Source organism: Methanosarcina sp. DH1, from assembly GCF_020804205.1.
GTDB classification, from domain to species: Archaea; Halobacteriota; Methanosarcinia; order Methanosarcinales; family Methanosarcinaceae; genus Methanosarcina; species Methanosarcina vacuolata.
Window position 1 is genome coordinate 57,672 of the sequence record NZ_WJBJ01000018.1, and the last position, 43,812, is coordinate 101,483.

36 protein-coding genes and 2 pseudogenes (1 of these 38 cut by a window edge) are annotated in these 43,812 nt (G+C 39.0%); 16 read left to right on the forward strand and 22 right to left on the reverse strand.

The annotated features are described in order from the left end of the window. Both FXW07_RS08545 and coaBC read right to left on the reverse strand, forming a co-directional pair. Nucleotides 1–170, reverse strand: the 5' end (the start) of a protein-coding gene (locus FXW07_RS08545; protein WP_229395073.1) for a pantoate kinase. It extends 733 nt beyond the left edge of the window; the window shows 170 of its 903 coding nt (coding positions 1–170); its start codon is at nt 168–170; the stop codon falls past the left edge of the window. Nucleotides 171–290: 120 nt separating this feature from the next. Beyond that, nucleotides 291–1,550 carry a bifunctional phosphopantothenoylcysteine decarboxylase/phosphopantothenate--cysteine ligase CoaBC gene (gene coaBC / locus FXW07_RS08550; protein WP_048120178.1) on the reverse strand — a complete coding sequence of 420 codons (1,260 nt, stop codon included), beginning with the start codon at nt 1,548–1,550 and terminating at the stop codon, nt 291–293. A gap of 461 nt (nt 1,551–2,011) precedes the next feature. On the opposite strand from coaBC, the gene FXW07_RS08555 reads away from it, so the two are divergent. Beyond that, nucleotides 2,012–2,908 carry a Vms1/Ankzf1 family peptidyl-tRNA hydrolase gene (locus FXW07_RS08555; protein WP_229395074.1) on the forward strand — a complete coding sequence of 299 codons (897 nt, stop codon included), beginning with the start codon at nt 2,012–2,014 and terminating at the stop codon, nt 2,906–2,908. 606 nt (nt 2,909–3,514) lie between these two features. Here the strand turns inward: FXW07_RS08555 and FXW07_RS08560 are convergent. Further along, on the reverse strand, nt 3,515–4,366 hold the full coding sequence (locus tag FXW07_RS08560; RefSeq protein WP_229395075.1) for a 2-oxoacid:ferredoxin oxidoreductase subunit beta: 852 nt from the start codon (nt 4,364–4,366) through the stop codon (nt 3,515–3,517). Next, a complete protein-coding gene (locus tag FXW07_RS08565; RefSeq protein ID WP_229395076.1) occupies nt 4,353–6,077 on the reverse strand; it encodes a 2-oxoacid:acceptor oxidoreductase subunit alpha in 1,725 nt (574 codons plus the stop codon). Before FXW07_RS08565 ends, FXW07_RS08560 begins: the two co-directional genes overlap by 14 nt. 578 nt (nt 6,078–6,655) lie before the next feature. Between FXW07_RS08565 and FXW07_RS08570 the strand changes: the two are divergent. Beyond that, nucleotides 6,656–6,807 (forward strand): annotated as a pseudogene (locus tag FXW07_RS08570) (IS5/IS1182 family transposase); the annotation flags it as partial. 123 nt (nt 6,808–6,930) lie between these two features. On the opposite strand, the gene FXW07_RS08575 reads toward FXW07_RS08570, so the two are convergent. Together FXW07_RS08575 and FXW07_RS08580 are read right to left on the reverse strand one after the other, a co-directional pair. Then, nucleotides 6,931–7,746, reverse strand: coding sequence for a nitroreductase family protein (locus FXW07_RS08575; protein ID WP_229395077.1), 816 nt, complete (start codon nt 7,744–7,746; stop codon nt 6,931–6,933). A gap of 144 nt (nt 7,747–7,890) precedes the next feature. Beyond that, nucleotides 7,891–8,781, reverse strand: a complete 891-nt coding sequence (locus FXW07_RS08580) for an MBL fold metallo-hydrolase (protein WP_229395078.1) — start codon at nt 8,779–8,781, stop codon at nt 7,891–7,893. Nucleotides 8,782–8,915: 134 nt separating this feature from the next. On the opposite strand from FXW07_RS08580, the gene FXW07_RS08585 reads away from it, so the two are divergent. After that, on the forward strand, nt 8,916–9,290 hold the full coding sequence (locus tag FXW07_RS08585; RefSeq protein WP_229395079.1) for a helix-turn-helix domain-containing protein: 375 nt from the start codon (nt 8,916–8,918) through the stop codon (nt 9,288–9,290). Nucleotides 9,291–9,896: 606 nt separating this feature from the next. Beyond that, nucleotides 9,897–10,544, forward strand: coding sequence for a YggS family pyridoxal phosphate-dependent enzyme (locus FXW07_RS08590; RefSeq protein ID WP_229395080.1), 648 nt, complete (start codon nt 9,897–9,899; stop codon nt 10,542–10,544). 180 nt (nt 10,545–10,724) lie between these two features. Here the strand turns inward: FXW07_RS08590 and FXW07_RS08595 are convergent, their stop codons facing one another. The 5 genes from FXW07_RS08595 to FXW07_RS08615 all read right to left on the reverse strand — a co-directional run bounded on the left by FXW07_RS08595 (nt 10,725) and on the right by FXW07_RS08615 (nt 15,349). Beyond that, nucleotides 10,725–11,429 carry a TIGR02391 family protein gene (locus FXW07_RS08595; RefSeq protein WP_229395081.1) on the reverse strand — a complete coding sequence of 235 codons (705 nt, stop codon included), beginning with the start codon at nt 11,427–11,429 and terminating at the stop codon, nt 10,725–10,727. Between the two features lie 94 nt (nt 11,430–11,523). Further along, nucleotides 11,524–12,261 (reverse strand): hypothetical protein, encoded by a 738-nt coding sequence (locus FXW07_RS08600; protein ID WP_229395082.1) that lies wholly within the window; start codon nt 12,259–12,261, stop codon nt 11,524–11,526. Between the two features lie 534 nt (nt 12,262–12,795). Continuing rightward, the gene (locus FXW07_RS08605; protein ID WP_229395083.1) at nt 12,796–13,503 is read right to left on the reverse strand and encodes an STING domain-containing protein; all 708 of its coding nucleotides are present in this window, start codon (nt 13,501–13,503) and stop codon (nt 12,796–12,798) included. 241 nt (nt 13,504–13,744) lie between these two features. Then, complete coding sequence (locus tag FXW07_RS08610) at nt 13,745–14,266, reverse strand: TrmH family RNA methyltransferase (RefSeq protein WP_229395084.1); 522 nt, start codon at nt 14,264–14,266, stop codon at nt 13,745–13,747. 87 nt (nt 14,267–14,353) lie between these two features. Continuing rightward, nucleotides 14,354–15,349, reverse strand: coding sequence for a GGDEF domain-containing protein (locus FXW07_RS08615; RefSeq protein WP_229395085.1), 996 nt, complete (start codon nt 15,347–15,349; stop codon nt 14,354–14,356). A gap of 1,491 nt (nt 15,350–16,840) precedes the next feature. On the opposite strand from FXW07_RS08615, the gene FXW07_RS08620 reads away from it, so the two are divergent. Together FXW07_RS08620 and FXW07_RS08625 are read left to right on the forward strand one after the other, a co-directional pair. Further along, nucleotides 16,841–18,322, forward strand: a complete 1,482-nt coding sequence (locus FXW07_RS08620) for a tetratricopeptide repeat protein (protein WP_229395086.1) — start codon at nt 16,841–16,843, stop codon at nt 18,320–18,322. 970 nt (nt 18,323–19,292) lie between these two features. Beyond that, nucleotides 19,293–19,664 carry a PRC-barrel domain-containing protein gene (locus tag FXW07_RS08625; RefSeq protein ID WP_229395087.1) on the forward strand — a complete coding sequence of 124 codons (372 nt, stop codon included), beginning with the start codon at nt 19,293–19,295 and terminating at the stop codon, nt 19,662–19,664. A gap of 293 nt (nt 19,665–19,957) precedes the next feature. On the opposite strand, the gene FXW07_RS08630 is transcribed toward FXW07_RS08625, so the two are convergent. Continuing rightward, the gene (locus FXW07_RS08630) at nt 19,958–20,512 is read right to left on the reverse strand and encodes a hypothetical protein (protein WP_048155130.1); all 555 of its coding nucleotides are present in this window, start codon (nt 20,510–20,512) and stop codon (nt 19,958–19,960) included. Between the two features lie 251 nt (nt 20,513–20,763). Between FXW07_RS08630 and FXW07_RS19285 the strand changes: the two genes are divergently transcribed. Then, entirely contained in the window at nt 20,764–20,886 is a 123-nt protein-coding gene (locus FXW07_RS19285; RefSeq protein ID WP_255678994.1) for a hypothetical protein, read from the forward strand. A gap of 444 nt (nt 20,887–21,330) precedes the next feature. Here FXW07_RS19285 and FXW07_RS08640 read toward each other — a convergent pair whose 3' ends face one another. Continuing rightward, on the reverse strand, nt 21,331–21,654 hold the full coding sequence (locus FXW07_RS08640; protein WP_229395089.1) for a hypothetical protein: 324 nt from the start codon (nt 21,652–21,654) through the stop codon (nt 21,331–21,333). Between the two features lie 564 nt (nt 21,655–22,218). On the opposite strand from FXW07_RS08640, the gene FXW07_RS08645 reads away from it, so the two are divergent. Beyond that, nucleotides 22,219–22,833 (forward strand): transglutaminase family protein, encoded by a 615-nt coding sequence (locus tag FXW07_RS08645; protein ID WP_229395090.1) that lies wholly within the window; start codon nt 22,219–22,221, stop codon nt 22,831–22,833. 228 nt (nt 22,834–23,061) lie between these two features. Here FXW07_RS08645 and FXW07_RS08650 read toward each other — a convergent pair whose 3' ends face one another. Further along, a complete protein-coding gene (locus FXW07_RS08650; protein ID WP_229395091.1) occupies nt 23,062–23,742 on the reverse strand; it encodes a phosphoglycolate phosphatase in 681 nt (226 codons plus the stop codon). 134 nt (nt 23,743–23,876) lie between these two features. Then, nucleotides 23,877–24,854, reverse strand: a complete 978-nt coding sequence (gene radA / locus FXW07_RS08655; RefSeq protein WP_048120207.1) for a DNA repair and recombination protein RadA — start codon at nt 24,852–24,854, stop codon at nt 23,877–23,879. A 318-nt stretch (nt 24,855–25,172) separates the two neighbouring features. Between radA and FXW07_RS08660 the strand changes: the two genes are divergently transcribed. The 3 genes from FXW07_RS08660 (at nt 25,173) to FXW07_RS08670 (ending at nt 27,029) form a co-directional block, all read left to right on the forward strand. Beyond that, the gene (locus FXW07_RS08660; RefSeq protein WP_229395092.1) at nt 25,173–25,643 is read left to right on the forward strand and encodes a phosphopantetheine adenylyltransferase; all 471 of its coding nucleotides are present in this window, start codon (nt 25,173–25,175) and stop codon (nt 25,641–25,643) included. A 205-nt stretch (nt 25,644–25,848) separates the two neighbouring features. Beyond that, on the forward strand, nt 25,849–26,181 hold the full coding sequence (locus FXW07_RS08665) for a hypothetical protein (RefSeq protein ID WP_229395093.1): 333 nt from the start codon (nt 25,849–25,851) through the stop codon (nt 26,179–26,181). A gap of 14 nt (nt 26,182–26,195) precedes the next feature. After that, on the forward strand, nt 26,196–27,029 hold the full coding sequence (locus tag FXW07_RS08670; protein WP_229395094.1) for a deoxyribonuclease IV: 834 nt from the start codon (nt 26,196–26,198) through the stop codon (nt 27,027–27,029). Between the two features lie 537 nt (nt 27,030–27,566). Here FXW07_RS08670 and FXW07_RS08675 read toward each other — a convergent pair. Next, the gene (locus FXW07_RS08675; protein ID WP_229395095.1) at nt 27,567–27,857 is read right to left on the reverse strand and encodes a DUF378 domain-containing protein; all 291 of its coding nucleotides are present in this window, start codon (nt 27,855–27,857) and stop codon (nt 27,567–27,569) included. Between the two features lie 1,714 nt (nt 27,858–29,571). On the opposite strand from FXW07_RS08675, the gene FXW07_RS08680 reads away from it, so the two are divergent. The 3 genes from FXW07_RS08680 (at nt 29,572) to FXW07_RS08690 (ending at nt 32,518) form a co-directional block, all read left to right on the forward strand. Further along, nucleotides 29,572–29,787, forward strand: a complete 216-nt coding sequence (locus tag FXW07_RS08680; protein ID WP_048120213.1) for a hypothetical protein — start codon at nt 29,572–29,574, stop codon at nt 29,785–29,787. Nucleotides 29,788–30,405: 618 nt separating this feature from the next. Then, a complete protein-coding gene (locus tag FXW07_RS08685) occupies nt 30,406–31,926 on the forward strand; it encodes an AMP phosphorylase (protein WP_229395096.1) in 1,521 nt (506 codons plus the stop codon). A 58-nt stretch (nt 31,927–31,984) separates the two neighbouring features. Beyond that, on the forward strand, nt 31,985–32,518 hold the full coding sequence (locus FXW07_RS08690; RefSeq protein ID WP_229395097.1) for a tRNA (cytidine(56)-2'-O)-methyltransferase: 534 nt from the start codon (nt 31,985–31,987) through the stop codon (nt 32,516–32,518). Nucleotides 32,519–32,640: 122 nt separating this feature from the next. On the opposite strand, the gene FXW07_RS08695 is transcribed toward FXW07_RS08690, so the two are convergent. From FXW07_RS08695 to FXW07_RS08715, 5 genes are all read right to left on the reverse strand, one after another. Then, nucleotides 32,641–34,095, reverse strand: a complete 1,455-nt coding sequence (locus FXW07_RS08695) for an NAD(P)/FAD-dependent oxidoreductase (protein WP_229395098.1) — start codon at nt 34,093–34,095, stop codon at nt 32,641–32,643. Nucleotides 34,096–35,643: 1,548 nt separating this feature from the next. Further along, nucleotides 35,644–35,997 carry a hypothetical protein gene (locus tag FXW07_RS08700; RefSeq protein ID WP_229395099.1) on the reverse strand — a complete coding sequence of 118 codons (354 nt, stop codon included), beginning with the start codon at nt 35,995–35,997 and terminating at the stop codon, nt 35,644–35,646. A gap of 951 nt (nt 35,998–36,948) precedes the next feature. Beyond that, nucleotides 36,949–37,365 carry a nickel-responsive transcriptional regulator NikR gene (gene nikR / locus FXW07_RS08705; RefSeq protein ID WP_229395147.1) on the reverse strand — a complete coding sequence of 139 codons (417 nt, stop codon included), beginning with the start codon at nt 37,363–37,365 and terminating at the stop codon, nt 36,949–36,951. Between the two features lie 712 nt (nt 37,366–38,077). After that, nucleotides 38,078–39,673: an amidohydrolase gene (locus tag FXW07_RS08710; RefSeq protein WP_229395100.1), complete on the reverse strand. Its 1,596-nt coding sequence runs from the start codon at nt 39,671–39,673 to the stop codon at nt 38,078–38,080. A gap of 64 nt (nt 39,674–39,737) precedes the next feature. Next, nucleotides 39,738–40,673 carry a class I SAM-dependent methyltransferase gene (locus FXW07_RS08715; RefSeq protein ID WP_229395101.1) on the reverse strand — a complete coding sequence of 312 codons (936 nt, stop codon included), beginning with the start codon at nt 40,671–40,673 and terminating at the stop codon, nt 39,738–39,740. Nucleotides 40,674–40,894: 221 nt separating this feature from the next. Here FXW07_RS08715 and FXW07_RS08720 point away from each other — a divergent pair, with 221 nt between their 5' ends. Beyond that, on the forward strand, nt 40,895–41,542 hold the full coding sequence (locus tag FXW07_RS08720; protein WP_229395148.1) for a TetR/AcrR family transcriptional regulator: 648 nt from the start codon (nt 40,895–40,897) through the stop codon (nt 41,540–41,542). Nucleotides 41,543–41,553: 11 nt separating this feature from the next. Here the strand turns inward: FXW07_RS08720 and FXW07_RS08725 are convergent, their stop codons facing one another. Beyond that, nucleotides 41,554–42,828, reverse strand: coding sequence for a hypothetical protein (locus FXW07_RS08725; RefSeq protein ID WP_229395102.1), 1,275 nt, complete (start codon nt 42,826–42,828; stop codon nt 41,554–41,556). Nucleotides 42,829–43,277: 449 nt separating this feature from the next. Between FXW07_RS08725 and FXW07_RS08730 the strand changes: the two are divergent. After that, nucleotides 43,278–43,812, forward strand: a pseudogene (locus FXW07_RS08730) (ISNCY family transposase); the annotation flags it as partial.

Genomic DNA, 43,812 nt, shown 5'->3' on the forward strand with positions numbered 1-43,812 from the left:
CTCCCGATCTTTACTTCGGTGGTTACGCCTCCATTCAGGACGATTCCGCAGCCTGTAGAACCCTTACGATGAGGGTTTTCATGCTCGTGGATCTGGAAAAAACCTGTGATGTGTCCCGGAGCATAGGCTTTTGCCTGAATGTCTGCTCCTTCACTCTCATATGTATACATAGAAAACGCCTTTTTGCCACTTTAATCATTTTTTCAAAGTTCGTTCGTGTTTTGCAGGATACTTTGCAAAATGCTTTCGGATTTTTGTGAAATACTCTGGGATACTTTGCAGCAGATTTTTTACTTTAACAGATCGGCTACCTCTTCAAGGATAAAGGCTGCAAGTTTGCGTTTGTTCCCACTTACGTGCCCTGGTTCGTTTTTTTCCCGTCCAAGCAGGTACAGTTCATTCTCTTCAGTACCCATTCCGCCTTTTGCGACGTCGTTTGCTGCAATCAGGTCCAGTTTTGAAGTTTTAAGGGCTGAAGCTGCCCTTCTAAGGAGTTCGTCTTTTTCAATTCCGGTCTCAGCTTTGAAACCTATAATCACGAGGTCAGGATACCTTTGACGGCATTCTTTAATCAATTTGCGGGTGGGATTCAGTTTCAAGGTAAGTTCTCCTCCCGATTTTATCTTTTCGGGAGAAGGATTAACTGTATAATCTGCAATTGCTGCTGAACTGATAAGGACATCGTACCCTTTCTCAAGTTCCGAGAGGACAGCATCAGTCATGTCTGCGGCGCTTTCTGCAAAAATTTCCCTGATCCCTGCAAACCCAAGTTTGTCCCTATGGACCAGGGTTACATCGGCTCCATTGCGATAAGCTTCAAGAGCAAGTTCCCTGCCAGTTTTACCCGAAGCCCGGTTTGTGAGAATTCTGATGGGGTCCAGGCTTTCGGCAGTAGAACCGCTTGTGATAATTATCTTTCGGTTTTCGAGGGTTTTATTTCCGAGAGCTCTTTCTACCTCGAGCACGATTTCCTCATTTGCCGCAATTTTTGCGATTCCTTCTTCAAGTCTGGGGCCCACAATAGAGATTCCCCAGCTTTTCAATTTTACCAGATTCTCAGCTACAGCAGGGTGCCTGAACATTGATTCGTGCATTGCAGGAACAACCATCACAGGCACACCCGAGCCAAGGGCAGTTGTTGCAAACGAGGTGACAGGGGTATCATCTATCCCGTATGCGATTTTTCCTATGGTGTTTGCGGTTGCAGGAGCTATAAGGAGAAGGTCGGCCCTGCCTTTAAGTCCGCAGAACTCCACATGTTCAACCCTGCCTCCAAGTTCGGTAATTGCTGGATTTCCGGTAGCATAGTGCAGGGCATCAGGGTGCAGGATATGTGTAGCAGCCTCTGTCATAACAGCATGTACCTCAGCCCCGTTTCTGATTAGCTCTCTTGCAAGTTCAACTACCCTGACTGCTCCAATGCTTCCCGTAACGCCAAGAACTATGGTTTTTCCGGCAAGGAAAGAGCTCTTTTGCCCCTGGATCCAGAGTGTGGGATGGAACTTTTCGGCTCTGGACCTGGTGGCCTTTTGCTTATCTTCTTTATCCATTTCATCTACTCTATCCGGTCCCTTTGACCGGGGCTTTCCTGTTTAGGGTCCTTCTGCCTGTTCGGGTTTAAAAGTCTTTTAATGATGTTTCATTCAGGCAGCGGAGTGATCTATAAGGTTAATATCTGGGCAACAATTTTTTAAATCAGCCTGCTTTTCAGAAAATGATCCTGAAAACAAAGTGACATTCAATACGATATTATTAAAACTTTCGAAATAATAAGGATTAAAATTAATTAATAAATAAACTTTATAGAGAGTTATTATTTTATTTATCCGATATCCGATTCAAAAATAACAGAATGTGAGGGAGACAAATCAGCGACAAAAACACAAAAAAAGAAGCCTCTGAAGTTCCAAAAAAAGGTTTAAGCACATTTTTAGGGAAGATTTCAGGAAAGGAGCAGCTCGAACTTGAGATAGAGAGTCTCAACTCACAGATTGTTAAACTGGAATTTGATTTGCAGAGTGCAAAAAACCAGCTTGAAAAGAAAGAGATTCTTGCAAGGCAGGCAGTTTCGGACAGGCAGGAAGCTGAGGCTCTTTTAAACCAGGAACGTATTCGCACCCGGACTATTTCTCACGAACTCGAAACAATCAGAGCTGAGTCCCAGAGTAAACTGAAATTTCGCGGAATTGAAACCCTGAGCCTGCAAGCTATTCAGGCTTACATCTCCAAGCTCAAGTCCTTCCATGCTCCTGCAGACGGCCTGCTGACAGCTTACCTGCCCTCAGGTACCCGACTCTCAGGTGTGATAAGTGAAAAAGTTCTTGAACGCGTGGAAGAGGAAAACCTTACCCTTCTTGACAGGCTTGAGACTGAGACCGGCCTTGTACTTTTTTATGATATTCACCGAATGATCTGCGAAGCTATAGCTCCTCCTTTTCCAGTTACTTCTTCCTCCTGGCAGCTTGGGGACAGTTTTGAGGTTTCTTTGCTTGAAGAGATCTTAAATAAGGACTACCGGATGCTTGTCCTTGTCCTGCACGCTGGCGAATCCTTCATAGGTTTTGCTCCCGATGCCCGGGTTTTCGATACTGAGGAGCTTATCCGCAGCAGCGTAAAAGAGAAGCACAGTAAAGGAGGCTTTAGCCAGCGCCGTTTCGAACGCCTCAGGGAAGAGGATATCGCACACCACATGGATAAGGTTATCGAGGCTCTTGATAGGGTTCTTGAAGAAAACAAGCTTATCGACTGCGTTATTCTAAGCGGAGATTTTCAGCTAATTGGGGAAATTCGAAAACGCCTTCCTTTCAATCTTGAGATAATTGAAAAGCCGTCTGACATCAGGGTCGAGAAATCAGGCGGTGAAGAGATTCTCAGGACGGTCTTGAGCTCCAGAAGATATCTGCTTTGAGAGGATATTTGCTGTGAGATTTCAAGAAAGATATGTTGTAAAGTTCCTATAAAACGCTAGAAAAAAGGAGACGAAACTTCATCTTTAGAAATTCTCTGTAATCAGGTTGTATCAAAACCATTTTGATTTCAGTCGAATACCCCGCCATACGTCTTCAGTTAAGTGAAAAATCATGATAAATTGCGTCAATTTCCATACATTTGTCAAATATTTTAATAAAAAAGGGTGGGTAAAAACTACTTTCATTTCTTTGTGCCTGTTATTCGAAGAATTTCATGCGTGGTTTGGTCAGATGTACACAGTTTTTCTAAGAAAACTGTATACATAGTCTCAGCCCTGATCATGCTCATTTCTGAGTCCTGATCATGCTTATGTCTGAGTCCTGATCATGCTCATTTCTGAGTTCTGATCATGCTCGTGTATTAGTTCTGACCGCACATATGTCTCAATCCTGATCATTCTCGAATACAAGCTCCCAGGAAAAGAAGCGATTCTCTGAGTATTTGACTTTCCTTTATCGCTATTCTTTTCCTGGACTATTCCTGACTGGAACCAGCTTGAAAATATCTCTTTTTCTAAACATGTCCCAAACAGGAAGCCGATGGATTAATAAAATTTTTCAATTTCGTGCTTTACGTCCTCAATAGAGAATTTTTGCCTGACGAGAGGCTCTTCCTGAATCGTCGGTATTCCTTCTTCAAGCGTCTCTCTTTCATTTATATAGAAAATGCCGTTAGGAATCCTATCTCCCCATTCCAGAGACCTTTCGAACGCTTTTAAGCGGTTATATGGGTCATATTCTTCTTCGAGTTTATACACCCTGTCCCGATACCACTTGAAAGTGTTTATCTTGTTAAAGGTAACACAGGGCTGAAGGATATCAAGAAGGGCAAAACCTTTGTGTGATATAGCAGCCTTCATGAGTTCTTTCAGATAAGCCTTATCTCCTGCAAAACCTCTGGCTACGAAACTGCAGTCCTGAGAAATTGCCAGAGCAAGTGGGTTCAATGGCTCTTCAAGGACACCATAAGGCTGGATTTTGGTGCGAGTTCCCTGAGCCGTGGTAGGAGAAGCCTGTCCTTTTGTCAGCCCGTAAATCTGGTTGTCGTGCACTAGCAGGGTAATATTCGGGTTACGGCGAATTGTGTGAAGGAAATGGTTTCCGCCTTCTCCATAACAGTCCCCATCCCCTGCAACTGCTATTACGTGCAAAGAGTGATTGGCAAGTTTTGCAGCCGTAGCTACGGGAAGGGTTCTTCCATGCAGCCCATTAAATGTGTGGCACTTAGTATAATGGGGTAGTTTTCCAGACTGTCCTATCCCCGAAACCATAAGCACTTCCCAGGGCTCAATGCCAAGCTCTACAAGTGCCTCTTCGACAGTCGAAAGGATATTGAAATTTCCGCACCCTGGACACCAGGCAGGAACCTGGCCCTTATAATCTTCAGATGTAGGCATGCAATTCCTCCTTCAGATTTTCGATTGTAAAAGGCCTCCCATCATACCTGAGAATCTGGTGGGAAAATTCAAACCCTGTTTCTGCTCTCATTAGTTTTGCAAACTGTCCGGTAGCACTGTTTTCTATACAGATGGTAAGATCAGCATTCTCAAGAAGTTCAATATAATCAAACTTATCCCGCTCCGGAAGAGGGTAGACCTGGCTAAAGTGCATCATCGCAACCTTGTGATCCTTAGAAATAGTATCTACCACCTCTTTTATCACACCATAAGTAGAACCACGCCCCACAAACACGATTTTTGGAGAAGAGTCGCCATAAAGAAGTGGCGGGTCAATCTCTTTCTTTATAAGAGGCAGTTTCTTCAACAACCTTTTCTGGACCATTTTGATCCGGGTCTCGGAATCTTCTATGATATGTCCTTCCTCGTCATGTTCATCGCTATCCGCTACAACGAGGTGTTTTCCGGCTTCTCCGGGGACTGCAAGAAGAGAAATTCCTGTACTGGAATATTTAAAACGTTTATAAACCTCAACACCTTCAAGGTCTTTTTCTCTCAGCCGATAATCATTGTAAATTATATTATCAAGGTCGAATTTTTCATAAGTCCATTCGGTATCCACAAGATACTGGTCTGACTGGATGAACACAGGGATCTGGTACTTTTCCGCAAGCTCGAAGGCCCTGTTAGTGAGGTAAAAAGCCTGTTTTGGGTCTCCAGGCTCAAAAATCACCCTTGGAAACTCTCCATGCGCTGCATAAAGGACAAAAAGCAAGTCTGCCTGTTCCGTGCGTGTAGGTAAGCCGGTTGCAGGCCCAGGACGCTGCATTTCTGCAATAACAATAGGAGTTTCGGTCATACCTGCAAGAGAAAGGCCTTCTACCATCAGGGCAAATCCTCCACCCGACGTTCCGGTCATTGCCCTTACGCCTGCAAAAGAGGCTCCTATAGCCATATTAATAGCTGAAATCTCGTCTTCAACCTGTTCAACGACCAGGTTGTACTCTTCTGCTCTGGAAGCCATATAGTTTAGAATCCCTGTTGAAGGCGTCATAGGGTAACCGGAATAAAACTTACAGCCCGACATAAGGGCGCCCATTCCAATTGCATTAACCCCGTCAATAAGCATGAGTTTTCTGTTTTCAGGTTCACGGATTTCGGGAGCTTCGCAACGGAGACAATTTTTACGAGCATAATTATACCCAGCTTCTGCGCAGGCTATATTTCCCTGGATTACTTCCTCCCCTTTTTTCTCGAAAGCTTTTCTTAGAACATTCCTGAGGGTTTCAAGCCCAATATCAAGAATCCCAAGCGCTGCTCCGGTAGCTACAGTATTTGCCATCACGCTTTTTTTTCCTACATCAAGGGCTATTTTTTTGAACGGGATATCTATGAACTCGGGTTCTTCAAATTTCTTTTTGGTAATTTCGGAATCATAAAGAATAAATCCTTCATCCCGTACGCTTTTTCTATGAATTTCTATAGTGTCCAGGTCAAGAGCCAGGAGGATATCAACCATATCTCTTGAGGCAGAGATCTCCTTTTCAGAAAAGCGAATTTGATAATAATTGTGCCCACCACGTACCCTGGACATATAGTCCTGGTGAGTAAATACATGAAATCCTGTTTTGGAAAAGACCTGTGCAAGAGCTCCACCTATGGTCTGCAGCCCCTGTCCGGCCTCTCCTCCTACTCGAAGTGTGTACTCCAAATATTTTACCCCCAAATATTTTTTATTTTTTAATTTTGGTTCGATTGTTCGAATAAGTTCAAGTCACTAATACGAACTCTAATACAAAACTTGTTTGAGCAGTTTCGTAATGATTGCAGCAAAACAGAGATTCTTTATCAACTTCCTTTTTTATGTTGTTATTAACCCTGTTTAACCGCCTTCTCTTTTCAGCTCCCTGAATAATAGTTATTATTCAGTATTAAATATTCTTGTAACTTGACTATTTTCGAAAAGAATACGCCTTTAAGGTAGTATCAAAATTGACAGAAGGCTATAGATATAATCAAGGTGGACGGTTGATTCCCTGACCGGTTAGGAAGGCATAATGGCTATGTTCTTACAAAATCTGTCTGGATACTATGATCTTATAGACCTATTGTAAATTTTCAACATGCATTACTGACTTTTCGGATAGCTCTTTGATTGAAAATTGGGAGGACTTAGAACTATTAGGACTTAGAACTATTAGGACTTAGAACTATTAGGACTTAGAACTATTAGGACTTAGAACTATTAGGACTTAGAACTATTAGATCTCTCATAGAGGACGAGTTTTAATTAGACAAAAAACGTGTAATACGGAGAATTTAAACCAATATACAATGATCTCCGTAAAAAGATACTGCTCTCTGGCTGTATTTTTGATAGGGATCGTTATAGCTTCTTTATTAATGATAAAAAGGGATTAAAACGCTTGGCTGAGAGTTAAGAAAAAAAGCACCATATTCTGTGCTTTTATGTTCTTTTCTTTGCCACTAAATTTTAATTCCATATTTATGATTTTTTGCACCAGAACCTACAAAACAGCAAAGAGCCAATAACTTTGATATGGTTATCTCCATATAATATCCGCTTTTTTTCTACCGGGTATTTTTCTATGTTTATATTTTGGGTATCCAAAAAGCATTGGAAATTGCAAAACAAATCCTGCAGGAATACCAAGAGCCTCTTTTAATGGCTGATATTCTACTGCTGCTCTATGCAGTAGTCCTACCCAACAAGTTCCAAGACCAAAAGAAGGAGCAATAAGATCAAAGGTTGTCAGGGCTATAATGCTGTCAGTGTATCCAGAGGCATTTTCTGAATAAGCATAGACAAGTCCCGGAGAATTTCTACAAATGGGATCAAAGCCTGCATCAGCGAGAGCAACAAGAATAGGAAAATAACGCTTAAGAGGATGATCTGCGCCTTTTTCTGCCATCATTCTCATCCAATCAATAGTAAGATCTGCAAACTTTTTAATCTCCGATGCATCAGTTACAACAAGCCACTTAACAGGTTGTCCATTCATGCCAGATGGAGCAAAGCGGACGGCTTCAAAAATATCTCTGATTTTCTCTTTTTCAACGGGCTTATTTTTGAAAATCCTTATCGAGCGTCTGCTTTGAATATATTTCTTAAGTTGTTCAGGGTTAATCTGCTCAATGCTGGCATTATCATCTTCAGGAGGAAATGACTGATAATTTGCCATAATTGCATTCGCAGGACAAACAGCTTCACAGTGCCCACAACGAGTGCAAAATGCCTCATATTCGGTGGGTAAGGACGGAGCACCTTTTTCTCCAGGCATGATTATATTTACAGGACAAATCATAGAACAAATTCCACAAGCTGTACACTTTTCCACATCAAACGAAATAAGGCTCATTTGCTTACCTCTTTTTACAAAAATACTCTTTATTTAACTCTTTTTTCTGTTAGGTTGCAATTTCGGCACGTTTAAATATCAACTGCAATAGATCGCGACAAAGGAAACTTATCAAGTCCTGACAAAGCAACAGAAACTCCTGCGTCAGCAGAACTGCCACACAAAGCGCCCTCCCCTGCGGGTTACGCGCCCCGCTGAGGTCTCTGCAAAATGTGAACTGAAAAACAGGGCATTCCGGTCTGCAAGATAATCCAGCGCCCACCGTCGTGAAGCACAGGCTTGCAGTGCATCTTCACAGTACACCGAGTTCCACTCAGGGCGGTATACCTGGATGGGATGGTGCATGACATCCCCACCAAAAAGAACTTCTTTTCCGCCGGAAGTAAGGCAGACTGCCATCTGGCCAATGCTGTGCCCAGGTACCGGATATAAGGAGATTCCCTCAAGAAACTCCGTCCCATCCGGTTCAATGATTTCGGCCTGCCCTGCCTGGATCACCGGCAAGATGCTGTCTTCGTATACTATGAATTTGACGCGGTTATTCACCGGGTAGTTTTCCGGGTCGGAATAATGCATCTGTTCGGCCTTTGAGAAGACATACGTTGCATTAGGGAAGGTCGGTTCCCATGCACCATCAACAAGCTGTGTGTTCCATCCAACGTGATCCACATGAAGGTGTGTTAAGATAACATAATCCACCATTTCCGGAGTCACACCTGCGGCTTTGAGCCGTTCCAGGTAGGGGGATTTCAACCTGTTTAACCGGGGCATCCAGATACGTTCCTTGTCGTTTCCCGCTCCTGTGTCAATAAGAATCGTATGTTGCTTTGTCCGCAGCACCCACGTATGGATACTCTGGAAGACATGCGTACGGGTCCTGTCCATGTTTCCGGGAACCAGCCATTTTTCATGCTCCTGAATGAATGAAGGGTCCCACTGGGGATACAGATATTCAGGAGTGTTTGAATCGAGAATAAGTTCGGATACGCGGGTAACTGTGGCCTCACCCATGCGATATACGCGATTTGTGTCCATGATGCTTCTACCTTTTTGCCCGTCTTTTCCTGTCCGGGCCGCTTCAATGCAGGTAAAAGACCGTAAGTGCTGTAGTATTAAAAAATGAGCAGTTTGCAAAATCGTATATACTATTATAAATGATACTATTGCTTATGCAAAAATCTCCTCCTGTAGGAAAATGTCCGATCCAGATTTCGCTCTCAGTCATTGGCGGAAAGTGGAAGCCAATAATCCTCTGGTTTCTCAAAGACGGACCGGTCCGGTTCTCCGGGATCCAGAAGAAAATCCCCGGGATCACCCAGATGATGCTGACAAAACAGCTCCGCGAGCTTGTTGCCGATGGGATGATCGAAAGGACTGTCTATCCCGAGGTCCCGCCACGAGTCGAATATAGTATCACTGATGACGGCCGCTCGGTCTTTCCTGTTCTTATAGCGTTAAACGAGTGGGGAAACGAGTACCAGAAGAGAAAATACGGAAGCTGGAACCAGAAGTGTGCGGAAACTTTTCGCGATAATATTAAATAGTAAGATTAGGTCATGTCAAGTTGTCGGGAGTTAGATCAAGTCTATATCGAAGATATCTCCCTCATCTCGGAAGACTTGAAACCGTTTTTGGTATTCTAATAAAAGGCCGAAAAAGGCCGCTCGATGACAATAAAAATCCGAAGCATTTCACCGCGTAAGTAACCCTGGCCTGAAAGAGACCACCTGACTATTGAGATAAAATCGACATACTTATAATATTTTTGCAATAATGGAAGTTTAATAAGTGTAATTCTTATTTTATCTTTTTATTTATATAAAGAAAATGTTCTTTTCGAGCAGAATTTTCCACAAATGCCTGTATGTTTGTTTTCTCGATTGTTCTATAGTATATGAGAATAAACTTGTTTCCTCCTATGAACTCCATGGTAAATGCAAAAAGCTTAAGAAACAAAGAAGCAAGACTGAATGTACTATATTAAGAAACGATTTATCCATAGCTGATTTTTAGGTCTACTTAGTTTAGTTTCATATGTAGTACCGACTCAAATTCCATTAGACGATTACTTCATACCAGAAATACTTATTATAAAAGAGACAAAATACTGAAAATCTCTGCATAGAATGATACCCGTAGAATGATAACATATGATAGAAGACAATGTAAAAGAACTTTTAAAAATGATACCATCTGATGTAACACTTGTCGCCGCAGTAAAATACGCGTCAAAAATACAAATAGACGAAGCCATAAAAGTAGGTGTTACAGACATCGGCTTCAATCATTATCAACAGATGAAAGATCTGGCCCCATCTCTTCCACCTGAGATCAAAACCCACTTCATCGGCACACTTCAGTTAAACAAGGCAAAAAAAGTAGTAAACCTGAATCCCTATGTGATAGAAAGTGTTGATTCGTACGAACTTGCAGAAAAGATAAACAACGCCGCAAAAGAAAAAAAAAGGGTCCAGAAAATCCTCATACAGGTGAAGACAGACGAAAAAAAACACACCGGATTAGATCCCGGTGACCTCTTAAAACTTATAGACCAAATCTCAACCCTCGAATACTTAAGTTTTGAAGGCCTGATGACAATCCCTCCAAAAAACGAAGACCCCGAAGATTCAAGAAAATACTTCAAAGAATTAAAAGACCTGAAAGACAAAGCAGAGAAGCACTTAAAAAAACATCTTCAGTATATCTCAATGGGAATGACAGACGATTATCAAATAGCAATAGAAGAAGGTGCAAGCATCGTCCGCGTAGGTAGAAAAATTTTCGATGTATTACGATAACGTAGAATCATTCTCATTTTCTACAAAATTTTGGTACGTGAAGTTATTAAACAGGTTATGGATACAGTGCTCCATCCTATTTTAAAAGATGCAGCTTCGAAAGAGCGTTATAATACAAGCTAATGATAGTAAGTGCTCTAAGAGATTGACCGTAGTTTCTCTCAGCGAATTCTCAGTATTTCAAACATTCTGATTTTTATTAAGAACCATATACCCCATTGGAGTCAATTCGAACCACCCCAAAGTATCCAAATCTGCAGGTTCACCAGGTAAATTATGATCCACCGTTTTATATTTATACTCGATAAGACCCAAGTCAAAAACTGATTGAAATTGATGGTCAGTGTAGCCTCTTTCATACAAGTCCTCAAATAAACCATCAAAACAATCATCTGGACAAGCTTGTGATGAAAGAAAAGAAAGTAAATCAGTTATTTGTGATTCTTCAGCAAAAATGCCATGTTTTATCAATCCTTTAACTCCACCAATATCCGTAAAGCTAATAGGTGAAGCTCCTATGAGATCTAATAGTTCACTAGCTAACACCATAATCCGTATACAAATTATTTTATTAATTTTACTACCATCGTGAGCTGCGTAATTTCTATAATACCTAAATGCACCTGTAAATAATTCTAGTGCATCTTCTTGGAGGTCCTCCGCTAAAGGAATTATTAACTTTATATTCTTTCCAGATCTGAAAAGTGTCTTGACTAAATTTGTACCAAACAATTTTTTGCCAGTCCCAGATTTCTCTTTAAGTGCAAGTTCTACTTGTTTCATCGATTCTAATGCAGCATCGGGAAAATGACCATCTTTGTAAAGAGACATACATTTATTAATAATTCTTTGATGAAGTATAGTATCTAATTCAAACTCTACCATCATTACTCACCTACCATTGAATATATTAACAAGAGCCATAGGTTGTAAAACAAAATTTGTGTGCTTTGAAAAATACGAAATTCCAAAAATAAGTTCAATAATAATCTCCATAAAAAGATAGCTGTACAGCAACTGCCATGCTAATTCCATCAAGTCTATAAGATAACCAATCTACAACATATGACAGATTTGTAACATTAAGAAACTGTTGTTCTTTATCATCTACCAGAAATGGCTTTTGTTTCTTAAAGTTATCAGGGTAACGAAATGCTTGTGATGTTGTATCTCGTGCAACTTCTTTAATAAAATGATCTATTGCTTCATAGTCCTTTTTAGTGTCTTCACTTAAATCTGCGTATTCTTCCCAGCCTTCAATTTCTTTTAAGATTATTTTACATTTCTCCCATAAAGAAACTATGTTATGGCTTGTGGATAAATCTTGTTTCTGATGTGTTGGACTTATAAAGAACTCTCCACAACGTATGATTCGTTTCAAACGCAATTCAAGATAATGGTAAAATAAATAAAAGATAGGGTAACCAAATGTATCTTCCGTGAATTCGTTTCTTTTTGCAATTTCAATTAGTTTTTTAACTGCTGCTAAATATCCATCTGCATATGCTTCCCAAGGATCTGCTATTCTTCCATCATTATACACATATCCACAGATTTCTTGATCTCTAGCTGGTTCGTATAAGTCTAAAGAACAATCCGGTCTTTTTGGAGGATTAAAATCAAAATCAATATCAAAATTAGGTTCTAAACTTTCAATATAGTCTATAATAGCTTCAAGATTTGAAGCGCAGAGTTTGAGGATTTCTTCACGATTCATAACAGTAAAAAGGAATAATTTTGGGATAAAAAAGTTACCTTTTTACTCTTAAATTGTTTCGATGACGAAAAAAGATGTTTTTTAAGCGTAGAGATTCCGCAGGACCTTGCTGATTCTTAAGGAGTTGCCAAATTTCTTTTTTAAATTCATCTAAAAACTTCCCTCCACGCCCGCATGCTCAAGAAGTGAGCAGATATCGGGCGGTATTTAAGACTTTTGGGTAATATATCGCTTTCAGTTCACTAATAAACTTTTAAACTCTCATCTTTCTAGAATATTTTATCGAAATTTAAGCTATAAATTCATTAATTGCATAGGCATTATTGGAAATCAGTACACTATCTAAATAATAAAACGTATGTATTTTTTTGAAAAATGGATAAATACCTGCTGCTTAGGGTGCAATTAAAATTTAAAACCCCAACGTTCCAAGAATAAACTTTCGTATATTAAAATATCTGTAATATTAGATTTTTATAAAGTGATATTTGTAGTTTTACATAAATTTCATTACACTAACAAAATGTACCACAACTAATAATCATTATTCAAGCTAGATTTTTTTATAAATATTTCCGATGAAATTTTATCACTCGCATTTCTCCAGTCCTCATCAAAATACGCATTAAAATGCTTGTGAAAGAGTTTTGATGTCTTCTCATCATATTTAATCTTATGATTACCATGCTTGGGTATTGCCATCAACGTTTGTGGGCATTCATAGACAGTAATTGTATCATCAGGATTCTTACTAAAACGTATTTTATAAATGTTATCGAGACTCCCAATTTTAGTTGTTTTATTAATAATATTAATAGTATCTAGAAAATCATCATATGATAAAGGAAGGATCACTATGAATTTGAGTTGACTGGTTTTTATTGTTTCTATTACCTCCTTTTGTCCATTATTGAATTTAATTTTCAATGGTATATTGTTATATTTTCTATCCCATATATGTTGGACGATTTTATCGAAAAAATTATAAAAATATCCAGTTTCAAGAACTTCAGCCATCGACTTTTCATATTCTTTGTAATAACTATAAATTTGACTTAAAAAAAGAAATATTAAGACAATGGTACCAACAGCTACTAATTTTGTCTTTGATAGATTTATTAAAAATTCAATTATACTGCAAATACCAACTGTAGATGGTAAAATTACTATCAAAAAATGGTATGGGCTGGCAAACTTAATTATTGATTCAATGGTTAGCCAACGGCTTATATCATTATCCATTATATCACAACTTAACTATTATCAAATAATTCTATAGGACTTACGAAGTTGAACTTAATAATCAATTGAGTTAAACCTTAAACTATCTAAAAACCTGTTTGAGTTGCAATATCTATTGTTCTTGATTTTGTATCTCCAGTAATTAAGTCCTATTTAATTTTTCCCAAAACTATACTTATAGGCCTAATCATAGTTAGAAAATTCCTTAGCTACCGTTAAATTGATAGAACCTTGGAGAAAGCTACACTATGGGAAATTGAGTGCGATAGACATAGCTGATGATAGCTGTACTCATTGACACATTAAGGTTTGGGACTCCATTTTGCGAAACAGCGGCTTCACGCAAAGGATCAATGGGCGAAAAAGAGCGTGGTTTTGGAAAGAAGCCCGGTGGCAAAGGAATATAGAGGCATGCATCCGCATTTTCAATTAAATTTTTGGGAAGACCATCGTACTCGTTGCCAAAAAGAATAATATCATCTTCCTTAAAAATAAAGTCTTGTAAAGGCACTGCAGTCTTATTAAGGCACGTCGCGATAATGCGACTGCGATGTTTTTGCTTGAAAATATCAAAACTTTCTGCATATTCGAGAGGAGCTCGATTGATCGCTCCACATGAAAAATCCGAAATCCATCTAACCTTATTTTCATCCTTCATTATATTGCGCTTATCATAGATGGCTACAGGGATTTGGAACTGCTCTCCAACCCTCAGAATCATTCCAATATTAATTGGCGACTGGATATCATATAGAAACAACATATTAGCCTCTTAGCTTTTTCGGCAGAGTAATATCGGAATTTATATCATAATCTTTTCCTTGTCTATGCTCTATTAAGTCCTCGATACCTATTTTATTTCACCGGTAATCATCATCAACATCTTCTCGTCATCAATTGGATTCATTACCTTAAATTTTTTCCGTGCCTCTTCATACTCTTTTAGTTTTTTCGATGCTATTTTATCTTTTTCGGGGTTTATGGTTTTTTCAATATTTTGAGGGAACCAGTATATAGTAAAGCCTGGACCTCCTTCTTTTGCAGTTTCATACCAAGGATGAATATTGTAAAGGAGATCCTCGTATGAATCATCATTTTTCATTTCAATTATTATGCAACTAAAGTAAAGTTCTTCGCTACTCCCTAGAATATTGGGAGTTTTCGTTGTAATTTCGTTAAACATATCTACTACTCTATTTGAAAAACCGAGAGCTTCCCATTGTTCCCCAAAAATAATAATGACAAATTCATCTCCTCCTGGGAAGACTCTGTATATTTTGTTATCTTTTGGAATTTTATACATTTTTTCATTTCTACGCATTCTGTCGTAAATTGTTCGCCCAATAATTTTTATTAAGTCATTACCTTTTTTGAAACCATATACTTTATTAATTTTTCTGAAATTCTGTAAGTCTATAAAAATACATTGCTTTTTTTTGTCTGTTTTAAAATATTTAGCAGCGATGTCATTTTCAAGAGCTACACTGTTGGGAATACCTGTGATGATATCGGTCTCTCGAAGTATATCGGCTTCTTCCAAAGCTTTACGTAAAACAGCATTTTCGTTTTCCAAATCTTTAATTAAAACAGCATTTTCTGTTATTATTTTTGTAAGTGTATCATGATCATATTTCCATGAACTATTCATGATATAGTAAACAACAACATTAGAAATTAATAATATAAGAACCACCAGGGGCCAGTTCGAAAGACCTCCTTTAAAAACAATATTATAAAGGTCATCCAAACTTACAGACGTCCCAATTATTGCTACTAATATAGATGATATTGTGGCTACCAAAATTTTAAATATTTTGCTATTATCTATTGGTTTTATAATTACCATAATAAACAACTAAATTAAGGTATTAGATTTTAATAGAAATATAAAGAATTTGTAATGCATATCTAACAGGTGCTAAGTTCTTTAATGTTCAGATAAAAAAATCTTTTGCATTTTTACTATTATTAAATATAACATTTTATCTTAAAATGTTGAGGTATTTGGAGCATAAAATGAACGTCATATCATCAAGTCGTCAAATATCCTAGGAAAACGCAAGAGCTCAGAATTTAAAAATTCAAGGTAGACGTTTTAGACATATATCAGATTAGTATTGAATTTTTACCTATCTCCTGAATGCTGATATATACAAGTCTATAGGTGTTAATCACTACTGTTGCTATTTCTTTTTTTGTCAGTACCTAGTGTCTTGGCAATTTAATTATTGTGCATAATTTTAGTGGCTTCTCATCAGTATATAACGATTTTGGACTCATTAGATCACCAATAACTAAATTTTCATGACACTAGCGGCATTTAAAGCTTTTTGGCTATATCATAACAGAGCAAGATTGAGAAGAAGGGGGAAAAGACATAGATAAGATGGGAGAGTAAGTCAACAGAACTCTTTTTCTCACTAAAAAGACACAAATAAACTAAATTTTGAAAGGAGGGAAGGCAAGCCTTCCCTTCCGCTCCGGCTTAACTTCCCTTTTTACTAATTTAGGCAATCAATCTATAACAAATCTAGAAAGGATTAAGAAAAATGCTCTTTTTGCTACCCTGCCCGCAGGGAAAGACCGGACAAAGAAKCCAGCTYTAGGAAAACCTATRGAGATATACCTAAAGTTTCATCCAGTCTTTACACGCAAAGARCAAGACCAGCCTACCCACATGCACYGCCCAAGCCATGCGACAGGTCTTAGACCCTTAGCAYCCGCACCTAATACCAACTGCCCACAGATACCACCGCGAGCCATATGTAGGTGTTAGGAAACCCTTATACTCATCATTGAGACACTACCTGCCAGCCCAAGCCATACGTTCTCAATCTCTAGAACCCCGAATTTGTACCTTAGATCATGTATAACAGCCCTATCGTGACAGGGCATAGTTAGTATCAAGCAATGTACTCAAGGAAAGTAACATTGAGTTCAGAAATAAAGTGGTCACTTACTTCCAAAGTTCATTCAAATTCGGCTCTTCGCCGTTCTCTATGGACAAAATGAAGAGAAATTGAATGCAAAAATACACCTGTGAGAGAGGCAGGAATTGTGGACTCAATATGGACTTTAAGAGGACTACTGACATTCAGGTGTTTTAAAACGTCAATCAAATAAAGACAAGTACTCAATAATATAGTCTAGTCAGAAAATCAGTAGACAAGAAGCAAGATAAATGTGTTTTTATCATTTGGAAGTCAGTCTGATAGAAACTATTGACTATAGAGACGTTCCAGAATATTCAGGGTTGATGTACTAGATTTCCAGAAAGATGTTTATATTTTCAGATGAAGATATAATTATACTACTTTTTGTTCAGGAGGGGTAAAATATGACTGATTTTAAGAAAAACTTGGAAAAAGAAAAGATTTCTGACGAAAATACCTCTATCAAAGCTAAAGACAAAGATCCAGAGGAAGAAATTAAAAAGGGAACAGGAAAAGAAATAGAAATAGAAACAAAAAATCACAGAATTCTATTTGAAAGGTACGAACAGCGCCTGAAAGATCTGGATCCGGAGCTTATAACCCCTGAAGATGAGATTGCTTTAAAGGAAGCTTTTATACATGCAAAGGAGATTTTTGAGCCAGAGGAGCTGGTAAGCTGGTTCACAGTTAAAGCCGAGCCTTTTTACAGGTCCGTATCATGGAAAGTGCTCCTTCCCCTCTATGAAGAACTGCTTGGTATTGTGGAAAAAAATACTGGACCCGAAAGTCCGGAAACTGCTTCTGTACTGAATGGGCTTGCAGGAATCTACCGATATATGGAGAATTATGAAGAAGCCCTCAAGTTTTTTTTAAAGGCCTTAAAAATTCGTGAAAATCTCCCAGATCAGCCCAGACCTGAAACCGGAAATACGCTCAGTGAGCTTGGAATTCTTTATACTCTTATGAATCGGCGTGAAGAAGCTCTTTCTTTCTATACCCGGGCACTGGAGATCCAGAAAAAATTCCTGAACCCTAGAAATCTTGGTGCTGTCAGGACCCTGAACAGGACGGCTTTTTTTTATAAGGGGCTGGAAAAACCCGAGAGGGCTGAAGAATGCTTCATGCAGGCTCTCGAACTTCTTGAAAAGCTTCAGGAGCAGGAAACGGACAACCGTGTGGTTATGGGATACAGAGCCGGGACCCTGAATAACATGGGTGTTCTGCTCTCGGAAATGGGCAAACTTGACGAAGCTGAAGACAGGTATGGGCAGGCTTTAAAGCTTCAGGAAAAGGTTTACGGTCCTGAACACCCGCAAGTGGCCCAGACTTTGAACAACCTTGCCCTGCTTTATTTCCAGACCACAAGGTATGAGAAAGCCATGATCCTCTATACACAGTCCCTCGAAATTATGGAAAAACTCGGGAAAACCGAGCATACTGGCTTTGCTACAACCCTGAACAACCTGGCAGGCGTATACGTCCAGAAAGGCCGAAACGAAAAAGCCCTGGAACTCTATACCAGAGCACTCGAAATCCGGGAACGTGTCCTTGGCCCTGACGACCCTGACGTTGCCAAGACTCTAAACAACATGGGCGAACTCTACAGGATCCTCGGACAGCACAAAAAAGCCCTTCCTCTCTACACCCGCGCCCTCAAGATCTACGAAACGACCCTGGGCCCGACACATCCAGATGTCGGCACAACCCTGAACAATCTCGCAGGCCTCCACGAAAGCATGGGTGAATACGAAACCGCAATCAATATCTACGAAAAAGCCCTCGATATAATCGAAAAAGAATACGGACCTGAACATCCTTATTTCAAAATCACACGGAATAATTTAATTGGCCTGTATGAGAAAATGGAGAGAAGCTGGCGGAAATAAGAAAACTTAATCATTTTATCTCGATTTGTAAGCTTCAATTTTTTAGACACGGAATTTCTTAAGGCTTCGTAAGTAACTGGCTTAAAATTAACTATGTAAATTATCCATAAAGTTAATATTTAATTGGTGACCTTGACCTTGAAACTCAAGGTGTGCAATCAAAATTTATATATAATCTATTCTGTGACACCTTCTGAAAAGGAGGAAATTGCCTGTTTTTGATAGTTGTTAATATGCAAATAACAGTTAATGAGATCCTATACTAAATAATTTTATTAAGCTGAGCTACCAGGCTGTCCGACAATTACTGATAGTAATGCAAAATTTCTTCTTTTTTAATTTAAACTTTGCTTTCAAAGATGAGTGATTTTCCATTATCTTGTGGCTGTTGTATCCTGAAATAATTCTGCAGATTCAAAACCCTTTAAAAGTTTAATACCYAATACAACAGCAGGCGACGCAAAGAGTTAAACGTTGARTAAGTAMAATTCCATTTTGGTATTGTGGACTAATCATGTAAAATGAAACAAGTTCGAAATTGGAGTAAAATAGTGGGTCAACTGTATATGATATATGATTAAAATAAAAAATATTAAAAAAGCGAAATTATTTTGGGATGAAACAGTAAAACAGAATTATCTTTAGGCAATGAAAATCTTTGAATTTATATTTTTGTCATTCCTTAGCATTACAGCAGTTAAAAACACCTTCAAATTTGGGAGTAATTCATAGACGTTCTTTTGATCACCGGTTTAGTTACTGGAGGACATGACCTCAAGTGCGTAAAGAATGTATATTATTAATGAACTATTAATATTAATGGGAAAACTCATGGGGGTAATCGAGAAAGGAAACTTACATACTTAAGCCTGGAATGGAGAACTGACAGGCGAAAAGAATGTAATGCTTCTCAGTACGTTTAAAATTAATAAAATACAATAAGTGAATAATACATTAGGAGCTGAAGTATATGGGAATAAATGAAGAACTGTACGTTGCAAAGAAAATGAATTTTGTACCAGCAACTAGAATAAAAGGAGCTAAGGTCTTAACTATTAACGATGAAGAACTTGGAAAGATTGAAGAAGTCATGATTGATTCTGAAAGGGGAAGAATAGCATACGTAGTACTTGCTTGTGATTGTTTTATTGGTATGTCCTGTAAATTATTTGCCATTCCTTGGGAAGCTCTTAAAGCAAGTCGAGGTGATTATATCCTTAGAGTTGAGAAAGGAGCATTCAAAACGGCAGAAGATCTGGGTGACAACGTGTGGTCTTTAGCTCATAATGATTTGACTAGCATATATGAGAAGTATAATGTTCCTCCTTACTGGAAAGTTTAAAAGCTCATTTTCGAGTAATGAGATGAAAATTGTTGTTTCCAATCCGATTTTCTTACAGAAGAATACAGGAAAGACTAGAGGTTCTCGAAAACCTTACTATTTTTGAGAATATGCCCTCTTCTATTGAATAATTTATTTCAGACAAATACCCCGTTGCCTTGCTGCGGGGTATTCGAACGAAAAAAATGAAAAACAAGTTACTTTTTTTAGGTGCAGATTCACACAGAAATCCTGAAAAGAGGGTCCTGAAGAACATCTTCTTTTATGTTACATCGAACCATCTTTGCCGTAAATTAGGAAAGATACCTGCGAGAATTGCGTATTATCAACAATACTATCACAATAAATCCGGTTGTAAGCACAACGGCTACAATACGATGCTGCGAAAAATGGTTAAAGAGGGATGTGAGTGCAAGTCCAATAAGAGTAACTGCAATTACATAGTAATTTTTTTGCCTTGAGATATCGAGATATAATCTCAAATTATTATTTACCAATTCATTATATTCCCTATATACTATCATGTTACCTCTTCTTACTAGCTTTCTGTGATGAAATATTGCCAGCACATTAATAATTGAGATTAAAAAAGACATAAATAAGCACAAGAAAGAAAAAAAGACATGATAAGAATGAAGAGCTTCACCGATATTAATGGTTAATCTGCTGATAAAAAAAGTAAGAGCCGTAATAGTGAAACCAAATGTTGTAATTGTCAGGGTTATCAGCGAATAAAATCTATCCAGAACTTTGCTTTGTTCATCGAATAGATCTTTTTCGATGTTTCTTTGCATGGTTTGAATTTCATTCTCTACTTTTTTATCCCCTAAGGTTTCACCGTCTACCATATCATGTCCCCACTCTCAATTTTTTGTCTCCTTTAGCTTGATTCGGTTAATACATCCTGAAAAGAGAATTCTGAAAGAGCATTTATCAAACAATGCGTCCTTCAATGCTGTTCATTTTCTGTTCGGTAAATCCTTTTGAAATCATATTTATAAATATTTATACATTTGTATTAATAAAAGTGGAGTTCCATGTAAGATTCTAATTCATAGAGACGAATTTTTGAAGTAATTATTGATAGGTAAATAAGAAGATGCATACTGAAAACAATAATATCCATGATTACCTTAAAAACGATGTCATAGACTATGATCATAAGCTAATTGTTTACAAATGCCTTGAATTAAAAGAAGGTACCGACGACAAATCAGCTTAATTACAGCTAAATTACAGCTTAATTAAGAAGTTTTATGAGTTTATTCGGGATGAAATTCATCATTCCAGAGACATAAGGGAAATGAGAGTCACTTGTAAGGCATTAGAGATTCTGGAATCCGGTCATGGAATATGTTCTAAAGCTCATCTATTTGGAGCCATGCTGAGATATTTTGTGATACCAGCTGGATATGGATGGGAATTATCTATTTAAAACTCTACTATCACAAGTGACACCGAAGCTCGCTTGATTATCAGGAATCCAGGATTTCAGAGAAGCTTTAATCAGGGTTTAGAGCTTTTGAACTGAGATTCCAAATAATATTGTATACATCACTCAGAATTGGAAAAAGAAAAGAGCACAACTGGCTAATGTAAACATTTAAACATCAGCCAGTTAGGATTTTTTTTATTTAGATTCAACTTTCAATATGCTTATACGTTTTTACTTCCAGTACCAGTAGCCAGGAATCCAGTATTTTTCAGAGGTATACCATAGAGATTTGTGTTTGCTATCCTTGTTGTGCTTTACTTTTTTATATCCCCAATGACCTTTCATAAAGTATTTTTTTTTGCCATTATGGTTATCGTACTTGTTCTTACTATCGTACTTGTCCTTACTATCGTACTTGTTCTTAGCATCGTACTTTTGCTTACCATCGTAATTGTTCTTAACATTGTTCTGAGTCGCACTTACTGCTGCAACTGTCACTGATAGCACAAAACAGAGTGCCAGCAAAATACCCAGTATTTTTCTCATTTTCATCATTTACCTACCCCAAAATATTTACTGTCCTTGTAGCCTTAGTTTGTAGCCTTAGTTTATTTATCTAAATTATCTCGCTGACTATTCGCAGCTTGACAATTCCGATATACGCCGGTTAAAATATAAACATACTTATAAATAAAAAAATATAAAAGTAAGCTAATTTATAAAATGAGTATTTTAAAAGGATTAATTGAAAAAAGACAAGTTATAAAAAGTATTTATAAGAAGATAATGAGTTAAACCAGTTATTTACTAAAATAAAGGTTTTAAAAAGTTTATTTTACCTGCGCCCATAAATAAGACATTAAGTCACGATACTACTCTTTTAAAGTTGTATATTTTAAAAAGAAAACTCATTCTAAGCCAATTCTATTTCTAAGTCCATAATATTTCAGAATTGTTCTTATGAGCAGAAACTCGATTGAGGATTCAAAATATGAAATCCAGAAGATCAATTGGAGTTTCGGAATCAGTTCACAGGCAATTTTAGAAAAGTCGTTTTCTATGTCATACTTAAATTTCATATAGAAGGGCCTTTTAGTACTTATTGACAGGCGAGTAAAAATGTATACTGAAAGCGATAATCTTCAGGATTACCTTAAAAAGAGTGAAGTCATAGACTTTGATAACAGGCTGATCGTTGATAAATGCCTCGAACTACAGAAAGGCACCGGCGACGAAATCAGCCTGATCAAGAAGGTTTATGAATTTGTTCGGGATGAGATTCATCACACCGGCGATATCGGAGAAATGAGCGTTACCTGCAAGGCATCAGAAGTTCTGGAAGCCGGCCATGGGATATGTTGTGCCAAAGCCCATCTGTTTGCAGCCATGTTGAGATATTTCGGGGTTCCGGCCGGGTTCTGTTATCAGAAACTATCTTCAAGTCGTGACATAAACATAAAATTCCTGCATGGCTTAAACGCGGTATATTTAAAAGATCTGGATAAATGGATAAGATTGGATGCAAGAGGCAACAAGCCAGGCCGTGATGCTCAGTTTTCCATATACGAAGAAAAGATTTCAAAGAAGGTAAATAAAGGACTTGGGGAAGAAGACAGTCCGGTAATCTTCGCAGATCCCAATCCTACTGTTATTGAAATATTAAAGACAAGTAAAGATATGAAAGAATTATGGGATCAATGGGATCTTGGGTTGAAAGACCTGTTTAGAACTTAAAAATTGATCAAGCGAGCCTGAGAAGAGCTTTGAGGAGCCTTAAGGAGCCTTAAGATAAATTCAGGAAAGCTATAGGGGATCTTCAGGGGATCTTCAGAGGAGCTTCAGGGGATCTTCAGAGGAGTTTCAGAGGAGTTTCAGAGGAGTTTCAGAGGAGCTTCAGAATAATCTTAGAGATATTCAAGGAAAACTCATAGGGTTCAGGGAAGGCAGTGAAAGTAGAGTTTTTTAAATCCAGCCCTTTGATTCGAGAAACTCAAGGGCTTCTACGGCTCCGTCCCCATATGAGGCTTCTGTTACATAATCCGCAGCTTCCTTTATTATTTCATCCCCGTTTCCGACAGCAATCCCGAAACCTGAAACTTCAAACATTTCTAAGTCGTTTTCTGAATCTCCTATAGCTACGAAATCTTTGGATTTCAGGTCCATCATGCCTGCAAGCTTCTGAAGGCCGATCCCTTTGTTGATTTTCGTGCTCTTGAGATGGATGGCATATTTAGTATCAACCATCTCGATGTCCAGATCCAAGGTTTTGAGAAGGTATCGGGCTTTTTCGAGATTAAAGTCTCTCCTGAGAGCGATCTCGGTTTTTCGGTATAAAGGGTCAAGTTTGGTGAGCTTGAAATAGTTGGAAAGAACAGAATAGGCTTTTTCGCATTCCTCAAGGCTTTCCTCAAAAGTGCCCTGCAAATCAAAGCGGGAAGTAATAGCCCCTCCGTTTTCTGCGATTACCGCTCCATTCAGGCCGATAAGCCTTGAAGCTGTCCTTGCATAACACAGAGTATTTCCTGTGGCAAGCACGACAGGAATTTTAAGAGAACGGATCTTTTTCATGGCTCCCAGATGAAGTTCCCTTTTCTCGCAGGTGATTGTACCGTCTATATCGGCTACAATAGCTTTGAATTTCATAAAAAAGATTGGGTATGGGTAGATAAAATGTTTCCCTACCCGGCTTTGAATATGTTTATCGGTAATGTATTTACCATTAAACATTTACCGTTAAATTTACAGTTAAAATTGTTTGTATCGTATGATTCACACGTTCACTGGTCTGTGAGTCCTGCTGTAGTAACTGCGATAACAGCTTCTCCTTCGGGCAGGTTGGGAGAGTCAACCAGACGTATGATCCTTTTGTCTCCTTTGGATTTCCGCAGGTAGAGTCTGAAAGTTGCTGTGTGCCCGACTACGTGGCCTCCTACAGGTCTTGTGGGGTCACCGAAGAAAGCATCGGGTTTTGCCATAACCTGATTTGTTACAACCACACAGGCGTTGAATAAATCCCCGAAGCGGAGCAAGCCGTGCATGTGCTTGTTGAGTTTTTGCTGCCGGTCGGCCAGGGTTCCCCTTCCCACATATTCAGCCCTGAAGTGAGCCATAAGCGAGTCAACAATCAGCAGGCGAACGGGTTTTCCCATATCCCGAAGCTCGTTTGCCAGGTCTGTTGCAGATTCAACAAGAAGGATCTGGTGATTGGAATTGTATGCTCTTGCGACATGGATATTCTGGAGGAACTCTTCTGGGTCAAGTTCCATGCCGTATTTCTCGGAAAGCCCTTTTACCATCTGGGCGACCCTTTCAGGTCTGAAAGTGTTTTCAGTGTCTATGATGATAACCGAACCGTTAAGCCCTCCATGTTCCCTGTCCATCTGGACATTGACTGCAAGCTGGTGGGCCAGCTGGGTCTTTCCTGAACCGAATTCTCCGTACAGTTCGGTAATTGCCTGGGTTTCTATGCCCCCACCCATCATTTCGTCAAATTCAGTACAACCGGTAGTCAACTTGCCTACCATTTTCCGCCTTTCAAGCACGATGTCTCCGGTCTCAAAACCTCCGATATCAGCAGCTTGCCTTGCGGCATTGATGATTTTTGCAGCCGTTGATTCCCCGATTTCGGCTGTAGTTGCAAGTTCAGAAGGAGAGGCAACAGCCACTGCTTCAATGGTATTAAATCCAGCTTCTTTGAGTTTTTCTGCGGTTGCAGGGCCAACTCCGGGCAACTCTTCGAGTGCTATTTGGCTCATTTACAAATTCTCCTAAGATGCACATGTTTGTATAAGGTGCATAACAGTTGCTCCACAATGGTTTTGCAGGTATAAATAATTAGAGGAAGCGAGGTGAAAGTGTTCTACAACGCCTCTAAAATGCGGTTATATTACTGGAAAACCAGGTAAATGGAGGAAAAAAAAGGTTTTTTCTGGCAGTCATATTTAAGAAAGTAGAAGAAAACAGAGGAAAATGAAAATGAAAGAGTAAGAAGGAAAAGAGAAAAATGAGTGAAAATTTCCTAAAAGCCGAAAAAAAACCAAAAATTCTTTTTACTTGGTAGATTATCACCCATCATGCCAAAGGTCGCAGTCGGCGGTACGTTTCAGTATTTTCATGACGGTCACGCCAAACTGATTGAAAAAGCATTTGAGATAGCAAAGGATGGAAAAGTCCACATAGGGCTTACCTCGGACGAGATGCTAAGTAAAAGTCACAGCGTCGATAACTATGAGAAAAGGAGAACCTGGCTGCTGCAATACATAAAAAAAATGGGAATCCCAGATGACAGATATGAAATTACAAAGCTGAATAACCCCTACGGCCCTGCTTTAGAAGAGGATTTCGATTATATAATTGTCTCTCCTGAGACTTATCCGGTCGCCCTTAAAATGAATCGTATCAGGGAAGAAAAAGGAAAGAAGCTCCTTAAAATCGAATATGTTGAGTATGTAATGGCTGAAGATGGAATCCCTATTTCCTCGACAAGGATTGCAAAAGGGGAGATTGACAGGCACGGCAGATTGAAACAGAACACTAAGAATTGAACACTAAGAATTGAACACTAAGAATTGAACACTAAGAATTGAACACTAAGAATTGAACACTAAGAATTGAACACTAAGAATTGAACACTAAGAATTGAACACTAAGAATTGAACACTAAGTAGTTTCACTAACACTATACAATTAGACTTTGTTATAATTATATTAAAGTAATTATATATCAGGATAGAGCCATAAAGCAATAATATGCCCAGAGAATTTACACAGAAGGACATTGAGATTTTTAACAAGCTTGCACCTGAAGCCAAAGGAAACTTAACTTCCAGGGAAGCAGGGCACCAGTTTCCCTTTATCCTGCGCCCGGTATCACACAAGTTTGCCGAGTCTTCTGAAGATTTCAGGAAAAGGCTGGAGAGGCTGAACCCTGAGGAACTTGATTATCTTGTAGAGCTTGCCCTTGAAGGAAAGGAGGATGTTCAATCCCTGGACGAAGATCTTGAAGAGCTGGTTGCAGTAGTTTCCGAAAAGCTGTCTCCTGAGAAGGCAAAGCAGCTAAAAGACTTTGTGGGTATTTTCTAAAAGGATAGTTGAAAATGCCCTCAAAAGATCTACTTTTCGGGACCGCAGGAATCCCGAGAAGCACAAAAGGAACAGGCAGTGTCTCAGGAATCAAAAGGATCCGGGAACTTGGCCTTGACTGTATGGAGCTTGAATTTGTTCAGGGAGTGCGCATGAGCGAAAAAGGGGCAAAAAACGTCCTGGAAGCTGCAAATAACGAAGAAGTGGCCCTGAGCGTCCATGCCCCGTATTACATCAACCTGAATTCTTGTGAAGAGGAAAAATTAAAAGCCAGCCTGGAAAGGATTTACAATGCCGCAAAAATAGGTAACCTCTGCGGAGCTGAATCAATCGTACTGCATGCCGGATTTTATCAGAAAAGTACCAAAAAACACACCTTTGAGAGCATATCAAAAGCTCTAAAAGAACTTACCGGACAATTCCAGGATGAAGGAATCCCTGCAGTCCTGCGGCCTGAAACGATGGGCAAGCGTACGCAATTTGGAACGCTTGAAGAAGTGCTTGCGCTAAGTGCAGAGATCGAAGGGGTCATGCCCTGCCTTGATTTTTGCCATCTGCATGCAAGGGAAGGTAAAGAAAATTCTTACCCCGAGTTTATGGAAATTCTATCAAAAGTAGAGGAAAGCCTTGGAAAGGAGGGGCTTTCGAACATGCATATGCATGTCTCAGGAGTTGAGTACGGCACGAGCGGAGAAAAAAGGCATCTGACTCTGAAAGAATCCGACTTAAATTATCCCGAGCTTCTGAAGGCCTTAAAAGAATTCAAAGCCAGAGGAAGGGTCATACTTGAGAGTCCTATTCTTGAAGAAGACGCACTTATGTTGAGGATGCTTTATAACGAAATATAATTTTGATTTTAATTTTAATTTTATTACTACGGGAGCGCAGAGGGTCACGAATACCCTATCCTTCAGGTTGGGGATGAAGTGAACCCTCGCCTCTTCGTTTTCTCTTTAAATATCTAAACCATAGTTTCCTTTTATATAGATAGTAAATCGGATAAGGAAACCGAGGTAAAAATTTCAATCACTTATGTTAAGGAAACCTTGTTAAAGGATACTTAATTATCTGTCTCCAAGTAACCGGGCGGGCGGTCCGAAGCATACCCCATCCTTTTGGGTGGGGTGGCCGCCCGCAATTTGATTTTATAGTTCTTTAAATTTACCTGGACACCCATAGCTCAAAAAAGTGTATCTGAGATTTCAGATAAGACTATCTAATATAGTTCTTATTTTTTTGCTTAAGCTTTTTAGAAAAATAGCTGCAGGTAAAAGAGATTAATATGTGCGTGGCATTGCAAGCACATATTATTCGAGATACTGTTAAGGACGTATTCTAAGCAAATCCGATTAAGCAAATCCGATTGATAAAGCAATTCCTGTATTTTATTGAATGCCGCTCCAACTGTATTGCTTACCGCTATATTGGCGCTTACCCTTTTTAGCCTCGCGCTTTGCTAAATACGTTGCCTTGTATTTTATCACTATGTAAACTCCAGCCAGGCCCACAAGAATGTAGACCAGCCGCGAGAGAATTGACTTTTTTCCAAATATAGCCGCTACCAGATTAAAGTTCAGGAGCCCTACAAGACCCCAGTTAAGAGCCCCGATTATCGTTAGCAGCTTAGCCGGAATGTATAGGGTATTATCCATAATCATTCTATGCATTTTACGCATCTTTATCAAACCTCCCCGCTGAAATAGAGTATTCACAAAGGACAGATCATCTTTTTCTGACTTTTTTCTGACCTGGAAAAAACTCCAGGCTTTTGGATGATCAATCACTTGCTCTCATAAACAATGTTGGAGATAAGATGTTATGAATCTATTCCTTAACCTGGATATCGAGTGTAAAAAATGAATTTCTATATACTCATCGATTGAAGCGTACTTAATAAGGAATAGTAAAGCTGTAGGATTAACCTCAAATAACGTGAATACATTAGAAACCATCTTAAACCGAGAATCATTTGTCCATTTGTCACATAATGTCACAAACACATTGCAGCCTGATTCTGTTCCTTCTGGTTAAAGCATATTTACATGCTTTCGCTTATTTCACTTCACGATTCTTACGATGGTGTTGGGTAAGTCAGGAGGATTACTCCTCCTTTCTCCCCTAAGAACCGTACGTGAAAGTTTCCCTTCATACGGCTCGAGTGTTTTCAAACCCTTTCTGTATCAGGCATCAGTTATTTTGCATAACTGATTTTGTGATTCTGGATAACAGCCCATTAACATTACTGTCTGTAAGCCTCTCACCTACTGGTGTCTTTGAGTATCTTACATTCGTGAGTTTGTTTCCGTTCACACAAGAAAACACCTTCAGTAAGTCAGCATCTTTTCAGAGTAGGGCAAAGTTTGAACCCCTATTCAATCCATTACAGATTGACATTCGCTTTTTACTGAATCCTCTACCCTCAACGCCATCGTCATCCCTCACAGGAATCCTACCCATAATGGGAGCATTTAGGGCTTACCAAGTTCTATAGCATGAATAATTGTGGATTCCTTAGGAGCCATCTATAAGCCGAGAACCGTTTGTCCATTCCCTGTAGCGTAAGTGAAGCCACCACAGTCTGATTCCGTACCTTTTGGTTCAAGCGCGAGTCCAGTTTCGCTTGTCGAACGTAACGACTCTTACAATGGTTCAATTTTACATTCTCCATAGAATCCTTATTCTAGCAAATATTCTGAATTGGACTTTCAGAGGTCTTCACATTGTCCCAGGAGCTTTGTACCCCATCATTACTGATGACGCACATCCAGGTAGAATTACCCCGAATGGAAGAGGTAGCGTTTCTGCAATTCATGATATAGCTTCTTGTCGCACTCACTTTACGTTCCTTATAGTATCTTGACCCTAACAATTATCAAAGCCAGGTTCCTTGAGTTCTTTATATTGCCATATGAGTTTCACACGCAAACATTACCAATTGTGAATGTCACAGTCTGATTGCCTCAAATGGAAAAGGTAGCGCGTATGACGCAATTCGCAGCGTATCTTCTTGCCGCACTTGCGGAAAGTTAAACAAAATAAAAAAGCTCATTGAGTGGAAATTGAGGGATTCCCATTCAATTTGAATAGGATACCCTTTTTTAGATAACCTACTATCAAAACATGAAACTTTCTGTCTATTTGAACCTGAGGGATTATAATTTCCTAAGATTTATATGCAATTACCCCAATTCTCTGATACATTTCAGGAACCATTATGCTTAGCTACAGGCTTACCTTATCCATGAGCTCCCACCTATGGTTTCTGTTACGAAAAAAGTTTACTAAAATAGCTTGCCTTTATAAAAAATTTATTAACTTAATTATTTAATACGGTGTTTTACAAGCCTTAAACCTTAATTTAATGATAATTATTTCAGGATGGATCGGAAAATGGGCAGGGATACTGGAAAAGCTTTAGGAGGCCCGGCAATAGCCTTGGTGGGCATTGGAGCAATAATAGATATCATTTTATTTTACTTCATGTTCAAGTTTGCTGATGAGGAAAACTTGTTTATGGTTCTCTTAACCGCAGCGTTAATAGGAATTATCGCACTGGGGATTGCAAAAGGTCTTGTTTCCCTTTCCAGGCGCAACTATGAAAAATAACTGAATGAATGAGTAACTTTGAAGATTTAGATAAAATACGACTAAATGGTAACTGAGTAATTTTAGATAACGGCTAAGCACTAACAGAAGCACTAACATAAACACAAACATAAACACTAACAGAAGCATTAACATAAACACTAACTAATGAGAACAAACGATATCCTGGAAGTAAAAAATTACTATTCCAGTTTAATTTGTTCCCATTAATCTCTATTCTTTCTTTACTCAAGATCAATTTAAACTATAAAAAAATCTTTTTTCAAAATTTTTTGAATTTACTGAAGATACCCGGCAGACCGTTGGGAAGTACATTCCAGGCATAATTACAAACTTTCTTTTAATAGTACTCATTTTAATCTCTTTATTCTTGTTTTTCAAGTTTCTTGCGGAATTATTTTAAAATAATATGACGGTCAATATGTTACCTCAGTTTAGCATTTACAATTTACTCTACTACTCATATTTGCTACTCATACTATTAATCTACCTGGTTTTTTCAGGCTGAACTGTCAGTTTTTCAAATAGAGAAACAAACAGAAAGTCTGGATTCCAGGGAAACAAATTTCAGTCACAGATTTACACTTATAACAAGAACGAAACGGGAGGAGTTTACTCATGCAATTGAAGCTAGAACATTTTAGCATAAAAATAGGGCAGCACAAGGTATTACTAAATATTGCCGATGCCAAAGAACTGGGGGTTAATCCGGGGGACAGGGTCCGTATTCGCGGGCATGAAAGCCTTTCCGCAATTGCGGATACAACAGATGATATGGTTCCTCCAGGCACGCTGGGTGTTTTTTCCGAGGTATATGAACACTTTGTGACTTGGGATAAGCCGGTCGAAGTTGTTCCGGCATTCCGTTCAAAATCAGCGTCCGTGATCAAGAAAATGATGGATAAAAGACCTGTTGCGCAGGATGAGATTAAAACACTCGTAAACGATATCGTAGAAGAAAATCTCAGTGAGATCGAACTCTCGGCTTTTATAACATCTTCTTATATTCACGGAATGACCGATGACGAGGTTGAATGGCTTACCAGGGCTATGATTGAGAGTGGAGACACAATTGAATTTGACACTCACCCTATAATGGACAAACATTCTATAGGAGGAGTGCCTGGAAACAAGATTTCTCTCCTTGTTGTGCCTATTATCGCTGCAAACGGACTTCTTATTCCAAAGACAAGTTCCAGGGCGATTACAGGAGCAGGCGGAACTGCTGACCTTATGGAAGTGCTCTGTCCGGTAGAGTTCAGTTCTCAAGAAGTAAAAGAGATAACCGAAAAAGTCGGGGGTGCACTTGTCTGGGGTGGAGCCACAAACATAGCACCTGCCGATGACAAGCTCATAAGGGTTGAATACCCCCTCTCCATTGACCCTTACTACCAGATGCTTGCCTCGATTATGGCAAAAAAAGGAGCTATCGGAGCAGACAATGTGGTAATGGACATTCCGGTCGGGCCAAGCACAAAAGTTCCAACTGTTCAGGAAGGACAAAAACTTGCGAGAGACCTGATTAACCTCGGGCACAGGCTTGGAATGAACGTTGAATGCGCAATTACCTATGGTTCCTCTCCAATTGGAAGAAAAGTAGGGCCCGCGCTGGAAGTCAGGGAAGCCCTGAAAGTGCTGGAAAGTATGGAAGGCCCTAACAGCCTTATTGAAAAGAGTGCCGCTCTTGCGGGTATCCTGCTTGAGATGGGAGGTGCGGCTCCAAGGGACCGTGGAAAGGAAGTTGCACTGGAAACACTCAGGAGCGGGAAAGCTCTTGAGAAGATGAAACAGATTATTGAGGCCCAGGGTGGAGATCCGAAGATTACCTCGGCTGACATCCAGGTAGGGCAATATACTGCCGACATTCTCGCTTCTGCGGACGGATATGTAATCGAGTTTGACAATAAGTGGATAATTGAAATTGCCAGGCTTGCAGGAGCTCCTAATGATAAAGGAGCCGGGGTCGCGATTCACAAGAAAATGGGAGAATCCGTTAAGAAGGGAGACCCTATCCTTACAATTTATGCTGAAAAAGAATTCAAACTAGATACCGCATTGACAACGGCCCAGAGGACAAACCCGATAGTTGTTGAGGGCATGCTTCTTAAGAGAATTCCTGGAATCTACGGGTTCCAGTAATCTTCTCTTCTTTTTTTCAGTGAAACCCTTTAATACCTTGCAGGGTTTTAGCACGAGCATGAAAAGAATTGTTTTGCTGCGTCTGGGGCACCGCCCTGAAAGGGATAAAAGAATCACAACTCACGTAGGCTTAACTGCCCGGTTGCTCGGTGCAGAAGGTATGCTCCTTGCCTCGAATGACCCCGGAATAGTAAAAACTCTTGAAGACGTTGTCAGTCGTTGGGGCGGAAATTTCTATATTAAAAATAATGTCAATTACAAGCAGGAAATCAAGGAATGGAAAACTGCCGGTGGAAAAGTCTGCCATCTTTCAATGTATGGGGTCAATCTGCCCGATATTACGGGCGAGCTTAAAAGCTGTGAGAATCTTATGATCGTGGTAGGTGCAGAAAAGGTGCCTCCGGAAATTTATCAGCTTGCGGACTGGAATGTTGCAGTTGGAAGCCAGCCCCATTCCGAGGTTGCAGCAGTCGCAATTACTCTGGACAGGATTGCAGACGGCGAGCCACTTGAAAGAGAGTTTCCCAATGCTGAGCTGACAATTGTACCAGCAGAAAGGGGTAAACAGGTTATAGAAAATCACAAAGATTAAGTTTATTCCCCTTTAACTTTTCTTCGCAGTCTGTGTCTTCTATTTTTCAGGATCTTTTATTTTTTTCATGACCTTACTTTTGGCCTGGGTTTTTAATTTTCAGATTTTTATCTTTTTATATTTTAATGAAGATTTCCATCTTCATTGAGAATCTTCAGGAGTTCAATGATCGAATACGAAGCCCGGGTAATTCCCATGCTGCGCTTGTCAGTATCGGTGCCCGCTACATAGAGGTTCTGAACCGGGGTTCGAATATTTGCGAACTTTCCGTTAATTGCGACTGCAGCCTTTTCTGGAATCATTGTTTGTTCGTGCTGCATATCGATATATTTCTCGATTTCTGGATGGGCACGGAAAATTGTATCATAGGCTTTTTTTATCTCCTGCTCTTCACTTTTATTTTCGTCGATTACGAAGGAAAAGCCTATAAGCTGCTTATCCTTTGGGGCTAGAGAAGGATCATAGTTACTTATAGGAGTTGCCCAGTAGGCGAAATCCTTGAACCAGATCTCTGAGCCTGTATAATTAAAATTGGGAAACTCTTTTTCCAGTCCAAGCCAGATGGTCAGGCTTTTACTGTGGACAATTTCCTTGAGGTCTTTAACATACTCTGTGGGAAGATCCTTTATCATCAGGGGAATCTCGGTTGCAAAACCTGTGTAGATGACAAGGTCAGACAAATAAATTTCATCGGCTTCCACGCCTGAAACCTTTCCGTCCTGTACAAGAATGGCTTTAACCTCACATTCCGTTTTGATCTCAACAGTTTCGGGAAGGGAATAAATGATGGCGTTGAGAATGGCTTTTAACCCCTTTCTGGGATAACCCTGGGAGTTGTTTACATCATTTGTTGCAAGCCTTTCCAGGGATGTAAACGGCTGAGTAACCCTGGTCATTCTTGCATGAAGAGAAGCATGGAGATGATACGGAAGGATGGAGGCAAGGATAGATTCTGTGGACTGGGATTTTTTCGATTCCAGTTTCCCTATCATGGCATCAAATTGTTCCTGGGTAATGCTGTCTCTGACAAAATTGCTGCCATACAGGATACGTTTAGCTGAGGTCTCTTTCATAGATTTCCCAGAAAGAGAAATTGACATTGTGTCCACAAAATCATAGGTATCCTTTGAAAGGCTCTTTGGCAGAAAATCATAAACTGCTCGGTCTGAGAGGTCTATGCCAAATGAGGAAAGGGTAAAGGCTTTGGTGAGAGTCTGAGAGAGTATAAGCCTGTCTTTTCTCGGAAGTATGTCAAAAGTCACGAAATCTTTCAGGTTTGAAGGAACTTTGACAAAAGCATTTTCAGTCCGAATGTAGTAATGCCCATAGTCCTCAAATACAGGCAAAAAATCAAAGTAATTATCCATTAACCTCTTCAGAGGTCCTTCATTCAAGTGGGTGATTGCGTGTACCCCTGTATCTACCTGATAGCCATCTACCATGTAGCTATTGCAATTTCCTCCAATATGCTGATTTTTCTCAAGAACAAGAACTTTTTTTCCGTGTTTGGAAAGCGTTAGAGCTGCTAAAAGCCCGCTTATGCCTGCCCCGACAACAACTGCGTCATACTTTTTCATTTCCAAAACGACCTCTCTTTTTACGACCTATATTTTTTCCGTGAGGCAAGTTTCTAGCCAATGTAACTGTTTTAATTGTTACGACTCAAAACTTGATCATAATTTTAGACTTTCTCCTTCGAATTTTAACTTTGTGGAGCTCCTTTAATTAACAAAAATTTGTACAGGGGCACAGATATATCTCTAAATAAATCTCTGATAACCAGATAATATTTTTATTTATTATGACTATTTGTGAGAAAAGTATTAAATATAAGTTACAGATTGGGTAGAATATCTACAAACAGACCAGTTCCTCCTGCTGTATTCAGGTTATCACTCATATATTCCATTAAGTACTTTCCAGGATCTCTTGTTATTATCATATTTTTACTCTGAACCTATCCAAAAAGCTCATTTACTCTGAACTTATTCCAAAAAAGCTTGCATTCAATAATGCGGAATCGATTATATCCAGCATCAATATCCAGTATCATAAAACCTGTGTTCTATCTTTCTATTATCTATCTTTCTATTATTGAAAAGCCGCTTGTAGTTATTCTCAGTAGTTCTACCGAAGCTGTGCCAGGATTATGAGGGTCAGGGAGACTGTTGAGCCTCCGGTAACAGAAGAGGAAATTAAAATTATGTCTGAGGGAAGAGCTAGCTGGAGTGTTTGAGAAAGCCGAATTAAACATGTAGAAGGTGTGCTTGAGATTGGCGACCGCCGCGTTGATTCCCTTATGACGCATCGAAATGACCTTATTGCACTTGACCCTGAAGATCAGACCTATGAAAATTTATGGAAGATGATCAAAAGCGGTTAATCCAGCTTTCCGGCATACGAAGGGATCTAAATAACATTGTGGAATGATCTCCGTAAGAAAAGTCCTGGAGAAATCCGTGAAAAGCGGTAATGTTAATCTCAAAGGACTTGTTACAAAACCGCTCTTTGTACCTGAAAGTGCCTAAGTCCTGAAGCTTCTCGAGTAGTTCAAGGAAAACGGAGGCATATTGCTTTTATAATGCACATTCCGAACAACTGCCAATTTGGGATAATCATTAATGGCTCTTCTCGGTTCTGTGCGAATATCCTCATGATGTCATCATAAAAATCAATGCGATTTTGGATTGAAAATTATCTTAATCCATGGGGAACGACGAAGAGCCATAAAATGGACTTAAATAATAATAAACATAAACATCATAAAAACGAAAGGCTAAAACATCATGTAAATTAAAAAAGGAACTAAACAAACTGTCTCAAAACGATATTTGATTCTACAAATAGGATAATATACTGTACTTTAAGGTAAATACATACCTGAATTTCAGAGTAATTTTCGATCTGAATTAAAGTCAACAATTCCAATTATCCAATTGTAGAAATGGGTCGATTTTTGAAACAACATGAAAGAGAATTTCGATAAATCATAAGTGATATTGGGAAATATATAATTACCAAAATAAAGTACTCGAAATTCTCCTCTTGTTTTTATTAAACTTGAATCATGACAGGATTTTTAAAAGGTTTATTTTTATTTCATGCGCAATCTTGGTCGCAGATGACTATGCAGTCGGTAGAGAAGTCTTTTGCGAAATCGTCATCGTCACAGTTTTCACATTCGGAACAGTTTTTACAGCACTCAGCACAGTTTTCACATTCGGAACAGTTTTCACAGCACTCAGCACAGTTTTCACATTCGGAACAGTTTTTACAGCACTCAGCACAGTTTTCACATTCGGAACAGTTTTTACAGCACTCAGCACAGTTTTCACATTCAGAGCAGTTTTTACAGCACTCAGCACAGTTTTCACATTCGGAACAGTTTTTACAGCACTCACCATTGCAACTCTGGCCACAAACATCTGCACATTCGTCACAGCAGTTTCCTTCACATTCTGCGCTGTTACAGTTGCCATTGGATGAGATATATTGATAATTATAATCAGTAGAGTCGGCAGTGGATTTAGTAGCTGGACATGCCGAAGCTGCAGAAATTCCTAATATCAACAACATTAATACAACAGAAACAGATGCCGTAATTTTCCATATTGACTTTCTATTATGATTCATTTTTTTCCTCCTTATTCCATTGTAAATAACCACAACAATAATAATAACTGGATAAATTAATATATAAACATACTTTCTTATTTATACTTTTATAAAACTCAAAAATGGAATTTAAAGCTTTATAACTCTTCATTTTAGTACATGAAAGAGTATAATGTTGTAGATTGTGCGTATCTATACTTTTTATTAATTAAAAACCAAATAGAGGTCTTTCTGGAGAGTCTTATCTCCTAAAAAGTTAATATAGTTCACCATATTCAAAAAAACCGGTAGGATACTATTTTTTTTACACATGCATGTGTTATTAAGACCACGTACCCTTTTTAAAGCTATAATTGTCTTTTTTTAGTTAAAAGGTGGCATAATAGCTGCAATATGTGTCTCTTTATTATATTGTCCGTTTATTTTACTTGGAGTCCGTGTAAAGTAAAGCCTTACTCACGCCATGTTAAAATAAATTTAAATATTTAGTTGTATAGTCAGATATTTTAACAGGTGACATCAAAACAGTTTTGATTTCTACAATTGGGTGATTTTCTATCTCAATATTCCTCTCGTATACAGAATTCATTAATTTTCATTAATCAAAATAGCTTATTTGCTATATTCTCGCTATAATTCCTCTTTCATTACAGCTCTGATTTCCTCCTCTAGTGTTGAGTCAAGAAATGCAAAAATACACCTGCAAGGGAGGCAGGAATTGCGGAGTCAATATGGACTTTAAAGGAACTGCTGACATCAGGTGTTTTAAAACATCAATCAAATACAAATTGGCCATAGGTACATTTATACATACATTATTTATTTAATGATATAGTTGTAAGTTTTGAGAATTTGACTCCTTTCAAGGCTATTATGGATTCAGCAAGTTCTGCAATATCTTCACCTTTTCCATTGATAAAAATTAGTTCAAAACAATTTTCACGATCAAGGTAAACATGAACTGATGATCTTATCAGGTGAGAATAATTGTGCTGAATATTTGTTAAAATATTTGAAAGCCCTTTTTTTGTGTTGTCATAGATAACCGCAATTGTTCCGATACGATCGCCTTTAACATCATTTATCCATTCATAATGGGAAATATAACTCCTGATAGCATCTCTCATGCCTTCCGAGCGGGAAGAATAACCCCTTTTCTCAACAATCTCATCAAATTTACTCAGAAGGGTGTCTGGAAGAGAGACCCCTATCCTCATAAGTTCAGTTTCTATCATATCACCCACCAGACAGTTTAACTTAAATCATAAATATTACAGTATTTATTGTATGTATTACCATATATGCTTTTTTCACATAGATATTAATATAAAATAGTTATTTTAGTTACAAAATTATGGTTAAAGAACGCTTTAGTAATGGGATAAAACAGGAAAAGGACACTTTAGTAATAGAAAACAGCAGGAAAACGCTTTAGTGGAAAACACTTTAGTGGAAAACGCTTTAGTAATAGAAAACAAGCATAAACTAGATAGCCATTTTTGTATAACAAAGTGATCTTTTTGTAAAGCAAATTGACACAAAAGTACCGATATCTATTTTGGGAGTTAGAAAAGTTGGGACTAACCAAAATTATTTACTTTGATCACACTAATATGGCATTCAAGCTTCAATTACAAAAATTTGGTTTTCATTCTAGTGTCAAGTCAATCAACAAAGATTCAGTGATTACAACTAATTGCAATCGATTTTATACGACATTTTGCGGTTGACTCGACGCTAGGACTTACGCAGTTGAAATGAAAAATCAACAGCATCAGACCGCCAACTGTTTAAAACGTGACTTTAATTCACAGTCTTTGCTGTAATTGATTTTGTTCCTCAAGTGCGTAAGTCCTATTATTCTCCAAATAACACGCATCCATATTTTTTCAATTTTTTGCATTTTCACTTATATTTATAATTTTCAAAACTTCAAATTCCCAGTTAGACTCTATGGTCATATACTTTCTTTCCTGCTACCCAGGTTTCAGAAACAACAGGAGGGTTTTTAGGATCAAGATTACCTTCAAGGACTACAAGATCCGCAACCATACCTTTTTTCAACATACCACGCTCTTTTTCCTGTCCACCGGCGTAAGCGCCCCCTGCGGTATACATCCAGAGCCACTGCTCAAAAGGAAGCACTTGATCTGGAAAGATGACATTGCCTGCTCCATCGCTCATAGTTGATCCCATCACAGAACCCTCAATAGGGTCGCGAGCATCCATAAATCCTCCGGGGTTGTCACTACCTGAGGCCACAGTCACTCCTCCCTTCACAAGATCACCATAGGCATACCACTTTCCATCATCTAACACAATCTGTTTTGTATTTTGCGCCCTGGACAGAAACTGAGGTTGGATACACGCACATCCGTCCATGGCGGCAAGGCGTTTGATCTGAGATGTACTTATGAGGGTTACATGTTCAAGGCGTGGGCGCATTTCAAATCCAGCCGGTGCTCGAGTAACAGCATTTTCAAATGCCGTAAGCACCGCATCGGTTGTTGCATTCCCAAAAGAATGGACACATACTCGGAATCCCTTTTCTGTCGCTGCAAAGAGCATTTCCTCAAAGTCATCCCGGTAGTTACCGCTGTTTATAGTCTGCCCTCCTATTTTCAGAGAAAAGGCTACTGTTTCTGCGGTTGCACCGTCAGCGAATAATTTGACAGGACCTACACGCAGCTTTTCATCACCCACTCCGGTGACTGTCCCATGAAGCCTATAACCCAGCTGATTGTCCAGAACGGTCTCTCCATGTGGCATCATAAGTACCGATACCGGAAGCCGTCCTTCATCGTGAAGCTTTTGATATGCCGCCTCAGCAGCTGGTGTGACGCCGGGGTCGTGGACCGCAGTGATACCGAATTTGAGAAGCTCTTTAGCACGCACTTCTATGAGGTTCGCAAGTGTTCCCGTGTCCGCTTCCATTACCAGGCGGAACACAGGAACCTGTGCATATTCCACAAGCACGCCTGTTGGCATTCCGTTACTTTCCCGAAGAATAATTCCACAACGAGGCTCCGGAGTTGAGCGGGTGATGCCCACAAGTTCCAGCGCCTGGCTGTTTACTACACTCTGATGGAAGGTAGCCTGGATAAGAAGAACCGGCCTGTCGGAGCTAATCTCATCCAGATCGTTTTTCGTCAGGTCGAACCCGCCAATCTTGGCATCGAACCAACCGAAGCCGACAATCCATCCTTTTCCCGGTTTTTTTCGGGCTTGCAGTTGAATTTTCTCCATTACGGATTCCTTTTCAGTCAAGCCTATCAGGTTCACCCAGGTAGGAAAAAAACAACCGAATGAAGATAGGTGGTTATGTGAATCAATGAAAGCAGGAAGTAGAACCCGACCTTTCAGGTCATGAATTTCCGCATCAGGATAAGCTTTAAGGAGACTCCTATCGCCAACGTCTACAATATGACTTTCCTTGATAACTACGGTTTCCACGTATTTTTGCTCGGAGTCCATAGTAAGTATCTGCCCACCCGTGAATGCAATCATCGAATCGTTCTTTGCGTCAATATTATTTTTCATAATAAAGCTCCTAAAAGTCTCATTTTCTACTGTCTACGATTGTTTGGCAGTAGCTGATAAGATTTTATTCCACTATTGCATAGGCGAAGTGTGACAGGTAACATACTGGTCTTTTTTCATTAATTCCCTGAAAATAGATCTTTTTATAATCCTCAGTGGTCACATTGCAAAATTGAGAAAAACCGCTCTGAACAATGAATGTTTCTAACATACCGTCCTTGACGCCGAACTTATAAGGTTCCCCCTGTTGTGCCATGCCTTTTTTAGCATCCATTAGTGCAGTCTGGTCGCATGCCGTACACTGCACGCCGCATATTCCGTTTGTCCTATCAATACTGGATTCATAGACATAATCGAAGATGATTGCACTTCCGACGCCCGAATTCTTTGCGATAAAGCACAACATCTCATCCACGGTTTTTGGTGGAAGGTAGTAGATGAGTCCTTCCATGATAAAGACGGTCTTCTGCAACCTTTCATATCCATGTTCTAACAGCCGATGACTGAAATCTTCGCTCTCAAAATCAACCGAAACATACTCGACGTGATCCGGGAGTGAGCCGAAGATATCTTTGATTTTTTCGATTTTCACGCTTTGAGTTTCAGGATGGTCAATCTCAAAAACCTTAACCTTACCCCTGAGTCCTTCGATTCTGTATGCCCGAGTATCGTACCCTGCACCCAGAATGACAAGCTGTTCAAGCCCTTTATCAATAAACTTTGTTACGAAATCATCAAAATATCTGACTCTTGCTGAAAGTGAGTTGTGTAATCCGGGGAATGGAGTTTTAGAGGGGTCACAAGCTGCCATTTTTAAAAACGTCAAATATTGCTGGCTAAGAAAGCGGACGGCAAATGGGTCATAACAGATACGTTCGCCCTCTGGCTTGAGTGATTCAAGTGCTCTGACGAATGCTACATTCTCGGCTGTAATACTTGATCCTTTTCTCTTTTTGCTAGCCTCAAAAATTCTGTTTTCGGTATTATCCGGTTTTTCCATGAAAATCCAGCCTCTTACATATGTTTATGCTTTTCTTGATCCTAATCTTGGTTATCCCGATTTTATCCAAGTTTTAATCTTTTCCTTCATGGCTGACGGGGATTTACAATATCAATAATACGTTATAGTAATTAAAGTTACTTATTAGTAACTTTAGTGTTTTATTGGTAAGATATATATAAATTGACACCAAAACATGAAAGGGTGATTGTTTGTCAAAGATGCTTCCGGAGTACAGGGAAGAAGCAAAAAAGAGAATTGTTGAAGCAGGGCTGGAGGTAATGTATGAGAAAGGATACTGTAACACTACAATGGAAGATATCGCTCGCCGCCTTGATGTCAGCAAACCGGCCCTCTATCGATACTTTAAAAATAAGGATGAATTAATCATAGAAAGTGCAAATTATCTGCAGGCACAATACCGTGATATAAAAACAGGCTGTAATTCTGACATCTGCCCGGTTGATGCGTGGATAGGAATCTTCGATCAGATAATGTCACCTGATATTAAAATACATGCATTGTATTTTGAAATTCTGGGGATGACAGTACACAAACCTGAGGTCCAGAAAAGATCAATCGAAGGCATGAAACATAGTCTTGACCAGCCAACTCATGAAATTGAAGAACAGCAGCAGAAAGGCCTTATTCCATCCGAAACCGATCCGCGTACCCTTGCAATCGCTCTTGTATCATTGTTTAATGGAATGCGGGTTCTGATCCTTCTTGGCGTTGATTGGAAAGAAGTCCGCTCTCGATGGATCGAAACACTCCAACATTTATTTGGAATTATAAACAAAGGAAAGCAGGCAGAGTGCCCCAGGGATTGTAAAAGATTTGAAGCTTGCAACATTGAACCAAAAGCATGAATGTAATCTTCTCAGGAAAAGTTCCTACTTAAGTATAAGTAGTCCCATTGAAAAACTCCCCTGAAGATATCGCAAATATAATGTCTTATTTGGGTAGAGAGGCTATCTGATGTACTTCCATATTCAATACTTTCACCATTTGCAGATTCAATATTCTTGCCACTCTCATAGTCAGTATCCTTCCCGTCATCAGACTCAGTGTTTTTTCCACCTTCATACTCAGTATCTTTTTCATCGCCCTTCAACTTAACTAACCATGCGTTCCCGTTTTTAACGCCCGCAGCTACATATCCACCATCTGAAGTCTGTTGAACGGAATATAGCGTGCAATTAGAAAATATTTTCATCCACTTCTGATCACCTTCACTGTCTGTCTTAAGTATGAAAGCAGCACCTTCAGTCCCATAGGAACAGAATTCGGTGTACCTACCAGTCAATAAATAGCCATCGTCAGAAGTCACCGAAAGAGAAAACGCAGAATCATCCAGTGGTCCACCAAAGGTCTTGTTCCATTGCTCCTGACCATATTCATCAGTCTTGATAAGCCATACGTCATAATTACTGCTTGTTTCATTTAGATTAACTTCACTGGCAATTACATATCCGCCATTTGGAGCCTGCTTGGCAGAACTTAACAATGGATCTAACGTTTCGGAACTATTCTTTTTACCAAAGGTATTATTCCACTGCTGGATACCATTTATGTCATATTTAGTTAATCTGATATCAGCATCAATTATAAGCAAATCGTATTCACTTCCAACTTCATACTCAACCATATCCCCAACTATGTATCCTCCATCAAAGGTACGTTCAGCTCTATACTGAAGGTAATCTTCGTGAGTAATATTATCAGAAATTTTATCCCACATTTTGTTCCCTTTTTTGTCTGTCTTGATCAGCCAGGGTTCAGCATAACCAGAAGGAAATGTGTAACCTGAGAGCACATAACCGCCATCTGAAGTTTGTCGGGTAAAGTATCCTTCATCAAAATAAGTTCCTCCGTAAGTTTTATTCCACTGCATATTCCCACTTTTATCAACCTTGATAAGCCAGGCGTCCGGATAACCTTCTGTATCTTTGCCGTATGAAGCCGTTGTGCCTGCCACTATATACCCCCCATCTGAGGTCTGTTGAATACACCAGGCACTATCATCACCATTCCCACCAAAAGACCGGTTCCATTGTTCCAAAGGTTCTTCTACAGCTGCTACATTTGATACCTGTAAAAACAGAACTAAAAAAAGAAAAATTTGAAAGATTACACATTCAACAGTTTTAATCACTGTGCCCCCCTCAAAAAACAACTGTAACAGATAAGTCATAACTTTTAAGTAAATATTTAAAGAGTTCTCTCTAAATATGAATGTTGCGGATTATTAATATATTAATATTAAGGGAAAACTTGGGTTTATAGACCTGTTCCAGACCTACGGACCGGGCCATTTTCAGAGCGTTGTCAAAACTGAGTTTTGAGACATGAAACTTAGGCTCCACAACCAAAAACCTGCCATCAAGTTCAAGGTGGAAAGCAATTTAGAAGAGAAAGAATGCAAATCAATGTTATGCATTTTTAAATTTGAGCATACTATTCTAATAGGCTGGTCATATTTGTTTAAAATATACTATATTTAGATAAGCGACTCAGTCCCAAAATCTAGTGATAAAAGTAAGTGTAACATCACTACACAAAATTATAATTCTATAATTATGTAATGATGTTACGGCAAAAACAATGGTAACTATAAACCTTACTCTTAATAACTTTTCGGAGCTCCCTGCTCTCTTAGACGTTTTTGGTTGTTTTGGAAACGATTATGAATATACCACACGAGGAATTTTTCGTAGAAAAATTCCTCCAGTCTGTTCAATTTGTAGTACTCCAATGGTTCATAATGGCTATAATCCTCATACTAAAGAAGGTCTTGGAGAAATCAACATTGGTCGATATAAATGCTCAAATTGTGGTAATACACACGAAGAAGATCATAGTTTTTGGGAAGATCTGAAGACTTTACTTTTTAATTCATTCAATGATTTCTTCCAGTTACTCAGATACCATAACGTTTCATACGATGGAATTTCTGATATAATGGACTTCATCTATCCGAGATCAAAAAGCACTATTTTAAGAGCATTCTACGAAGAAATGGAACAGAAAACTGTTCCATTTTCAGAAAATATACATATGGTGCACTATGACGAACAACATCCAAAAGAAGGAAGATGTCAGAAATACCGTTTAACTTTACTGGATGCAAAAACTCAAA

Excerpts from the sequence above, each read along its gene's own strand:
- coaBC (WP_048120178.1), bottom strand. The coding sequence starts at position 1,550 with ATGGATAAAGAAGATAAGCAAAAGGCCACCAGGTCCAGAGCCGAAAAG.
- FXW07_RS08560 (WP_229395075.1), bottom strand. The coding sequence starts at position 4,366 with ATGCCTACATCTGAAGATTATAAGGGCCAGGTTCCTGCCTGGTGTCCA.
- FXW07_RS08575 (WP_229395077.1), bottom strand. The coding sequence starts at position 7,746 with ATGAGCCTTATTTCGTTTGATGTGGAAAAGTGTACAGCTTGTGGAATT.
- FXW07_RS08580 (WP_229395078.1), bottom strand. The coding sequence starts at position 8,781 with ATGGACACAAATCGCGTATATCGCATGGGTGAGGCCACAGTTACCCGC.
- FXW07_RS08585 (WP_229395079.1), top strand. The coding sequence starts at position 8,916 with ATGCAAAAATCTCCTCCTGTAGGAAAATGTCCGATCCAGATTTCGCTC.
- FXW07_RS08590 (WP_229395080.1), top strand. The coding sequence starts at position 9,897 with ATGATAGAAGACAATGTAAAAGAACTTTTAAAAATGATACCATCTGAT.
- FXW07_RS08595 (WP_229395081.1), bottom strand. The coding sequence starts at position 11,429 with ATGGTAGAGTTTGAATTAGATACTATACTTCATCAAAGAATTATTAAT.
- FXW07_RS08600 (WP_229395082.1), bottom strand. The coding sequence starts at position 12,261 with ATGAATCGTGAAGAAATCCTCAAACTCTGCGCTTCAAATCTTGAAGCT.
- FXW07_RS08605 (WP_229395083.1), bottom strand. The coding sequence starts at position 13,503 with ATGGATAATGATATAAGCCGTTGGCTAACCATTGAATCAATAATTAAG.
- FXW07_RS08610 (WP_229395084.1), bottom strand. The coding sequence starts at position 14,266 with ATGTTGTTTCTATATGATATCCAGTCGCCAATTAATATTGGAATGATT.
- FXW07_RS08615 (WP_229395085.1), bottom strand. The coding sequence starts at position 15,349 with ATGGTAATTATAAAACCAATAGATAATAGCAAAATATTTAAAATTTTG.
- FXW07_RS08620 (WP_229395086.1), top strand. The coding sequence starts at position 16,841 with ATGACTGATTTTAAGAAAAACTTGGAAAAAGAAAAGATTTCTGACGAA.
- FXW07_RS08625 (WP_229395087.1), top strand. The coding sequence starts at position 19,293 with ATGGGAATAAATGAAGAACTGTACGTTGCAAAGAAAATGAATTTTGTA.
- FXW07_RS08630 (WP_048155130.1), bottom strand. The coding sequence starts at position 20,512 with ATGGTAGACGGTGAAACCTTAGGGGATAAAAAAGTAGAGAATGAAATT.
- FXW07_RS19285 (WP_255678994.1), top strand. The coding sequence starts at position 20,764 with ATGCATACTGAAAACAATAATATCCATGATTACCTTAAAAACGATGTC.
- FXW07_RS08640 (WP_229395089.1), bottom strand. The coding sequence starts at position 21,654 with ATGATGAAAATGAGAAAAATACTGGGTATTTTGCTGGCACTCTGTTTT.
- FXW07_RS08645 (WP_229395090.1), top strand. The coding sequence starts at position 22,219 with ATGTATACTGAAAGCGATAATCTTCAGGATTACCTTAAAAAGAGTGAA.
- FXW07_RS08650 (WP_229395091.1), bottom strand. The coding sequence starts at position 23,742 with ATGAAATTCAAAGCTATTGTAGCCGATATAGACGGTACAATCACCTGC.
- radA (WP_048120207.1), bottom strand. The coding sequence starts at position 24,854 with ATGAGCCAAATAGCACTCGAAGAGTTGCCCGGAGTTGGCCCTGCAACC.
- FXW07_RS08660 (WP_229395092.1), top strand. The coding sequence starts at position 25,173 with ATGCCAAAGGTCGCAGTCGGCGGTACGTTTCAGTATTTTCATGACGGT.
- FXW07_RS08665 (WP_229395093.1), top strand. The coding sequence starts at position 25,849 with ATGCCCAGAGAATTTACACAGAAGGACATTGAGATTTTTAACAAGCTT.
- FXW07_RS08670 (WP_229395094.1), top strand. The coding sequence starts at position 26,196 with ATGCCCTCAAAAGATCTACTTTTCGGGACCGCAGGAATCCCGAGAAGC.
- FXW07_RS08675 (WP_229395095.1), bottom strand. The coding sequence starts at position 27,857 with ATGCGTAAAATGCATAGAATGATTATGGATAATACCCTATACATTCCG.
- FXW07_RS08680 (WP_048120213.1), top strand. The coding sequence starts at position 29,572 with ATGGGCAGGGATACTGGAAAAGCTTTAGGAGGCCCGGCAATAGCCTTG.
- FXW07_RS08685 (WP_229395096.1), top strand. The coding sequence starts at position 30,406 with ATGCAATTGAAGCTAGAACATTTTAGCATAAAAATAGGGCAGCACAAG.
- FXW07_RS08690 (WP_229395097.1), top strand. The coding sequence starts at position 31,985 with ATGAAAAGAATTGTTTTGCTGCGTCTGGGGCACCGCCCTGAAAGGGAT.
- FXW07_RS08695 (WP_229395098.1), bottom strand. The coding sequence starts at position 34,095 with ATGAAAAAGTATGACGCAGTTGTTGTCGGGGCAGGCATAAGCGGGCTT.
- FXW07_RS08700 (WP_229395099.1), bottom strand. The coding sequence starts at position 35,997 with ATGGCAACTGTAACAGCGCAGAATGTGAAGGAAACTGCTGTGACGAAT.
- FXW07_RS08710 (WP_229395100.1), bottom strand. The coding sequence starts at position 39,673 with ATGAAAAATAATATTGACGCAAAGAACGATTCGATGATTGCATTCACG.
- FXW07_RS08715 (WP_229395101.1), bottom strand. The coding sequence starts at position 40,673 with ATGGAAAAACCGGATAATACCGAAAACAGAATTTTTGAGGCTAGCAAA.
- FXW07_RS08720 (WP_229395148.1), top strand. The coding sequence starts at position 40,895 with ATGCTTCCGGAGTACAGGGAAGAAGCAAAAAAGAGAATTGTTGAAGCA.